At 69.1% G+C, this 57,241-nt stretch carries 56 protein-coding genes and 1 pseudogene (1 of these 57 only partly in view); 14 read left to right on the forward strand and 43 right to left on the reverse strand.

Going from position 1 to position 57,241, the window contains the following annotated elements; translation table 11 throughout:
* Both ACH49X_RS04845 and ACH49X_RS04850 read left to right on the forward strand, forming a co-directional pair.
* Positions 1–2,087: beta strand repeat-containing protein (locus tag ACH49X_RS04845; protein WP_397068868.1), on the forward strand; the 2,087-nt coding region annotated here is incomplete at its 5' end.
* A 121-nt stretch (positions 2,088–2,208) separates the two neighbouring features.
* On the forward strand, positions 2,209–3,213 hold the full coding sequence (locus ACH49X_RS04850; protein ID WP_357206875.1) for a hypothetical protein: 1,005 nt from the start codon (positions 2,209–2,211) through the stop codon (positions 3,211–3,213).
* An 18-nt stretch (positions 3,214–3,231) separates the two neighbouring features.
* Here ACH49X_RS04850 and ACH49X_RS04855 read toward each other — a convergent pair whose 3' ends face one another.
* From ACH49X_RS04855 to dxr, 5 genes are all read right to left on the reverse strand, one after another.
* Positions 3,232–5,019: a penicillin-binding transpeptidase domain-containing protein gene (locus tag ACH49X_RS04855; RefSeq protein WP_357107629.1), complete on the reverse strand. Its 1,788-nt coding sequence runs from the start codon at positions 5,017–5,019 to the stop codon at positions 3,232–3,234.
* A gap of 74 nt (positions 5,020–5,093) precedes the next feature.
* Positions 5,094–5,957, reverse strand: coding sequence for a GNAT family N-acetyltransferase (locus tag ACH49X_RS04860; RefSeq protein ID WP_195078738.1), 864 nt, complete (start codon positions 5,955–5,957; stop codon positions 5,094–5,096).
* Positions 5,958–6,024: 67 nt separating this feature from the next.
* Positions 6,025–7,182 carry a flavodoxin-dependent (E)-4-hydroxy-3-methylbut-2-enyl-diphosphate synthase gene (gene ispG / locus ACH49X_RS04865; RefSeq protein WP_195078737.1) on the reverse strand — a complete coding sequence of 386 codons (1,158 nt, stop codon included), beginning with the start codon at positions 7,180–7,182 and terminating at the stop codon, positions 6,025–6,027.
* Between the two features lie 108 nt (positions 7,183–7,290).
* A complete protein-coding gene (locus tag ACH49X_RS04870; RefSeq protein ID WP_195078736.1) occupies positions 7,291–8,490 on the reverse strand; it encodes an RIP metalloprotease in 1,200 nt (399 codons plus the stop codon).
* A 164-nt stretch (positions 8,491–8,654) separates the two neighbouring features.
* Positions 8,655–9,794 (reverse strand): 1-deoxy-D-xylulose-5-phosphate reductoisomerase, encoded by a 1,140-nt coding sequence (gene dxr / locus ACH49X_RS04875; protein WP_195078735.1) that lies wholly within the window; start codon positions 9,792–9,794, stop codon positions 8,655–8,657.
* A gap of 144 nt (positions 9,795–9,938) precedes the next feature.
* Here dxr and ACH49X_RS04880 point away from each other — a divergent pair, with 144 nt between their 5' ends.
* Positions 9,939–10,205, forward strand: coding sequence for a DUF2631 domain-containing protein (locus ACH49X_RS04880; RefSeq protein WP_195078734.1), 267 nt, complete (start codon positions 9,939–9,941; stop codon positions 10,203–10,205).
* 132 nt (positions 10,206–10,337) lie between these two features.
* Positions 10,338–10,652: a hypothetical protein gene (locus ACH49X_RS04885; protein ID WP_195078733.1), complete on the forward strand. Its 315-nt coding sequence runs from the start codon at positions 10,338–10,340 to the stop codon at positions 10,650–10,652.
* Between the two features lie 48 nt (positions 10,653–10,700).
* On the opposite strand, the gene ACH49X_RS04890 is transcribed toward ACH49X_RS04885, so the two are convergent.
* The gene (locus tag ACH49X_RS04890) at positions 10,701–11,621 is read right to left on the reverse strand and encodes a LysR family transcriptional regulator (RefSeq protein ID WP_195078732.1); all 921 of its coding nucleotides are present in this window, start codon (positions 11,619–11,621) and stop codon (positions 10,701–10,703) included.
* 61 nt (positions 11,622–11,682) lie between these two features.
* Between ACH49X_RS04890 and ACH49X_RS04895 the strand changes: the two genes are divergently transcribed.
* Entirely contained in the window at positions 11,683–12,096 is a 414-nt protein-coding gene (locus ACH49X_RS04895; protein WP_357107637.1) for a DUF5997 family protein, read from the forward strand.
* 63 nt (positions 12,097–12,159) lie between these two features.
* Here ACH49X_RS04895 and rlmN read toward each other — a convergent pair whose 3' ends face one another.
* Positions 12,160–13,269, reverse strand: a complete 1,110-nt coding sequence (gene rlmN, locus ACH49X_RS04900; RefSeq protein WP_357107640.1) for a 23S rRNA (adenine(2503)-C(2))-methyltransferase RlmN — start codon at positions 13,267–13,269, stop codon at positions 12,160–12,162.
* A gap of 124 nt (positions 13,270–13,393) precedes the next feature.
* Here rlmN and ACH49X_RS04905 point away from each other — a divergent pair, with 124 nt between their 5' ends.
* Complete coding sequence (locus tag ACH49X_RS04905) at positions 13,394–13,738, forward strand: lipopolysaccharide assembly LapA domain-containing protein (RefSeq protein ID WP_195078729.1); 345 nt, start codon at positions 13,394–13,396, stop codon at positions 13,736–13,738.
* 9 nt (positions 13,739–13,747) lie between these two features.
* On the opposite strand, the gene ACH49X_RS04910 is transcribed toward ACH49X_RS04905, so the two are convergent.
* The 5 genes from ACH49X_RS04910 to rpsB all read right to left on the reverse strand — a co-directional run bounded on the left by ACH49X_RS04910 (position 13,748) and on the right by rpsB (position 18,210).
* Positions 13,748–14,662 (reverse strand): phosphatidate cytidylyltransferase, encoded by a 915-nt coding sequence (locus ACH49X_RS04910; protein WP_397069173.1) that lies wholly within the window; start codon positions 14,660–14,662, stop codon positions 13,748–13,750.
* Positions 14,663–14,857: 195 nt separating this feature from the next.
* Positions 14,858–15,415, reverse strand: coding sequence for a ribosome recycling factor (gene frr, locus ACH49X_RS04915; RefSeq protein ID WP_195078728.1), 558 nt, complete (start codon positions 15,413–15,415; stop codon positions 14,858–14,860).
* A gap of 50 nt (positions 15,416–15,465) precedes the next feature.
* Positions 15,466–16,194: a UMP kinase gene (pyrH, locus tag ACH49X_RS04920; protein ID WP_039799499.1), complete on the reverse strand. Its 729-nt coding sequence runs from the start codon at positions 16,192–16,194 to the stop codon at positions 15,466–15,468.
* Between the two features lie 195 nt (positions 16,195–16,389).
* Complete coding sequence (gene tsf, locus ACH49X_RS04925; protein ID WP_195078727.1) at positions 16,390–17,214, reverse strand: translation elongation factor Ts; 825 nt, start codon at positions 17,212–17,214, stop codon at positions 16,390–16,392.
* Between the two features lie 171 nt (positions 17,215–17,385).
* Positions 17,386–18,210: a 30S ribosomal protein S2 gene (gene rpsB, locus ACH49X_RS04930; RefSeq protein ID WP_195078726.1), complete on the reverse strand. Its 825-nt coding sequence runs from the start codon at positions 18,208–18,210 to the stop codon at positions 17,386–17,388.
* A gap of 378 nt (positions 18,211–18,588) precedes the next feature.
* On the opposite strand from rpsB, the gene ACH49X_RS04935 reads away from it, so the two are divergent.
* The 3 genes and pseudogenes from ACH49X_RS04935 to ACH49X_RS04945 all read left to right on the forward strand — a co-directional run bounded on the left by ACH49X_RS04935 (position 18,589) and on the right by ACH49X_RS04945 (position 20,032).
* Positions 18,589–18,864 carry a hypothetical protein gene (locus ACH49X_RS04935; protein WP_357107645.1) on the forward strand — a complete coding sequence of 92 codons (276 nt, stop codon included), beginning with the start codon at positions 18,589–18,591 and terminating at the stop codon, positions 18,862–18,864.
* 23 nt (positions 18,865–18,887) lie between these two features.
* Positions 18,888–19,406: pseudogene (locus ACH49X_RS04940) on the forward strand (M23 family metallopeptidase); the annotation flags it as partial.
* A gap of 113 nt (positions 19,407–19,519) precedes the next feature.
* Positions 19,520–20,032, forward strand: coding sequence for a DUF1990 domain-containing protein (locus ACH49X_RS04945; RefSeq protein WP_357107648.1), 513 nt, complete (start codon positions 19,520–19,522; stop codon positions 20,030–20,032).
* A gap of 40 nt (positions 20,033–20,072) precedes the next feature.
* Here ACH49X_RS04945 and ACH49X_RS04950 read toward each other — a convergent pair whose 3' ends face one another.
* From ACH49X_RS04950 to ACH49X_RS04970, 5 genes are all read right to left on the reverse strand, one after another.
* A complete protein-coding gene (locus ACH49X_RS04950; RefSeq protein ID WP_195078723.1) occupies positions 20,073–21,974 on the reverse strand; it encodes an alkyl/aryl-sulfatase in 1,902 nt (633 codons plus the stop codon).
* 47 nt (positions 21,975–22,021) lie between these two features.
* A complete protein-coding gene (locus ACH49X_RS04955; protein WP_195078722.1) occupies positions 22,022–22,330 on the reverse strand; it encodes a DUF202 domain-containing protein in 309 nt (102 codons plus the stop codon).
* The gene (locus ACH49X_RS04960; RefSeq protein ID WP_357107840.1) at positions 22,327–22,692 is read right to left on the reverse strand and encodes a DUF202 domain-containing protein; all 366 of its coding nucleotides are present in this window, start codon (positions 22,690–22,692) and stop codon (positions 22,327–22,329) included. The genes ACH49X_RS04955 and ACH49X_RS04960 overlap by 4 nt, the downstream gene beginning before the upstream one ends.
* A 548-nt stretch (positions 22,693–23,240) precedes the next feature.
* The gene (locus ACH49X_RS04965) at positions 23,241–23,972 is read right to left on the reverse strand and encodes an acetoacetate decarboxylase family protein (RefSeq protein ID WP_195078936.1); all 732 of its coding nucleotides are present in this window, start codon (positions 23,970–23,972) and stop codon (positions 23,241–23,243) included.
* A gap of 131 nt (positions 23,973–24,103) precedes the next feature.
* On the reverse strand, positions 24,104–24,865 hold the full coding sequence (locus ACH49X_RS04970) for a TetR/AcrR family transcriptional regulator (protein ID WP_357107653.1): 762 nt from the start codon (positions 24,863–24,865) through the stop codon (positions 24,104–24,106).
* 54 nt (positions 24,866–24,919) lie between these two features.
* Between ACH49X_RS04970 and ACH49X_RS04975 the strand changes: the two genes are divergently transcribed.
* The 3 genes from ACH49X_RS04975 to ACH49X_RS04985 all read left to right on the forward strand — a co-directional run bounded on the left by ACH49X_RS04975 (position 24,920) and on the right by ACH49X_RS04985 (position 27,728).
* On the forward strand, positions 24,920–26,383 hold the full coding sequence (locus ACH49X_RS04975) for an MFS transporter (protein ID WP_357107656.1): 1,464 nt from the start codon (positions 24,920–24,922) through the stop codon (positions 26,381–26,383).
* A gap of 230 nt (positions 26,384–26,613) precedes the next feature.
* On the forward strand, positions 26,614–26,892 hold the full coding sequence (locus ACH49X_RS04980; RefSeq protein ID WP_195078719.1) for a hypothetical protein: 279 nt from the start codon (positions 26,614–26,616) through the stop codon (positions 26,890–26,892).
* Positions 26,893–27,062: 170 nt separating this feature from the next.
* Positions 27,063–27,728, forward strand: a complete 666-nt coding sequence (locus ACH49X_RS04985; RefSeq protein WP_397068881.1) for a serine protease — start codon at positions 27,063–27,065, stop codon at positions 27,726–27,728.
* Positions 27,729–27,755: 27 nt separating this feature from the next.
* On the opposite strand, the gene ACH49X_RS04990 is transcribed toward ACH49X_RS04985, so the two are convergent.
* Positions 27,756–28,445: an FHA domain-containing protein gene (locus tag ACH49X_RS04990; protein ID WP_195078718.1), complete on the reverse strand. Its 690-nt coding sequence runs from the start codon at positions 28,443–28,445 to the stop codon at positions 27,756–27,758.
* A gap of 212 nt (positions 28,446–28,657) precedes the next feature.
* Between ACH49X_RS04990 and ACH49X_RS04995 the strand changes: the two genes are divergently transcribed.
* Positions 28,658–29,155: a GNAT family N-acetyltransferase gene (locus ACH49X_RS04995; RefSeq protein ID WP_323124213.1), complete on the forward strand. Its 498-nt coding sequence runs from the start codon at positions 28,658–28,660 to the stop codon at positions 29,153–29,155.
* Positions 29,156–29,378: 223 nt separating this feature from the next.
* Here the strand turns inward: ACH49X_RS04995 and ACH49X_RS05000 are convergent, their stop codons facing one another.
* The 12 genes from ACH49X_RS05000 to ACH49X_RS05055 all read right to left on the reverse strand — a co-directional run bounded on the left by ACH49X_RS05000 (position 29,379) and on the right by ACH49X_RS05055 (position 43,277).
* Positions 29,379–30,302: a tyrosine-type recombinase/integrase gene (locus tag ACH49X_RS05000; RefSeq protein ID WP_195078717.1), complete on the reverse strand. Its 924-nt coding sequence runs from the start codon at positions 30,300–30,302 to the stop codon at positions 29,379–29,381.
* Between the two features lie 54 nt (positions 30,303–30,356).
* Positions 30,357–31,610 (reverse strand): DNA-processing protein DprA, encoded by a 1,254-nt coding sequence (dprA, locus tag ACH49X_RS05005; protein ID WP_195078716.1) that lies wholly within the window; start codon positions 31,608–31,610, stop codon positions 30,357–30,359.
* Positions 31,607–33,115: a YifB family Mg chelatase-like AAA ATPase gene (locus ACH49X_RS05010; protein ID WP_357206877.1), complete on the reverse strand. Its 1,509-nt coding sequence runs from the start codon at positions 33,113–33,115 to the stop codon at positions 31,607–31,609. Before ACH49X_RS05010 ends, dprA begins: the two co-directional genes overlap by 4 nt.
* Positions 33,115–33,471, reverse strand: a complete 357-nt coding sequence (locus tag ACH49X_RS05015) for a YraN family protein (RefSeq protein ID WP_195078714.1) — start codon at positions 33,469–33,471, stop codon at positions 33,115–33,117. Before ACH49X_RS05015 ends, ACH49X_RS05010 begins: the two co-directional genes overlap by 1 nt.
* A gap of 101 nt (positions 33,472–33,572) precedes the next feature.
* Positions 33,573–33,878: a DUF2469 domain-containing protein gene (locus tag ACH49X_RS05020; RefSeq protein WP_011210678.1), complete on the reverse strand. Its 306-nt coding sequence runs from the start codon at positions 33,876–33,878 to the stop codon at positions 33,573–33,575.
* A gap of 46 nt (positions 33,879–33,924) precedes the next feature.
* Positions 33,925–34,710, reverse strand: coding sequence for a ribonuclease HII (locus tag ACH49X_RS05025; protein ID WP_195078932.1), 786 nt, complete (start codon positions 34,708–34,710; stop codon positions 33,925–33,927).
* A gap of 48 nt (positions 34,711–34,758) precedes the next feature.
* Positions 34,759–35,541: a signal peptidase I gene (gene lepB, locus ACH49X_RS05030; RefSeq protein WP_397068887.1), complete on the reverse strand. Its 783-nt coding sequence runs from the start codon at positions 35,539–35,541 to the stop codon at positions 34,759–34,761.
* A gap of 77 nt (positions 35,542–35,618) precedes the next feature.
* Positions 35,619–35,960, reverse strand: a complete 342-nt coding sequence (gene rplS / locus ACH49X_RS05035) for a 50S ribosomal protein L19 (protein WP_014352079.1) — start codon at positions 35,958–35,960, stop codon at positions 35,619–35,621.
* 633 nt (positions 35,961–36,593) lie between these two features.
* Complete coding sequence (locus ACH49X_RS05040) at positions 36,594–37,511, reverse strand: hypothetical protein (RefSeq protein ID WP_323124212.1); 918 nt, start codon at positions 37,509–37,511, stop codon at positions 36,594–36,596.
* 27 nt (positions 37,512–37,538) lie between these two features.
* Positions 37,539–39,947, reverse strand: a complete 2,409-nt coding sequence (locus ACH49X_RS05045) for a Tex family protein (protein WP_323124211.1) — start codon at positions 39,945–39,947, stop codon at positions 37,539–37,541.
* A gap of 61 nt (positions 39,948–40,008) precedes the next feature.
* Positions 40,009–41,646 carry an AMP-binding protein gene (locus tag ACH49X_RS05050; protein WP_357206879.1) on the reverse strand — a complete coding sequence of 546 codons (1,638 nt, stop codon included), beginning with the start codon at positions 41,644–41,646 and terminating at the stop codon, positions 40,009–40,011.
* Positions 41,643–43,277, reverse strand: coding sequence for an AMP-binding protein (locus ACH49X_RS05055; protein ID WP_195078712.1), 1,635 nt, complete (start codon positions 43,275–43,277; stop codon positions 41,643–41,645). The genes ACH49X_RS05050 and ACH49X_RS05055 overlap by 4 nt, the downstream gene beginning before the upstream one ends.
* Before the next feature lie 99 nt (positions 43,278–43,376).
* Between ACH49X_RS05055 and ACH49X_RS05060 the strand changes: the two genes are divergently transcribed.
* Positions 43,377–44,228, forward strand: a complete 852-nt coding sequence (locus ACH49X_RS05060) for a LuxR C-terminal-related transcriptional regulator (protein ID WP_357206881.1) — start codon at positions 43,377–43,379, stop codon at positions 44,226–44,228.
* Positions 44,229–44,501: 273 nt separating this feature from the next.
* On the opposite strand, the gene trmD is transcribed toward ACH49X_RS05060, so the two are convergent.
* The 13 genes from trmD to ftsY form a co-directional block, all read right to left on the reverse strand.
* Positions 44,502–45,206 carry a tRNA (guanosine(37)-N1)-methyltransferase TrmD gene (gene trmD / locus ACH49X_RS05065; RefSeq protein WP_357206882.1) on the reverse strand — a complete coding sequence of 235 codons (705 nt, stop codon included), beginning with the start codon at positions 45,204–45,206 and terminating at the stop codon, positions 44,502–44,504.
* Positions 45,207–45,270: 64 nt separating this feature from the next.
* Positions 45,271–45,795: a ribosome maturation factor RimM gene (rimM, locus tag ACH49X_RS05070; RefSeq protein WP_357206884.1), complete on the reverse strand. Its 525-nt coding sequence runs from the start codon at positions 45,793–45,795 to the stop codon at positions 45,271–45,273.
* Positions 45,796–46,038, reverse strand: coding sequence for an RNA-binding protein (locus tag ACH49X_RS05075; protein ID WP_011210690.1), 243 nt, complete (start codon positions 46,036–46,038; stop codon positions 45,796–45,798).
* Between the two features lie 94 nt (positions 46,039–46,132).
* Complete coding sequence (gene rpsP, locus ACH49X_RS05080) at positions 46,133–46,561, reverse strand: 30S ribosomal protein S16 (RefSeq protein WP_357107675.1); 429 nt, start codon at positions 46,559–46,561, stop codon at positions 46,133–46,135.
* 216 nt (positions 46,562–46,777) lie between these two features.
* Entirely contained in the window at positions 46,778–47,515 is a 738-nt protein-coding gene (locus ACH49X_RS05085; protein ID WP_195078707.1) for a class I SAM-dependent methyltransferase, read from the reverse strand.
* A 49-nt stretch (positions 47,516–47,564) separates the two neighbouring features.
* Entirely contained in the window at positions 47,565–48,548 is a 984-nt protein-coding gene (locus ACH49X_RS05090) for an LLM class F420-dependent oxidoreductase (RefSeq protein ID WP_195078706.1), read from the reverse strand.
* A gap of 54 nt (positions 48,549–48,602) precedes the next feature.
* Positions 48,603–49,661 (reverse strand): amidohydrolase family protein, encoded by a 1,059-nt coding sequence (locus ACH49X_RS05095; protein ID WP_195078929.1) that lies wholly within the window; start codon positions 49,659–49,661, stop codon positions 48,603–48,605.
* A 212-nt stretch (positions 49,662–49,873) separates the two neighbouring features.
* Entirely contained in the window at positions 49,874–51,436 is a 1,563-nt protein-coding gene (ffh, locus tag ACH49X_RS05100) for a signal recognition particle protein (RefSeq protein ID WP_195078705.1), read from the reverse strand.
* A 105-nt stretch (positions 51,437–51,541) separates the two neighbouring features.
* Positions 51,542–51,856, reverse strand: coding sequence for a hypothetical protein (locus ACH49X_RS05105; protein ID WP_067808803.1), 315 nt, complete (start codon positions 51,854–51,856; stop codon positions 51,542–51,544).
* Between the two features lie 121 nt (positions 51,857–51,977).
* Positions 51,978–54,392: a [protein-PII] uridylyltransferase gene (locus ACH49X_RS05110; protein ID WP_195078928.1), complete on the reverse strand. Its 2,415-nt coding sequence runs from the start codon at positions 54,390–54,392 to the stop codon at positions 51,978–51,980.
* A 144-nt stretch (positions 54,393–54,536) separates the two neighbouring features.
* Complete coding sequence (locus tag ACH49X_RS05115; protein ID WP_040868325.1) at positions 54,537–54,875, reverse strand: P-II family nitrogen regulator; 339 nt, start codon at positions 54,873–54,875, stop codon at positions 54,537–54,539.
* Positions 54,876–54,880: 5 nt separating this feature from the next.
* A complete protein-coding gene (locus tag ACH49X_RS05120) occupies positions 54,881–56,260 on the reverse strand; it encodes an ammonium transporter (RefSeq protein ID WP_323124210.1) in 1,380 nt (459 codons plus the stop codon).
* 351 nt (positions 56,261–56,611) lie between these two features.
* On the reverse strand, positions 56,612–57,241 hold the final stretch of the coding sequence (gene ftsY / locus ACH49X_RS05125; RefSeq protein ID WP_357206886.1) for a signal recognition particle-docking protein FtsY. The gene runs 849 nt beyond the window's last position; only the last 630 of its 1,479 coding nucleotides appear in the window; its start codon lies off the right edge, out of view; its stop codon occupies positions 56,612–56,614.

Consider the following 57,241-nt stretch of genomic DNA (forward strand, 5'->3'; position numbering starts at 1 on the left):
TCACCGTCAACTCCGACACCCAGATCACGGCCGTCGCACCCGCCGGAACCGGAACCGTGGGAGTCACCGTCACCACCGCTGGCGGAACCAGCAACGCCGCCGCTTACACGTACGTCGCCGTGCCCGCCCTGACCACGGTGGTCCCGAGCGTAGGGCCGGTCACCGGCGGAACCACGGTCGTCATCACCGGCACGGGCCTGACCGGAGCCACCGCGGTGAACTTCGGCGCCACACCGGCCACCTCGTTCACCGTCAACTCCGACACCCAGATCACGGCCGTCGCACCCGCCGGAACCGGAACCGTGGGAGTCACCGTCACCACCGCTGGCGGAACCAGCAACAGCGTCGCCTACACCTACGTCGCGCTGCCCACTGTCACCGCGGTGGTACCGAACGCGGGCGTGGAAGCAGGCGGGACAACAGTGGTCATCACCGGAACAGGACTGACCGGCACCACCGCGGTGAACTTCGGCGCCACACCGGCCACCTCGTTCACCGTCAACTCCGCCACCCAGATCACCGCCGTCGCCCCGGCGGGGACCGGAACCGTGCAACTGACCGTCACCACTCCGGGCGGAACCAGCAACGGCGTCGCCTACACCTACATCCCGGTCCCCGCCGTCACCACGGTGGTGCCGAACGTAGGACCGGTCACCGGCGGCACGATCGTCGTCCTCACCGGGACAGGGCTGTCCACCACCTCCGCGGTGAACTTCGGCGCCACACCGGCCACCTCGTTCATCGTCGACTCCGACACGCAGATCACGGCCGTCGCCCCGGCGGGGACCGGAACTGTTCAGGTCACGGCCGACACGGCGGGTGGAACCAGCAACGGCGTCGCCTACACCTACGTCGCGCTGCCCACCCTCACCGCGGCGGCTCCGACCCTGGGCTCGGTGTCCGGCGGCACGACAGTCGTTCTCACCGGCACCGACCTGACCGGTACGACAGCGGTGAACTTCGGCGCCACACCGGCCACCTCGTTCACCGTCGACTCCCCAACCCAGATCACGGCTGTCGCCCCGGCGGGGACCGGAATCGTCCAGATTACGGCCACCACCCCGGGCGGAACCAGCAACGGCGTCGCCTACACCTACGTCGCGGTTCCCACCCTCACCACGGTGGCTCCGAATATCGGCACGGAAGCGGGCGGGACAACCGTCGTCCTCACCGGCACGGGCCTGACCGGAGTGACCGCGGTCGACTTCGGCGGCACACCGGCGACCTCGTTCACCGTCGACTCCGCGACACAGATCACAGCCGTCGCCCCCGCCGGGACCGGAACCGTCCAAGTCACCGCGACCACCGTGGGCGGGACCAGCAACGGCGTCGCCTACACCTACATTCCGGTGCCCGCCCTCACCGTGGGCGTGCCCAGCGTAGGACCGGCCTCGGGCGGCACAACGGTCGTTCTCACCGGAACGAACCTGACCGGAACGACCGCGGTCGATTTCGGTGGCACACCGGCGACCTCGTTCACCGTGGACTCCGCGACGCAGATCACCGCCGTCGCGCCCGCCGGTACCGGAATAGTGCAGATCACCGCCACCACCCCGGGCGGAACCAGCAACGGCGTCGCCTACACCTACATCGCGGCGCCCAGCCTGACCGCCTTGCTTCCGAACGTAGGCGTGGAAGCGGGCGGCACGATCGTCGTCCTCACCGGGACGGATCTGACCGGCACTACCGCGGTCGATTTCGGTGGCACACAGGCGACCTCGTTCACGATCGACTCACCAACTCAGATCACCGCCGTTGCTCCCGCCGGGACCGGTACGGTGCAAGTCACCGCCACCACCTCCGGCGGAACCAGCAACGGCCTTGCCTACACCTACATCGCGGTACCGACACTCGCGGTCGTGCTTCCGAATGTAGGGCCGGCGGCCGGTGGAACGACGGTCGTCCTCACCGGGACCGACCTGACAGGCACCACGGCCGTCGATTTCGGCGGCACACCGGCAACCTCGTTCACCGTCGACTCCGCAACACAGATCACCGCCGTCACTCCCGCCGGAACGGGAACAGTGCAAGTCACCGCGACCACCTCCGGAGGAACCAGTAATGGTCTCCCATTCACCTACATCTGACGGCTGAAGCGGCTGGGCCGTCGGCAGGCACTTGCCGGCGGCCCAGTTTCGTCGCGGTTGAGCGAATACGACATGAGTCTCCGTCACCGTGGACGGAGGCTGCAGGGGTAAGGGGGTTTCGTTGGCGACCGTACTCAAGATGCTGCTGGCGGAGCGGCATCTCAAAAGTCATCACGATTTTCTGGCCGCGTACGACCGGTGCGCGGCGCGGCTCGATCCGCCCATCCCGCCTGGGCACGGGCCTGCGAAGGCGCAGTACTACCAGTGGCTGTCCGGACGCATGATCGGATTGCCGCGCGACTATCACTGCCGGGTGCTGGAACGAATGTTCCCGGGCTGGACCGTCGAGGGACTGTTTCAAATGGCCAACTCCACACCCGTCGACCGTTCCCAGGAGACGGGTTTCATCGGCGTGGACGCCTCACTGGAGGCATTCCTCGGGGCGGAGGCGACCACCGACGGAACGACGCTGGTCTACCCGGCGTACGAATTGGCGCAGTCGTCGGTGGAAGCGCTTCGAGCGGCCGGGATCAGCCGACAGCGTGTGTTCCAGAAACCGGGCGGCGCGCTCGGCAACCGGTACGCCGACCTGCCGTCGGTCGTGGCGGAGAACGATCTTCGCGGATTGCTGTACGTGCTGTCCTTCCTACAGCGTCACACCAGCATTCCGGTCGACGTTCGCAGCGACCGCGATGTCCGCGCGCACCGCGACCGCCCGTACATCAGCTTCGGACTCATCGGCAACGACTGCCTGCGGCTGTATCTGGACACCGCCCAGCGCCCGCTGTTCACCGTGCGGGAGAGCCCCGCCGACGACGGCTCCCAAGCCGTGCGGCTGCGGCTGGCCGACGGGAGCGGGTACGACTCCGGCGACGACCGCAATATCGGCGTCGTCGCCCGCGTGCGTCCCAGTCCGCAGCGGCATCCCGGCCGCTACTGGATGTACTGCGGCGGTTTGGGTCCACGCGGCACCGCCGGAGCGGGGTGGTACCTCGCCCACTCGTGGGGCGCGTTGCAACAGCGTGCCGGTGATCGGGACTTCGTCGCCGTCATCGGCGTCGACGAGTACTCCGACCACACGGTCAGCTTGGAGCATCTGCTGATCGGGCCGCCCCCCGATGACTGACGACCGAGCCCGCACAGGTCAATACTCGGGTGGCAGCGCCGCCAGCATGTCGCGTGTCACCGCGACGGCGTTGTCGGAGCTGCCACCTTTGACCAGGAGCGTCGCGAAGGCGAGGTCGCCGCGGAAGCCGACGAACCAGGAGTGCGACCCGCCGTCCACTTCGGCTTCGCCGGTCTTGCCGTAGACCTCGCCTTGATCGGCGATCCGCTCGGCCGTGCCGCCGACGACCACCTGGCGCATCATGGTGCGCAGTCCCTCGATGACATCGGGGGCCAGCGCAGGACGATCGCCATCGATCTGGGTGGGCCGCCCGGCGATCAGGTACGGCACGGGCGCCGAGCCGTGCGCGATGGTGGCCGCCATGAGGGCCATGCCGAACGGGCTGACCACCACTTTGCCCTGGCCGATCCCGTCCTCGGTGCGCTGGATCAGGTCGTCCGACGCGGGCACCGAGCCGGAGGTCGTCGGCAGTCCCACCACCGAATAGATGGGCCCGATACCGAGCTTCGCGGCGGCCTCGCGTAACGCCGGACCGGGCAGAGCACTGGCGAGTTTGGCGAACGAGGTGTTGCAGGACCGCTCGTAGGCCGTCGACATCGGCACATTGCCGACGGTGAACAGGTTGTAATTGGGAATGGTCCGCTCGCCGATCACGATTCGGCTCGGGCACGGCAGCACCGTGTCGGGAGTCGCGAGGCCGTTCGACATGGCCGCGGCGGCGGTCACCGTCTTGAACACCGACCCGGGCGGATACTGACCGATCGTGGCGAGGGGGCCGTCCCGATCGGCGGCCTTGTTCTGCGCGACCGCCAGAATCGCGCCGGTGGACGGGCGCAGCACCACCATCATGGTCTGCTCGGTACGCGGCTGCACGGCGCTCTGGGCGGCGTTCTGCACATTGCGGTCGATGCTCAGCGAGAACGACGGCGCCGGCTGCGAGGGCACCTCCATCAGGACATCGGTGTCAGCCCCGTTGGCGTTCAGGGTGACCACGCTCCACCCGGCCTTGCCGTCCACTTCCGCGATCACCGTTTTGCGCACCTGGGTCAGCAGATCGGGCGCGAACTCCCGATCGGTGGCGACCAGATCCCATTGCTGCGTCACCGTGACGCCGGGCAGCCCGATCAGATCGGTGGTCACCTGGGCGGATTCGAGGTCGTTGAGCAGCGCGACCGTATAGGGGCCGTGTGCGGCCTCGGCCGCGTCCAGAATGGACTGCGGCGTCAGCGATTTGTCGAAGCGGTACAGCGCGGCCGACAGCGCGGTGGCCACGCTTTTCGGATCGGCGGCGTCGGCCGCGACGAACGCGACCCTGGACACCTTGCCCGGCACCATGACGTCGCTGCCGGATTGCTCGTTCACCCGCGCCCGCGGCGGTGGATCCGAGCGCAACGCCATGGTCTGGGTGTCGCCGAGTCTGGGATGGATGTCGGAGGAGGTCCAGCGCACCATCCAGCGCCCGTTGCTGCGTCCCATCTGCAGTTGGCCGGAGTACTTCCAGATCCGGTTCTTGGGCAGCCGCCACTCGTAGGTGTAGTCGACGGTCGCCGTGTCACCGGTCACGCGCGCCGCGCCGGTACGGGCGGTGAGCTGTTCGGCCTGCAGCTGATCCCAGGCGGAACGCAGCGCGGCGCTTGCCTTCTCCGGCAGATTCGTGAGGTCGGCGGCGGCGCTCACCCGGTGCTCGGCGAACGCTGTGACGAACGCGTCCGCGACGGGGACCGGCCCCTGCGGCTTGCTCGCGCAACCGGCGGCGACCACCGTGACGGCCGCGACGGCGAGCGAGAGGAGCATCCGAGTCGACATCGGCACCGATGGTAGTAGTGACTCACGGGCAAACGCCTGCGGCACTCCGGGATTCGCCGCGCGGACGGCCACGCTCAGTCGACCAGGACGGTGGCGAAGGTCGCGATCTGCCGGAATCCGACACGGCTGTAGGCGCGGCGAGCTATCGCGTTGTAGTCGTTCACGTACAGGCTCGCGGTGCGGCCCGAGGCGACCACGGCGTTCGCGACCGCCGCGGTGCCCGCGGTGCCGTACCCCCTGCCCCGGTGATCCGGGTGCACCCACACGCCTTGGATTTGGCCGGTGCGCCGGGACACGGAGCCGACCTCCGCTTTGAAGACCACTTCCCCGTCCTCGAAACGAGCCCAGGCACGGCCGGATTCGATCAAGCTCTGGATGCGCCGGCGGTAGCCACGTCCGCCGTCACCCGCGCGCGGATCGACGCCGACCTCCTCGATGAACATGGCGATCGCGGCCGACAGATAGCGGTCGAGTTCGTCCCGACGCACCCGGCGGACCTCCGCGTCCGGCGTAGCCAGCGGCGGCTGGGCCAGCGCCAGCAGCGGCTGTTCCCCGCGTAGCTCGCGCTCCGGACCCCAATGACCGGACAGCATCTCCCACAGCGGCAACGTCAGTTCCCTGCGCCCCACCACCGAGGAACAGACCCGAGGCCAGCGGACAGCGCGGTCTGCGAACGCGCGCAACGCGTCGCGATCCCCCAGCAACGGCACCAGGTTCGCCCCCGAGAAACACAGCGACTCCGCCGGACCGCCCCTGCTCCACAGCTCCCCTTGGCCGCACCGGTTGTCCAGGCCGAACTCCTGTAAGCGGGCCGCCACCATGCACGAGGCCACCGGATCGGCATCCAGCACACGCAGCACCTGGGCAAGATCCCGATTAGCGAGCTGCCGCGCAGGGGCGTATTTGGCCCGACGCGCCGGCTCCAGCAGACTCCGCACGGTGACAGCCTGCCACGAACCGGCGCGATGCGGTATGGCTATGCCGAAAGCGCTGGTAGGCGCGTCCTCAGCGAACGGTGACGACCGGTTCGCCGGTGCCGGCCTCCTCGCCCATCTCCTCGGCGATGCGCATCGCCTCTTCGATGAGCGTCTCGACGATCTGCGCCTCCGGGACGGTCTTGATGACCTCGCCCTTGACGAAGATCTGGCCCTTGCCGTTGCCGGAGGCCACGCCCAGGTCGGCTTCACGCGCCTCGCCGGGCCCGTTCACGACACAACCCATAACGGCCACCCGCAGCGGCACCGCCATGCCCTCCAAGCCCGCGGTCACCTCGTTGGCCAGCGTGTACACGTCGACTTGGGCGCGCCCGCAGGACGGGCACGACACGATCTCCAGCTTGCGCGGACGCAGGTTCAGCGATTGCAGGATCTGCCCGCCGACCTTGACCTCCTCGGCGGGCGGCGCGGACAGCGACACGCGGATCGTGTCGCCGATGCCCTCCGACAGCAGCGCGCCGAACGCCACCGCCGACTTGATCGTGCCCTGGAACGCCGGGCCCGCCTCGGTGACGCCGAGGTGCAGCGGGTAGTCGCACTGCGCGGCCAGCTGACGGTAGGCCTCCACCATGATCACCGGGTCGTTGTGCTTGACCGAGATCTTGATGTCGCCGAACCCGTGTTCCTCGAACAGGCTCGCCTCCCACAGCGCCGACTCCACCAGCGCCTCCGGCGTGGCCTTGCCGTACTTCTCCAGCATCCGCTTGTCCAGCGAACCGGCGTTCACGCCGATGCGGATCGGGATGCCCGCCGCGCCCGCGGCCTTGGCGACCTCCTTGACCCGGCCGTCGAACTCCTTGATGTTGCCGGGGTTGACCCGCACCGCGGCGCATCCGGCGTCGATCGCGGCGAAGATGTAGCGGGGCTGGAAGTGGATGTCGGCGATCACCGGGATCTGGGATTTCGCGGCGATCGTGGCCAGCGCGTCCGCGTCCTCCTGACGCGGGCAGGCCACCCGCACGATGTCGCACCCCGACGCGGTGAGCTCCGCGATCTGCTGCAGGGTGGCGTTCACGTCGTGCGTCTTGGTCGTGGTCATGGACTGCACCGAGATCGGGTGGTCGCTGCCAACCCCGACATTGCCCACCATCAGCTGGCGGGTCTTACGCCGTGGAGCGAGCACTGCCGCGGGGGCGGTCGGCATCCCCAATCCGATTGTGCTGGTCACCTTCGGCTGCCTACTTTCGTCGTGTCCGGCCGGTTCGGTGCCGAGTCTAGCCGTGGTGCGCTAGGCCCACCGTACGTCACCGGTCACACCAACGATCGGCGGCCTCGGTCAGAACAGCTTGATCGGGTTGACGATGTCGGCGGCCAGGGTGAGCAGCATGTAGGCACCGCCGATCACCACCACGACATAGGTCGCGGGCAGCAACTTCAGGTAGTTCACCGGCGCTCCCGGCGCGAGCCCCTTCCAGCCGCGGATGGTGTTGCGGATCTTCTCGTAGATCACCACCGCGATGTGCCCACCGTCGAGGGGCAGCAACGGCAGCAGATTGAAGATGCCGAGGAAGAAGTTCAGGCTGGCCAGCACCAGGATGAAGATGTTCCACAGGCCGCGTTCGGCGGTCTCGCCGCCGATCTTGCTGGCGCCGTACACGCTGACCGGGGTTTCCGGATCACGCTCACCTCCGGTCACCGCGTCCCACAGCGCGGAGACCTTCGCAGGCATCTGGGTCAGCGAGTCGACCGTGCGCAGGAACATGTCGCCGGTGAAACCCGCGGCCGCCGGAACGGCGCCGAGCAGGTCGTATTGCACGGGGTCGTAGCGCTCCGGCGCCACGCCGATGGCGCCGACCACGCGGCCCTCGCCCCCGCCTTCGGGGTAACGCACGACGCGCTCCGGGGTCACCGGAATGGTGAGCGTGCGGCCGTCGCGCTCGATGACGTAGGTGAACGGGCCGGTCTGCTTCTGAGTCTCGGCCTGGAACTGCCGCCAGGTGTCCACCTTGACGCCGTTGACCTCTTTGACGATGTCGCCGCGCTGCAGTCCGGCCCGCTGCGCCGGGCCCGTGCCGGTGCAGGGCTCGCTCGAGCCGTCCGGCTTGCCTTGCGGCACGCAGCTCATGACCCCCAGCGCGGTCGCGGGCGGTTCCTTCAGGTTCGGCAACCCCCAGCCGACGGCGAGCACCACGATCAAGATGAAGCCGAGCACGAAGTTCATCGCGATGCCGCCGGACATCACCACCAGCCGCTTCCAGGTGGCCTGGCGGTACATGGCGCGGTCGAGTTCCTCCGGGCGCAGTTCGTCGAGCGCCGTCATGCCGGCGATGTCGCAGAAACCGCCGAGCGGAAGCGCCTTGAGGCCGTATTCGGTCTCACCGCGGCGGAACGAGAAGATCTTCGGCCCGAAGCCGATGAAATACCGTCGCACCTTCATGCCGGTCGCCTGGGCGGTCCACATGTGCCCACATTCGTGCAGCGCGATCGACACCGTGATGCCCAGTGCGAACAGCACGAACCCCAACGCGAACACCATTTGCTCTACAGCCCTCCTGCGTATGCGCAGCTCGTATATCCCGCCCGCACGCGTCCGCTCCTGGCCGCGAGCACTCTGACCACCCTAATGGGACAAAGTCCGGTCCTGTGTGTTCAGTGTGCCAGGACGCCGTCGCCGCGCGCGTCCGATCCGGCGCCAGGGCGTCACGCGCGCACCCGGGCTGCGGCGAACTCCCGCGCCCAGGCGTCCGCGGCGAGGACTTCGTCGAGCGAATCGGGCTCGGCGCGCCACTGCCCCGCGGCCTCCACCGCGGCGGCCACCGTGCCGACGATCTGCGGGAAACGGATGACGCCGTCCAGGAAAGCCTGCACCGCCACTTCGTTGGCGGCGTTGTAGACGGCGGTGACGCTGCCACCGGCCTCACCGGCGGCGCGCGCCAGCTCCACCGCGGGGAAGACGTCGTTGTCGACCGGTTCGAACGTCCAGGTGGACGCGGTGGCGAAATCGCAGGCCGCGGCGGCGCCCGGCACCCGGTCGGGCCACCCGAGCGCCAGCGCGATGGGCAGCTTCATGTCCGGCGGGCTGGCCTGGGCGAGCGTGGAGCCGTCGGTGAAGGTGACCATCGAGTGCACGATCGATTGCGGGTGCACGGTGACATCGATGCGGTCGTAGGGCACCCCGAACAGCAGGTGCGTCTCGATCAGCTCGAGTCCCTTGTTCACCAGCGACGCCGAGTTGAGGGTGTTCATCAAACCCATCGACCAGGTGGGATGCGCCTTCGCCTCGGCGGGCTCGACCGACTCCAGCATCTCGGCGGTCCAGCCGCGGAACGGGCCGCCGGACGCGGTCAGCACCAGCCGGTCGACCTCGTCTGCGCGGCCGCCGCGCAGGCACTGCGCCAGCGCGGAATGTTCCGAGTCCACCGGGACGATCTGCCCGGGGGCGGCGGCACGGGTGACCAGGGAGCCGCCCGCGACCAGCGACTCCTTGTTGGCCAGGGCCAGGCGCGTACCGGATTGAAGGGTGGCCAGCGTCGGCTCCAGCCCGAGCGAGCCGACCAGGGCGTTGAGCACCACGTCCGCCTCGGTGCGGCGCACCAGCTCGGTCACCGCTCCCGGACCGCCGAGGGGCAGGTCCAGCCGCTGGGCCGCGGCCGGGTCTGCCACGGCCACATTGCGGGTGCCCGTTGCGGCCATCTGGGCGGCGAGCAGCTCGGTGTTGCCGCCGCGCGCGGCGAGTCCGACCACCTCGAAGCGGTCGGGATTGGCGGCGATCACCTCGAGCGCTTGAGTGCCAATGGATCCGGTGCTGCCCAGCAGCAGGACTCTCACGATGTCGGACACGCCTTCATTGTGTCCTACCTTCGAAACACGTTCGACGGGCGCGGGCCGACTTACAACGACGCACCGTCGTATGTCACGATATGCGGCAGCAGCTCATCGAGGGTGTACCGGAATCGCGGTACAAGTAACAGCTAAGGAGCGATCGTGGCCGCCACGGAACTCGAACACGTCGAAACCGAGCGCGTCGTCACTCGCGTCGATCCCGCCGAAGTTCCCTCCGCGGCCTGGGGCTGGAGCGGCGAGTCGCGCCGTACCTTCCGGATCGCGGGCTGGATCGTCGCGCTGATCCTGCTCGCCATGCTGGTCGGCAACCACAAGGGCAAGGTCGAGGACATCTTCCTCGTCGGCTTCGCCGTCCTGATCGCGGGCATCCTGATCCGCGACTCGCTGCTCCAGCGCAAGCCGCGCTAGCCGAGAATCCCTCCCGCACAAGTTCATTCGTCCTGTACCGCGGGCCATGGCCCGGTACCGTGTGCGTCCGAGGTCCGCGTCCCAGCCGGGTCGCGGACCTCGGTTTCTGTTCCCACGACCACTTAGGACGCAATGATCAAGACCTGTTCGGCCGCCCTGCTCGCCGTGAGCGCGTTCGGCTCGCTGCTGCTGTTGCCCGCCGCGCCCGCGCATGCCCAGTCACCGGCCTGCGGCGCGGCCGTCGACGCGATCAACGCCGCCATCGACGAGTCGGGCGGCAATCTGGACCCGACCGTGCAGCAGTCGCTGGCCGCCAAGCTGTCGGCCATCCCGGCAGAGGGCGCGGAGAAGGACGCCATCGCCGCCTATGCCCGCGCCCTGACCGATGACAAGGTCACGAGCATGGACGCCGCGACCGACGAACTGAACCGAGTCTGCAAGGGCTGATCGCCGGGCGGCGCGGACCCGGGCCGGTTCGTGCCGCCGCCGGACCGGCTACCGTCCGCGACGCCGGGCGGGCTTCTTGGCCGGGGCCGGGCGCCCTCCGGTCTTCTTGACGGCAGCCTTCTTCCGCGGCTCGGTCTTCTCGGCTCGGGCCTGGCCGCGGGAGCTGCGCTCGGAGCGGCCACGGACGACCCCGATGAAATCCTCCACCAGATCGGTGGTGCGATCGGCGGGCCAGGCCAGCGCGACCTCGGTGTCGGGGATGTCGAGCATCGGACGGTAGACGAGGTCGCGGCGGTGATGCAGGCGAGCGAGCGAGTGCGGCACGATCGCCGCGCCACCGGCCGCGGCGACCAGTTCCAGTGCGCCGCCGACCGCGTCGACGTCCGAGGTGTCCTGCAGCCGCTCGTCGGCCAGGTCGGCCATGCGCACCTCGTCGAACACCGACAGCGGGTGCTCCTTCTGCACCACCACGACCGGAACCTCCCGGTAGAGCGGGATCGCGCTCATGCCTTCCCGGTCGATCGGGAGCCGGACGAAGCACATGTCCACCCGGCCCGCGCGCAAAGCCGCTTCCTGATCCGCCTGCGCCAGCGCGCTCACCTCGAGTGGGACGTCCGGGAACCGCTCGGCCCAGATCCGGGTCCACTTGGACACCGTGACACCCGGCACGAAACCAACCCGCAGGGGGGCCGGAGCCTCCGGCTCGTCCCGCCGAGCCACCGATTCGGCTCGGGCGATGATCTCGCGCGCCTGCTCCAGCAGCTCCCGCCCCTCATCGGTGAGCTGGGTCGGCTGCGCGCCCGGCACGAACAGCTTTGTGCCGAGCTCGTTCTCCAAGTCGATGACGGTATGGCTGAGCTTCTGCCGCGAGATGTGCAGCGAGTTCGCCGCGCGCGCGAAGTGCAACTCCTGCGCGACCGCGACGAACCAGCGCAGGCGCACCACATCGATCGACTCCAACCGGCTCATTCGTGGAAGCGTATGCCACCGCACAGTCGGGCCCCGCCGCGCCGCCCAGTAAGCTGGCCCGGTGAGCCCGGACCAGAAATCGCAGATGATGAAGCCGTTGACGGCGGCGAACAAGCTCGGCATCTATCTTCCGGCCGCACCCGAGGAGTTCCGCAACGCGCCGATCTCCCGCGCCCAGCTCGACGCGCTGCGCAACGATCCACCCGAATGGCTCACCGAACTGCGCCGCACCGGCCCGTTTCCGCGCGATGTGGTGGCACGCAAACTCGGCGTCTCCAACACCGGCCTGACCCGCGCCGGGGTCTCCGACCACCTCACCGTCGACGAGATCGACGCCTTGCTCGCCGACCCGCCGGAGTGGCTCGTGCGCGAGCGGGAGAACTACGCCGCGGTCCGCGCGGAGAACGAGCGCATCAAGGCGAAGGAAGCCGAACGTCGCGCCGCGACCAACCGTCCGGCGAAGAACCGCGGGTAGGGCGTCCGTCGACCGTCGCCGTCAGCGAGCGACGACAAGCCGGGGTCACGCCGACCAGGTAGCTCAGTTCTCCGCGGCCAACTGTCCGCAGGCGGCGGCGATCTCCTGGCCGCGGGTGTCGCGGACCGTGCAGGGCACGCCCTTGGCATTCACGCGGCGGACGAACTCCTGCTCGACGGGCTTGGGGCTGGCGTCCCACTGGGACCCCGGAGTCGGGTTGAGCGGGATGACGTTGACGTGCACCCGTGAGCCGAGCGCCTTGTGCAGCTTCTCGCCGAGCATGTCCGCGCGCCATGGGTGGTCGTTGATGTCGCGGATCAGCGCGTATTCGACCGAGACTCGGCGGCCGGTCTTGTCGGCGTAGTAGCGGGCCGCGTCGAGCACTTCGGCGACGGGCCAGCGATTGTTGACCGGAACCAGGGTGTCGCGCAGTTCGTCGTCGGGCGTGTGCAGCGACACCGCGAGCGTGACGGACAAGCCCTCGTCGGCCAGTTTGCGGATGGCCGGAGCCAGTCCGACGGTCGAGACCACGACATTTCGCTGGGAGATCCCGAGGCCGTCCGGCGCGGGCGAGGTGATCCGGCGGACCGCGGCGACCACTCGCTTGTAGTTCGCCAGCGGCTCCCCCATGCCCATGAAGACGATGTTGGACAGCCTGCCCGGCCCACCCGCCACTTCCCCGTCCCGCAGCGCGGCGGCCGCGGCCCGCACCTGGTCGACGATCTCCGCGGTGGACAGGTTGCGGTTCAGCCCGCCCTGGCCGGTGGCGCAGAACGGGCACGCCATGCCGCAACCGGCCTGGCTGGAGATGCACAGGGTCGCCCGATCGGGATAGCGCATGAGCACGCTCTCCAGCAGCGTGCCATCGCCGGCGCGCCACAGCGTCTTGCGGGTCTCCCCGTCGTCGCAGGCCACATGCTTGACCACGTCGAGCAGCGGCGGGAACAGCGCTTCGCCGATCTTCTCCCTGACCGCGGCGGGCAGATCCGTCATCTGCGCAGGATCGGCTTGCAGACGCGCGTAGTACTGCCGGGCGATCTGATCGGCGCGGAATTTCGGCAGGCCCAGTTCCGCGACGGCCGCGCGCCTGCCCTCGGCGTCGAGGTCGGCGAGATGACGCGGCGGCATGCCGCGGCGCGGAGCGTCGAAAACCAGGGGCAGGGAGACGGTCATAGTTTCTCCATTCTCCCATCCGGAGCAATCTCCCCCGCACTCGACCACGTGCGGCGGCTCGACACCCCCGGTTCGTCACGAGGAAATACCTGCGGGCGGGATGGCCGTCGGCCATGATCGAGATATGTCCACGCCTCCCGAACACCCGCTGGAACCGGACCCGGATCTGTCCCAGCGTCAGCGCCCGACGCCGCCGGGCGTCCCGCCCGCCGTCCCGGTCAAGAAGTCTCTTGCCTCGCGCACCGGTTACGCCTGGACCGGGCTCGTCGCGGGCGTCTTGATCCTGGTGCTGTTGCTGATCTTCATCGTGCAGAACCTCGAACAGGTCCAGGTGCACTTCTTCTTCTGGGACTTCTCGCTGCCGCTCGGCGTCACCGTGCTGCTGTCGGTGATCGGCGGCGCACTCGTCATGGCCTCGGTGGGCGGTGTGCGCATCCTGCAGCTGCGTCGCGCGGCCAAGAAGGTGTGACGCGCGGGCTCACAGCAGCGTGGACAGCACCAGCCAGGAGACGAACGCCGAGGGGAGCATCGAGTCGAGGCGGTCCATGATGCCACCGTGGCCGGGCAGCAACGTGCCCATGTCCTTGATGCCGAGTTCCCGCTTGATCTGCGATTCGATCAGATCGCCGCAGGTGGCCACCAGCACCAAGCCGACGCCGAGGACGACGCCGATCATCGAGTTGGCATCCAGCAGCAGCGTCACCGTGAGCAGGCCGCCGATCACGCTGAACACCAGCGAGCCGCCGAAGCCCTCCCACGACTTCTTGGGACTGATCGAGGGCACCATCGGATGCTTGCCGAACAGCACGCCGGCCACATAACCGCCGACGTCGGAGCAGACCACCAGGATCATGAAGGTCAGCACCCGCAGGTTGCCGTCCGGTTCGAGCAGCAGCAGCGTGGCGAACGAGGCGAGCAGCGGAATCCAGGCCAGCGTGAACACCGTGATGGCGGTGTCGCGCAGGAAGTTTCGCGGTGCGGTCCGCAAGCCGTGGTCGAACAGTCGCCAGACCATGCAGATCAACGTGGTCGCGGCGAACGCGCCCGCCACCCCGCTGGCGCCGTACGGCCAGCCCAGCCAGAACACCGCCTGGCCGCCTGCGATCAGCGGGACCCGCGGAACGAGCACATCGGCCTCGCGCAGCCGCTTGGCGACCTCCCAGGTGGCCACACCGACCCCGGCCGCCGCGACGCCGATGAACACCTTCGGCACGAACAGCAGGATCGCGATCAGCGAGAGGCCGAGTCCGAAGCCGACGGTCAGCGCGGCGGGCAGATTGCGACCCGCGCGTGAACCGCTCGACGCGGGAGCCGGATTCGCCGCGGCAGGATTCGCGGGGCTGCTTAGCGGTTCATGACCGGAAGCATCAGCATCGTGCGCGTGCTGTCGCATCGCATCGGCTGTCCCGTTCACCGGCGGCTCCTCTGCCGCACCGGTCGCGGCGGCGTTCTCGGCCACGATTGTCCCGTCGCTCAACTCGTCGTTCCGTTCGTCCCCCGCCCGGGTGGGCCTCGGCGCAATCACCGGCGGCACTCGCGGTGACCTGGGCCTCCTCCGGGCCCGGTCCCGCGTGCCGACCGATCCGCGTCAGACCTCGAGCAGTTCGGCTTCCTTGTGCTTGACCAGTTCGTCCACCTGGCCGACATACTTGGCGGTGGTCTTGTCGAGCTCCTTCTCGGCACGCCCGACCTCGTCCTCGCCTGCCTCGCCATCTTTCTGGATGCGGGCCAGTTCGTCCATCGCCTTGCGACGGACGTTGCGGATGGCGACCTTGGCGTCCTCGCCCTTGCCCTTCGCCTGCTTGGCGAGTTCACGGCGGCGCTCCTCGGTCAGCTGCGGCACCGAGATCCGGATGATGTCGCCGTTGTTGGTGGGGTTGACGCCCAGATCCGAGTTGCGGATCGCGGTCTCGATGGGCCCCAGCTGAGCCGCCTCGTAGGGCTTGATCACGACCATGCGCGGCTCCGGCACCGTGATGCTGGACATCTGGGTGATCGGGGTCGGCGAGCCGTAGTAGTCGACCACGACCCGGGAGAACATGCCCGGATTCGCCCGACCGGTACGAATGGTTCCGAGATCGTCCTTCGCCACCGAGACGGCCTTCTCCATCTTCTCCTCGGCGTCGAAGAGCGCTTCTTCAATCACGACCGTTTCCTCCACAGCGTCGTCATGTCATGATCCGCGGTCGGCGGGTATCAGGACCGAACCAGTGTGCCGATCTTCTCACCGGCGACCGCGCGGGCGATATTGCCCTTGGTCAACAAATTGAACACCAGAATCGGCATCTGGTTGTCCATGCACAAGCTGAAGGCGGTCGCGTCCGCGACCTTGAGGTCGCGCTCGATGACCTCTTTGTGGGTGATCTCGGTGTACATGGTCGCGGTCTCGTCGACGCGCGGGTCGGCGGTGAACACTCCGTCGACCGCCTTGGCCATCAACACCACGTCCGCGCCGATCTCCAGTGCGCGCTGCGCGGCGGTGGTGTCGGTGGAGAAGTACGGCATGCCCATGCCAGCTCCGAAGATGACCACGCGGCCCTTCTCCAGGTGCCGCTTGGCGCGCAGCGGGAGGTAGGGCTCGGCGACCTGACCCATGGTGATCGCGGTCTGCACCCGGGTGTCCACGCCTTGCTGCTGCAGGAAGTCTTGCAGCGCAAGGCTGTTCATCACCGTGCCGAGCATGCCCATGTAGTCCGAGCGCGCGCGTTCCATGCCGCGCTCCTCGAGTTCGGCGCCGCGGAAGAAGTTCCCGCCGCCGATCACCACGGCCACCTGGACGCCGGTGGCGACCACCTCGGCGATCTGCTCGGCCACCGTCTGCACGACGTCCGGGTCGAGTCCGACCTTCCCGCCGCCGAACATCTCCCCGCCGAGTTTCAGCAGCACCCGGCGATATCCTGGGCGATCGGTCCCCGGGTCCGTCATGGGTCTCCAGTCTCCTTCGGCGAGGGATTGTCGTTCTTGCGGCGATTCGTTGCGCACGGCAGGCGCCTGTGACGTAGAGCAAGGCAGAGCGGCACCCATCCTGCCTTATTCGGTTGGAGCGGCAGCAGAAGGCCCCCCGTCAACCGGCGTTCGTTCGGTCGGCGGGGGGCCTGCACGCTGGAGGTGCGGCGAAACTCAGTTCGCGCCGACCTCGAAGCGGGCGAAGCGGGTGACGGTGACACCGGCCTCGTCCAGCAGCGCCTTGACGGTCTTCTTGGAATCGGTGACCGACGGCTGCTCGAGCAGCACGACGTCCTTGAAGAAGCCGTTGACCCGGCCTTCGGTGATCTTCGGCAGCGCGGCCTCCGGCTTGCCCTCCTCGCGAGCGGTCTGCTCGGCGATGCGGCGCTCGTTCTCCACGACGTCGGCCGGAACCTCGTCGCGGGTCACGTACTTGGCCTTGAGCGCGGCGACCTGCATGGCGGCGGCGCGGGCGGCCTCGGCCGCTGCGTCGCCCTCACCGGTGTACTCGACCAGCACGCCGACGGCGGGCGGCAGGTCGGAGGCACGCTTGTGCAGGTAGATGGCGACCGGGCCGTCCAGCGAGATGACGCGGCGCAGTTCCAGCTTCTCGCCGATCTTCGCGGCGAGCGCCTGCACGGCCTCGTCGACGGTCTTGCCGCCGAGGTCCAGCGCCTTCAGCGTGTCCAGGTCGCCCGGCTTCGCCGCCGCAGCCGCGGTGACGACCTGCTCGGCCAGCTGCTGGAACTCCGCGTTCTTGGCGACGAAGTCGGTCTCGGAGTTGATCTCGACCATGACGCCGTCCTTGGCGGCGACCAGGCCTTCGGCGGTGGTGCGCTCGGCACGCTTGCCGACGTCCTTGGCGCCCTTGATGCGCAGCAGCTCGACGGCCTTGTCGAAGTCGCCGTCGGTCTCGGCCAGCGCGTTCTTGCAGTCCATCATGCCGGAGCCGGTCAGCTCCCGGAGCCGCTTCACATCGGCAGCGGTGTAGTTCGCCATTCTCGGCGAGCCTCCTTCGGAGAAGTGTGAGTTTTGGCAGCGGCGATCACGATGGCACTCGCCCGTGAACGCCGCCGGAACTGTGCCCGACCGCGGCGTGCACGGGCCCCGCGTGGGTGCGCAGGCTACTGCCTCCGGGACCGTTCGCTCACGCCGCGGTGGTGACGAGTCTCAGGCTTCGGCCGAGGCTTCGGCCGAAGTCTCGGCGGCCTCGGCGCCGGGGGCGGCCTGCGCGAGCAGCTCCTGCTCCCACTCGGCCAGCGGCTCGCCCGCGCCCGCCTCCGGCTTCTCGTCGCCCGAGGAAATACCGGCGCGCGCCTGCACACCCTCGGCCACCGCGGAGGCGACGACCTTGGTCAGCAGGGCGGCGGAACGGATCGCGTCGTCGTTGCCCGGGATCGGGTAGTCGACCAGGTCGGGGTCGCAGTTGGTGTCCAGGATCGCGATGACCGGGATGTTCAGCTTGCGCGCCTCGCCGACGGCGATGTGCTCCTTGTTGGTGTCGACGACCCAGATGGCCGAGGGCACCTTCTGCATGTCGCGGATACCGCCGAGGGTGCGCTCCAGCTTGTTCATCTCACGCGTGAGCATGAGGATTTCCTTCTTGGTGCGACCCTCGAAGCCACCGGTCTGCTCCATGGCCTCGAGCTCCTTGAGGCGCTGCAGACGCTTGTGCACGGTGGAGAAGTTGGTGAGCATGCCGCCCAGCCAGCGCTGGTTGACGTAGGGCATCCCGACGCGAGTCGCCTCGGCCGCGATCGACTCCTGGGCCTGCTTCTTGGTGCCGACGAAGAGGACGGTGCCACCGTGGGCGACGGTCTCCTTGACGAACTCGTAGGCCTTGTCGATGTAGGTCAGCGTCTGCTGCAGGTCGATGATGTAGATGCCGTTGCGGTCGGTGAAGATGAACCGCTTCATCTTCGGGTTCCAGCGCCGGGTCTGGTGTCCGAAGTGCGCGCCGCTGTCGAGCAGCTGCTTCATGGTTACGACAGCCATGGCTCCCGTATCTCTCTTTCGTTGCCGGTTGACGCAGCGAATCGGCGATCCGCTGCCCTGGCGCCACCGAATCGTCGGACCCGACCACGGAGGTGGGGACCAGCCGGCGATTCCCTGTTCCGAACACGCTGCCGCGAACCCAATGATCTCGAGTTCGATTCGAACAGCGCCGCTATGAACAAGCACGGGTGGCGCGCGAAGTCGGTCCATGCACGCACAGACCGCCCGATCAGTTTACGACCTCCGGGCACCAGATCTAAATCGGTCCCGTCGGAGGGCTGCGACCAGGCGGAACGGCGGCTTTTCACAGTCGGGCCGGTTATCCCCAGTCCGCGGATCGAACCATCGGCGAGGCCGCGACCGCGCAAGGGTGGAGTCATGAAACCGATCTCCACTGCCACCACCTTTCTCGTCCCGCTGTTCTTCGTGCTCGGTGTAGCGACCGCGCCGCCGGTCGGGGCCGACACTCCTGCCGCGAAACCCGCGCCCGGGGCGTGTACGGGTTCGGCGTGCCTGCCATCGCTGTCCCACCTGCTGCGGCGCGCGCCGCTCCACTTCCGGCAATCCGGACTCGGCGGGGACGAGCAGCGTGAGACGCCTTCCGCCCCCGGTAGCGACCTGTGCGCACCGCTCGCGCCCCGCTGCGGCGCGTAGTCGGATCCGCCGGCCCGGCACGCATGACCAAGGTCTTACGGCGTGGTCGGCGCCTGTCCTCGGCGCTGGCTCTCGGCATCGCCGCGATCGTCGCGACGATACCGGTCGCGACCGCCCGGCCCGAAGGACGATTCGACTGGCCGCTGCAACCGCGCCCCGCGGTCATGCGGCACTTCGACAAACCGGCGCAGAACTGGCTGCCGGGGCATCGCGGGGTCGATCTGGCCGGTGCCGAGGGCCAAGCCGTGCTCGCGGCGGGGGACGGGATCGTCGTTTTCGCCGCAACGGTGGCCGACAAGCATGTCGTGTCCATCGACCACCCCGGCGGGCTGCGCACGACCTACGAGCCCGTGCTCGCCGAAGTCCCCGAGGGCAGACGGGTCGGACGAGGCGCCCGGATCGGCACGCTGGAGGCCGGGCACCCAGGATGCGTGGCGGCATGTCTGCACTGGGGAGCCCGCGTCGAGCTTGGTAGCCGCAACCGCGAGTATCTGGATCCGCTCGGGCTGCTTCGCCTCGGTCCCCTGCGGCTCAAACCGGTGCGTCCCGCTTCCGGCGCCGGACGATCGGCTGCGCGTCGGTCGGTGACCTCGTCTCCCGGCGTGTCGGCGGTGAAGGGTGGCCAGACCGCGGGGCCCGGGGTGAAGATCAGGTCATGGCGGATGGGCTGGAGCCGTTCACGTACTCCGAACTCGGCGCGACCCGGGGTGTGCCTCCGGAGGGCTATCACGGGCTCAGGCTGCGGCGACGCATCGGGCGGGGGCGCGCGCTGTTCGAGCGGGCAGGCGCGGAGATCCTGGCCTACGGCGTGCAGAAGGGCACGGGAATCTTCCGATCCGCGGATACACCGACGGCCGAGCCCGGCACCGCGATCACCGTGCGGCTCGGTCTCGGTCCGTTCGGGATCATCGCGCCGTGCCGCGTGGTGTACGTCCTCGACGAACCCGACCGGCGGGGCTTCGCCTACGGGACCCTGCCGGGCCACCCGGCCTCCGGCGAGGAACTGTTCGCCGTCGAGTACGACGCCGCCGACGACACGGTGTACGGGCTGATCGTGGCCTTCTCCCGCCCCGCCACCTGGTACACCCGGCTCGGCGGGCCCGTGGTGCGGCTGATCCAGCGCTTCGTCGCGGGCCGCTACCTCGCGACGTTGCCGACCTCCGATTGAAGACGGACGGCACACACCAGGCGAGATGAGCGCAAGCCGGCTACGGCGTGACGATCGCGAAGTCGGGGTCGGGGGCGTCGAAGATGTCGGCCAGTTCGGCGAGCTTGGTGACGTCTCCTTCGATGACGATGTCGCCCGCCGCCGCGGCGACGCCGAAGTCTTCGCCGGCCAGCAACACCCGGATCAGGGTGGCCTTGCTCAGCGTGAAGGTGGCGTCGGCTTCCGGCAGGGCCATGCCAGGGGCGACGTCGAAGTGGGTGAGGCGGCCGTTGCGCAACTCGAGCCGGTGGGTGCGGTCCTGGTCGGTGAGGATCCAGTCGGTCACCAGCCGGAGGTTCCACGCCTTCGGGCCGTCGACGCGCAGCGCCAAGGCGTCGAAGATCTGGTCGGCGGACAGCGCCGCCACCATGGTCGGCGAATCGCTCTTGGTCGGCGTGCCGAACGAGCCGTAGCGCAACTCGTAGGCTCCGCTGAGATAGAAGTTGCGCCAGGTGGCGTTCTCCGCGCCGTAGCCGAGTTGCTCGAACGTGCTGGCCTGCAGGTGTTTCGCGGCATCGTTGTCCGGATCGGCGAAGATCACGTAGTTGAGCACCTGCGCCACCCAGCGGTAGTCCCCGGCGTCGTAGGAGGCCCGCGCTTTGCGCAGTATCTCCTGCGCGCCGCCCATGAACTCGACATGGCGCCGGGCGGATTCGACCGGCGGATGCTCCCACAGATGCGCGGGGTTGCCGTCGAACCACCCCATGTAGCGCTGGTAGACGGCCTTCACGTTGTGGCTGACCGAACCGTAGTAGCCACGCGCGTGCCAGGCTTCCTCGATGGCGGGCGGCAGCGTGACCATTTCGGCGATCTCGGCGCCCACGTGGCCCTGGTTCAGCAGGCGGACGGTCTGGTCGTGCAGGTACCCGTACAGATCCCGTTGCAGCGAAAGGAATTCCACCAGGCGGTCGGTGCCCCAGGTCGGCCAGTGGTGCGAGGCGAAGACGACGTCGGAGTCACGGGCGAACAGGTTGATCGCCTCGGTCAGGTATTTCGCCCAGACGTTCGCGTCGCGCACCAGCGCGCCGCGCAACGTGAGCACATTGTGCTGGGTGTGGGTCGCGTTCTCCGCCATGCACAGCGCGCGGCGATCGGGGAAGTGGAAATTCATCTCCGCGGGCGCCTCGGTGCCGGGCGTGAGCTGGAAAACCATCCGGATGCCGTCGATGGTCTTCTCCTCGCCGGTGGCGGTGATGTCGACGGTCGGCGGGATCAACGTGACCGTGCCGACCGACGTGGTCTGCCCCAGTCCGGAGCCCACCGCGCCCAGCGGCCCGCGCGGCAGCACGGCACCGTACATGTATCCCGCCCGGCGGGCCATCGCCGTGCCCGCGTAGATGTTCTCCGCCACCGCGTGTTCCAGGAAGCCCGCGGGCGCCAGCACCGGACAGCGCCCCGCCTCCACCGCCTCCGCGGTGGTGACGCCGCACGCCCCGCCGAAATGGTCGGCATGGGAATGGGTGTAGATCAGCCCGGTCACGGGGCGGTCGCCACGATGCGCGCGATAGAGCGCGAGACCGGCCGCCGCGGTCTCCACCGAGATCAGCGGATCGATCACCAGCACCCCGGTATCACCCTCGACCAGCGTCATATTCGAGATGTCGAAACCGCGGATCTGGTAGATGCCCTCACAGACCTCGTAGAGCCCCTGTCGCACCGCGAGCCCGGATTGCCGCCACAGGCTCGGATGGACCGAGACCGGGCAGGGCTCGCGCAGGAACGAGTACGAGTCGTTGTCCCACACGACGGTGCCGTCTTCGGAGGTGATCACCCCGGGATCGAGCGCGGCGATGAAACCGCGATCGGCGTCGGCCGGATCGGTCGTGTCGCCGAACGGCAGTGCGGCGGCCGCACGTTCGTGCTCCGCGACGATGAAACCGCTCGGCTCGCTCGCTGTGCACATTGTCGTCCTCCTGTCGTCTCGGCCAACCTTGCTCGGCCGCCACCCGGTCAGGGCAGCGGTTCGAGGAAACCGGCCGCCGCCGCGGCCAGTGCGACCGCGACCACCGCGGCGGCGGTCGCGGCGACGACGCGGCCGCCGTGGGCGTAGCGGCCCCGGCGAAGACCGCGGTTGCGCAGGTAGCAGGCTCCCGTCAGCGCCGCCATCGCGATCGCACCGCCGATGGGCGCGATCGCCGCCGCCCGCCATCCGCTGCCGAGCGCCTGATGGATGAACAGGGTGCCGACGACCATCGCCGACACGGCGGTGCGCCGCCACGCCAGTGCGGTGCGTTCGGCGGCCAGATGTGGCGCGCTCACCGCAGCAGCACCGCCACCGCCGCCAGCACCGAGACGATCGCGATGCCCGCCGACAGGATCGGCACCAGGACCGTCTCCGGCAGCGCGTCGCCGCGGCGCATGGCCACGCCGATGCGCCGCCAATGCCCGTAGGCGCCGATCGCGGTTACCGCCGCCAAGGCCAGGCAACTGAGCGCGATCGCGCGCCGCAATCCCGCGATCCGGAACGACTGGACCAGGGTGTGCACCGCGACGCCACCGGCCAGCAGTCCCAGCGAGGTCCGCATCCAAGCCAGGAAGGTGCGCTCGTTGGCCAGCGTGAAGCGGTAGTCGAGTTCCTCGTCGTCCTCTTCCGGCTCGGCGCCTGGGTTCGGCAGCGTCACGCCGACTCGGTTCGGGTCGAACGACAGCGGGTGTCCGGAAACCAACGCCTCGCGCGGCCTGCCCGCTCGGGTGGCAGGCATGCCGTCGCGCCAGGCGGTGTTCCGATGCGCGGGTGGACGCCGGACTGCACGGTGGTCACGACGCACCACGCTAGTGGGGATCGGGGAAGCTCGCGGCCCATCATCACCGGCGACGGGAACGCCGCTGATCTCGCTGCGCGCGCGGGAAACGCTGTCCAGGTGAGCATGCCGGCTAGCGGATGGTCCGGACGGCGGGCCGAACACTCGAACTCTCCTGAACAACCCAGCAACCGAAGGGAAGGGGCGTATGACGGAGGGCGAATCGCTCCCCGAAGGTGCTCGACATCGCCCGACATCCACAGCTCACCAGCCTCTTCAGCAGCACAGGTCCGATCGGCGACGACCACGGGCCCACTCCATGACGTAGAGCGTTGGCTAACGATCCGCTACGTCAGGCTAACCGCCGCCGCGCCGGACCGTCCACCTGCCAGGCCCGCCCGTGACCGGGAGGTTATGCGGCAGGGACGTCAGATCGCGATCGCGTCTTCGAACGTCATCGCCAACCGCGCGACGGACGAGCACATCAGCGCCCGCCGCGGCAGCCCGAGCGACCGGAGTTCCGCGGCGATGGCATGGTCGCCCAGTGTCAGTTCCGCCCCGCCGAAACGCGCTCGCATGCCGGAGGGCCGCATCTCCCAGCGCGTACAGCGGGTGACACCGTCGATGTGCGAGTAGGCGTCGAACGAGGATGCGGTGGCGCGGCGGTTCGGGGTCGTGAACCCGGGCCGCACCGTGAGATCCGCGATCAGCCGGCCGTTCTGGTGCAGCGCGCCGCTGCGCGCCGGGCCGTCGTGATCGACCGCGAATTCGGCGAGCTCCTTCGGGAAGCCCCAGATGCCGCGCCCTGCGGCCAAGGTGAAGTCGCCGTCCACCGGCAGCTTGTGGATCAGAACGCCGGCCCGCCCGGTCGTCAGCGCCCGCAGATCACCGATTCCGGATGCCGCTCCCGCGGTGTGGTGGCGCACCATGAACGAGACGCCGAACTCGTTGTAGGGGCCCAGATCGCCGTCGACGTAGTCCACGAAGACCAGGGTGCACATCGCCCGTCCGCCCGGAAGCCGCAGAATCCGCAGGCCGGAATAGTCGATGAGGCGCTGCGCCGGCTCGGCGGGCACCAGGTAGGTGGCCATGAACGCGTGCGCCAGCCGGATGCGAACCGGCATGCGCACCTCTCGGCCGAGAACGGTATGGGTGCTCACGTAGACGCCTTTCCGCGCGTCGGCGCCGCGTTGCCCGCGGTATCCTTCCGCCGCATCTTCGGTATGGAACACGTTCCAATTTATCGACCCGATACGGTTCTGTAGTCGTTTCCGTCCAACAAGAACCTGTTTCAAGATCGACCGGCGTCACCGGCGGGAGATCCCGCCGCCCGCGACTGCCGGCCGGGTCCGGACACGTTGCGCAAGCGGGCTTCCAGCCCATCGAGAACGCAGAGCAGACCGAAGTCGAAGGCCATCGCCCGCGCGGCCTCACTATCGGTCGGCACGGTCGCCCGGTAGTCGGCGAGCATCTCGGGATAGTCGCCGGCCACATCCTCCATCACGCGCAGCACGCCGTCGGCGTCGATCTCCATACCCTTGGACACTTTGTCCCAGGCGATCTCGGGAATCACCTGACCGAGCACGAAACACATCACCGTCCCGCTGGCCAGATAGATGTCCACGCCATGGAACCCCGCCTGGACGAACGCACGGCGCAGCCGATCGCTCAAACGCAGCGAGTTCGGGCCGATGCTGGGCAGCTGCCCCACCAGCGACGCCATCCAAGGATGTTCTCTGATGGACGCGCGCAGGCTGTAGGCGAAGGTGTTCAGCAGTTCCCGCCAGGACGCCTGCTCCGGCTCAGGCGTCCGGACCAGACCCCAGAACTCGTCGAGCACCAATTCGAGCAGCTCGTCCTTGTTGGAGACGTGCCAGTAGAGACTGGTCGCCCCCGCACCCAGTTTCGCGCCGAGCTTGCGCATGCTCAGCGATTCCAGCCCCTCGGCGTCGAGGATCTCCACGGCCGCCGCGACGATCTGCTCGCGGCGCAGCCCAGGCGACTTGGGCTGGCGGGTCTGCTTGGTCCATACCGACGCGAACTGCTTGGTCACAACACGATCTTATAATCGCTCGCACACTGTTCGAGATTCTCGTACGCTGTGCGAGTGGAATCGAACATTGTGCGAGACCCCCGTCGCTGGTGGGTCCTGGGGGTCCTCTGTCTGTCCTTGCTGGTGCTGATGCTCGACAGCACCGTGCTGAATCTCGCCATTCCCTCGCTGATCCGGGAGCTGGGCGCGACACCGTCGGATGTCCAGTGGATCCTGGACGCCTACGTGCTGGTCTTCGCCGGGCTGCTGCTCACCGCGGGCAGCCTGTCCGACCGGTTCGGAAGGCGACGAGCGCTGATCACCGGGCTCGCCGTCTTCGGGGTGGCCTCGCTGGCCGCCGTGCTGGCGACCGAACCGTGGCAGGTCGTCGCCGCCCGCGTCGCGATGGGCGTCGGCGGGTCGCTGTTGATGCCCTCGACGCTGTCGATCCTGATGACCACCTTCGCCGAGGACGAACGTCGCACGGCGATGGCGGCGTGGTCGACGGTCTCCATGGTCGGCATCGTGGCCGGACCCACCCTCGGCGGCTTCCTGCTCCAGCACTACTGGTGGGGTTCGGTGTTCCTGCTCAACATCCCGGTGGCGGGGCTCGCGATCGTCGCGGCCGTCGTGCTGATGCCGGAGACCACCGGTGAGCAGCGGCCGATCGACCTCGTCGGCGTCGTGCTGTCCGTCGTGGCGCTGAGCGCGACGGTCTACGTGATCATCGAACGGGAGTGGAACCTCGGCGTGCTCGCGCTGGCCGCCGTCACGGCGACCGCCTTCGTCATATGGGAGAGCCGATCGGCGCATCCGATGCTGCCGTTGGCCGTGTTCCGCAGCCGCGATTTCACCGGCACCTGCCTCACCCTGCTGCTGATGGTCTTCGGCATGGGTGCGGTCATGCTGATGCTCACCCAGTACCTGCAGTTCGTGCTCGGCTACGGCCCGATGAAGGCCGGGCTGGCATTGCTGCCGTACGCCGTGGCCGCCGCGGTGTGCAACGGCCTCGGCGCGACGCTCGGCAAGACCCTGAGCAACAAGACGCTCGTCGTGTCCGGCCTGCTCGTCATGGGCGTGGCCTTCGGCATCCTCGCGATGGGCAGCGGCTATCTGTGGGTACTGGTCAGCATGCTGGTGATGGGTGTCGGCGGCGGCCTGGCGGGTCCGGCGGCCTATGCCGCCATCATGGGCGCGATTCCGCTGGAGCACGCGGGCGTCGGCTCGGCGATGAACGACACGATCCAGCAAGTCGGCATGGCGATCAGCATCGCGGTGCTCGGTAGCGTGCTGGCCGGTGTGTTCACTTCGAACATGCCCGCCGACGCGCCGGACGCGGCGCGGGAATCCATCGGCGCCGCCTTCCAACTCGGCTACATCGAGCCCGCCAAGGACGCCTTCACCACCGCCATGTCCACCGGCGCGTGGATCAGCGCCGGATTCAGCATCGCCGCCGCCGTGCTCGGTGCGGTCCTGCTGCGCGCCCGGCGTCCGCAGCCCGCCGGAGAGCCGGAGCCGGCCCCGGTAGCGCACGGCTGATCGTTGCGGCGGGGCCGTGCCGACCGGGAGTCCTCCTCGGTCCGGCGCGGTCTCGCCAGAACTCGAAAGCCGCATTCCGTGCGCGCGGAATCGTGCAGAATAGCGATTCCGATGTCTCCCCGATTCCCCCGGGATGAATGATTCCGACCCCGAGGTTGATGGTCTCTCGCGCGCGCTTCGAGAAGAGTTGTGAGTGTGTTCACACTGAGGCCTTCAACCAACGAGGGCTGGTGAAGCAATCAACCACTGGAGACATCATGATCACGAACAAAATGCGTGTAACGGCAGCGGCGGTAGCGCTCGCACCGATCATCGCCCTTGGTTCGGGTTTCGCTTCCGCAGCTCCCGACGTATCACCGGGGCCGATGCAGGTGGCGGATCATCCGGTACCCGTGCAAGTCGAGCCCGCGACACTGGGTCTGATTTGGCCGCTGGGCATTTTCTGTGCTCCTCTGTTGCTGCTTCCGCCGGTGGTCAACGCGGTTACCGTGGCCATTTGCGCCGCCTGATCGCGTTTCGCCGGAAGCGCATGGAACACGAGAGCGCCTCGGGCAGGCCAGGAGCCCCGGGGCGCTTCTCGCGTGCCGACGAGAATTTCATTCCGGCCCCGCCGGACAACGGGCCGGTGAACATCCGGGAATCCGCGGTGACGGGCCGAGGAGTGCGGTTGAATTACCGGATGACCAAGTTCAGGAAACTCGTTGGCGCCGCGGCGGCACTCGCCGCGATGACGGCGCCGTTCGGAGCACCTGGGACCGCGCAGGCCGCAGCGCCATCCGTTCTGGGTGGCGGCTCCGGCATCGTCGTCGGCGGTCAGAACATCTGCACGCTCACCACGATCGGACGCGACGCCGGCGGCAGGCTGGTCGGGTTCACCGCGGCGCATTGCGGCGAGGCGAATGCCGCCATCGTCCCGGAGAGCGATCGCGACGCCGGTACCGTCGGCACTGTCGTGTACGCCAGCGGCGACATGGACTATTCCGTCATCGAATTCGATCCGGGGAAGGTGACGCCGGTCAACCAGGTGGGAGGAACCACCATCACCGGATTGGGCGGGCCGGCCCGCCCACCGGACACCGTCTGCAAGGAAGGAAGGACCACCGGCCGGACCTGCGGGCCCGCTTATGGCGACATGTTCGCGGGCGCCGATGCCACATGGACCCAGACGTGTGTCGTCGAAGGTGACTCGGGAGCTCCGCTCGTGGTGGGGACGACGCTCGTCGGCATGGTCAACGGCTACTTGGCGGTGCCGTGCCTGGGACCGCAGCTCGGCACCGATATCACCGCGATCGTCGCCGACGTGAACGCACGCGGCGGCGCCGGAGCCGGTTTCCAGCCGATCTGACCGGATTTCTTCCTTTCTACCGGAGCCTTACCTCTCCTGGTCGGCGACTATGCCGAATTCGATAGCGCGTTCGACCAGAAACAGCCTCTTCTGGTTGGGAGGTAAGGCTTCCACCTGGAATATTCGGAACAGCGCCCGCATATGCGTCTTGACCGTGGACAGACTCAGACACAAATCGTCCGCGATCTGCCGGTTGGAGGCGGGATACGAATACGCGTCGCGCGCGTCGTAGGGACGGCACAGTGCCTCCAGAACCACGTACTGAGCCGGTGTCAGCGAGCTACGGGTCGGCAGCGGTGAATGGGCGAGAGTCAATTCCCCGTCGAAGGATTCGTCGGCACGGAAGACGAATACCGATCGACCCACGCGAATAGTATCGCCGGAGCCGAGTTTCCGCCGTCCGCCCACACGTTCGCCATTGACGAATGTCCCATTCTTGGATAATCCGTCGTCGACGATGATCCAGCAGCCGCCCACCCGCTCCAGAATGGCGTGCAGCCGGGATACGGTGGGATCGGAATTGACGATGATGTCGGCCGCGACGGACCGCCCGATCGTCATTTTGGACGCGCCGCCGTCGAGGGAGATCTCACGCGCCCCGTCGGATGCCGCGGGCTGAGGCGAGGCGGAAGCAAGGGCCGAGTGGCGCCACGCGGACTGCCCCACCAATGGGTACAGTTCGCGACGCAGGGCCTGTGGTCCGCTGGACGTAGACATCGCTCGTCTTCCCACTCGAAGTAGGCCGTGAACTGCGGGCACTGATTCGCTACCTCAAGAGTGCGCTTTCTCGGCGCCGATCACATGCATATTCGACTACTTCGCTGCGTGAGCGAGGCAGTATCGGACCGCAGCGCACGACAACGGTGCAAAATCCAACCGCTCGGTCTGAATAAGACGGCCTCCAGCCACGGGCAGTCAGAATGGTCCGGGTGAGCGTCATCATTCGACCGCGCACCGACAGCGACCTCGTCGCCTGCGCCGCGGCACTGCGACAGGTCCATGACAACGACCGGTACCCGGACGCCTGGCCCGCGGACCCGGCAGGCTGGCTGTCACCGCCCAAACTCCTCGCGGCCGTCGTCGCCGAGCGCGACGCGACCGTGGTCGGACACGCCGCACTCGGCGCGAGCGGGGGCATGCCGGAGGTCGTGCGCGCATCAGCCGGTGCGGAGACTGTCGTCTCGGTGATCCGGTTGTATGTCGTCCCTTGGGCGCGCCGGGCAGGGGTGGGTTCGCTGCTGCTCACCGAGGCCGTGCGCATGGCCGCGAGCCGGGGGCAGCGTGCCGTGCTGACGGTGACCTCCGGCAGTGCGGCAGCGATAGCCATGTACGAGAGGCACGGTTGGCGGCAGGTGCACAGCGGGCCTGGCGGCTGGCGGACCACGGACGGGCGAGAGGCTTGGATGCACTACTACGTCAGTCCATGAGCCCACGGGTTGCACATCGGCGCACGTAGCCCTACTCGCTTCGTAGGCAGACGCCGTGGTGACGGCGTCCTCCGCTTGGGCGGAACCGGCGACCGCAACGCGTTGACGTTGTCGCAGGACATCGCGAGCGGCCAATGCGGACGCGACGCACTCGATCGAGGTCGCACCGCCGTTGTGGGCGACCTTCCAGAGGTACGACGCACTGGCGGTCACCAAGCGTTGGTCAGGCGCGTGGGTGGGCTTGGTCGTGCACCTTCTTGAGCCGGTCGATGGAGACGTGGGTGTAGAGCTGGGTGGTGGCCATGCTCGCGTGTCCGAGCAGTTCCTGGACCACACGCAGGTCGGCGCCGCCCTCGAGCAGGTGGGTCGCGGCCGTGTGCCGCAGACCGTGCGGACCCACGTCCGGCGCACCGGGGATGGCCGAGACCACCTCGTGCACGACCGTTCTGGCCTGACGCTGGTCCAAGCGCCTCCCGCGGCGGCCCAGCAACAGCGCTCGACCGGACTCCGCGGTGGCGAAGGCGGGGCGTCCGTAGCGCAGCCAGTTACCGACCGCCTCGTCCGCGGGCGCGCCGAACGGCGCCGAACGCTCCTTGTTGCCTTTGCCGAGCACACGCACCACGCGCCGTTCGCGGTCCACGTCTTCGATGTCCAACCCGCACAACTCACTGACCCTGATGCCGGTGGCGTACAGCAATTCCACGATCGCCCGGTCGCGCAACGCCATCGGGTCACGCTGCGCCGCACCGGATTCCGCCGCGTCCATGGCGCCGAGCGCCTGTTGCCGCCCGAGCACGGCGGGCAGCACGCGATGCGCTTTCGGCGAACCCAGCCGCAGCCCGGGGTCGACCGGAAGCCGACCGGTCCGGGTGAGCCAAGCGGTGAACGTGCGCGCCGAGGACGCCCGCCGTGCCACGGTGGTTCGCGCCGCGCCCGCGGCGGCTTGCCGGGCCAGCCACGAACGCAGCAACATCAGGTCCAGCTCGCGGATCGCCGAATCCGCCGACCGAGTGTACAGATGCTCCAGCAGAGATCGTGCGTCCCCCAGGTACGCGCGCACCGTGTGCTCCGAACGGTTGCGCCCGAGCCGCAGATGCCTGCCGTACTCCGCCAGCAGCGCTTCCAGATCTTCGGGCAGTTCTTCCATGCCTCCACCGTCCCCACCCGCGATCCGGATGGCAAGCGACCGCGCCGAACACATTCATCGGCGCCGCGCCCTTCGGTGCCAACCGCTTTCGTCACTGACCACCAGACCTGCCAATTCCAGAGCGGACAAGGTCGCGCGAACCACAGGAAGCGGCACTCCGCACTGCCGCGACACCTCCAGCGGCAGTCGCGAGCCGATTCCGGGCAGCGCTTCGAAGACCAGCGCCTCGTCTCCGGTCAGCCGATCCTCCGGGTTACCGCCCGATGCCGCCGCTTCGGGGACCGACAGACGCAACGGCCCCGCCTCGTCGGCGACTTCCTCGGCCCTTGTCACCAGCAGGGCTTCGCCGTCGCGGATCATGCGATGACAGCCCACCGAAGCGGCCGAGGTCACCGAACCCGGCACGGCCAAGGCGGGGCGGCCCATGCGGCGGGCCCATTTGACGGTGTTCCGCGCGCCGCTGCGCAGCCCCGCCTCGACGACGAGCACGCCGTCGGCGAGAGCGGCGATCAAGCGGTTGCGGGCCAGGAACTGATGCTTCTGCGCGGTGACACCGGGCGCGTATTCGCTGACCACCAAACCGGTTTCGGCGATATCGGTCAGCAGGCGCTCGTGCTGGGCCGGGTAGGGCCGGTCGATGCCGCAGGCCAGCACGGCGATCGTGCGCCCATCCACCGCCAGCGCCGCCCGGTGTGCCATGCCGTCGATGCCGAACGCCGCTCCGGACACGATGGTCCAGCCCTGCGCGGCGAGGTCTCCCGCGATCTCCCCCGTGACCCGGTTGCCGTAGCCGGTACTGCACCGCGCCCCGACCACCGCCACCGCGCGTTCAGTGGACTCCAGCAGCGAGCGTGGGCCGCGCACCCACAGCACCAGCGGTAGAGCGCCGTCGCGATCCTTGCCCGGCTCCAGCTGGGCGAGGCCGAGCATGCGCCAGGCCGGCCATTCCGCGTCGTCCGGCGTCACCACGCGTCCGCCGATCCGATCCATGAGTTCGAGGTCCCGCGCCGCGACGTCGACGGCGCGCCGCTGCTGCGTTGGCCCGCGAAGCGGTTCGGGGAGCGCGCACTCCCGAACGGCACGCGCCGCTTCGACCACCCCGACCGACTCGATGAGCGCCGACAGCGGCGCACACGGGCCCTGCACCACCCGCGACAGGTACACCCACGCGAGCCGCCGCTCGTCGTGCTCGCGGGACGACGATCCCGTCCCGCTCACGGGCACGCCGCTCGTGGCGGGCGCATCCTCGACGGCGGGCCGATCGACGGCCGCAGGCAGGTCGGTTCCAGCCTTCGCGGAGGGCGTCATTGCGCGCCCCGCTGGCGAAAGTTCAACGCCGACAGCACATCCTGTGCCGAGGGAAGCTCGCCGCCGCGCAGATCGCAGATGGTCCAGGCGACGCGGATGGCTCGGTCGGCGCCTCGCGCGGACATGCGCCCGAGACGCAACGCGGCCTCGACGGGAGCGAGCGATTCGTGCGGCAAGCGGAAGCGTTGACGCAAGATGTGGCCGGGGACTTCGGCATTGGTGAGCCACCCGTATTCGCGCCAGCGGGTGGCGGCGGCGCGCCGCGCCACGGTGACCCGGCCGCGGACCACCTCGCTGCTCTCGGCCGCGTCGGTGCTGAACGCCGCACCGGACTGTCCGTGCATCCGCACCCAGATGTCGATCCGGTCCATCAGCGGCCCGGACAATTTGCCGAGATAGCGCCGGCGAGCCAGCGGCGCGCAGATGCAATCGACGTCGCGAGCCGGAGCGCACGGGCACGGGTTGGCCGCCAGCACCAGTTGGAAGCGGGCCGGATACCGCGCGACACCGTCGCGCCGGGCGATGCGCACCTCCCCTTCCTCCAGCGGCGTTCGCATCGCCTCCAGCACCTTCGTGCCGAGTTCGGCGCATTCGTCGAGGAACAGGACGCCGCGGTGGGCCCGGCTGACCGCGCCCGGCCTTGCGGTCCCCGAACCGCCGCCGATCATCGCGGTCACCGAGGTGGAGTGGTGTGGGGCGACGAACGGCGGGGCGGTGATCAACGGGTGTTCACCGGCGAGCGTGCCCGCCATGGAATGGATGGCGGTGACCTCCAGCGCCTCGGCTTCCGTGAGCGGGGGCAGCAGCCCGGGAAGACGTTGGGCCAGCATGGTCTTACCGATGCCGGGCGGCCCGGTGAGCAGCAGATGGTGGCCGCCCGCCGCGGCCACCTCCAGGGCCCAGCGCGCTTCTTCCTGCCCGACCACCTCGCTCAGATCGCCGCCTTGCCGCACCGTGTCCGGCAGGTCGCCGTCCGGCTCGTCGAGCGCGCCTTCCCCGCGCAACCAGGCCACCACTCCACGCAAGCTGCGCGCACCGAGGACTTCGATGCCTTCGACCAGCCCGGCCTCGGCCAGCGTCACCGCGGGCACCACAACGGTGGACCAGCCGGCCTTGCGTGCGGCGAGCACGGCGGGCAGGATGCCGCGCACCCGCCGCACCCGTCCGTCCAGCGCGAGTTCGCCGAGCAACACCGTCTTCGCGAGCCGCTGCGAGGGCACCGCGCCGGACGCGTCCAGTACCGCGACGGCGAGCGCCAGGTCGTACACGCTGCCCAGCTTGGGCAGCGTCGCGGGCGACAGCGCGAGCACCACCCGGCCGTCGGGCCACTTCTCCCCCGAGTTCGCCACCGCGGAGCGGACTCGGTCACGGGACTCCTGCAACGCGGTGTCGGGAAGCCCGACCAAATGGACCGATGGCAGGCCCTGGCCGATATCGGCCTCGATCTCGACGAGCAGACCGTCCACGCCGGTGACCGCGACCGAATGCGCCCGCCCGAGAGCCATCAGAACACCGCCTCGAGATGGTCGATGACCGGTGTACGCCCTCGCGCCACCAGCACCGACACCACGTCGAAACGGACGCGCCGCCACGGCCCGTCCTGCTCGGCCAGCCAGAGCAGGGCCAGCCGCCGGATCCGTTGCCGCTTGGCGAAGGTGACCGACTCCGCAGGGGTGCCGTACCCCAAGCCGGAACGCGTCTTGACCTCGACGAACGCGGTCACATCCCCGTCCACGGCGATCAGGTCGAGCTCGCCGTATCGGCACCGCCAATTCCTGGCGACGATTTCCATCCCCGCGGCGCGCAGAAAGTCCGCCGCCAGTTGCTCACCGTGCGCGCCGAGCGCCTGTTTGTCTGTCACCCCGCCAGCGTGCGCCGGGAGCCGATCAGGTCAGCGCCGCCGACCTGGGGAAACGGAAAACCTGTTGATAACCGAGTGGCTGTGCGGAACTCCCGCCTGGCTCACTCGGGCAAGCGCAGGTCCGGCTTCTCCAACTCCTCGATGTTGACGTCTTTGAAGGTGATGACCCGGACGTGCTTGACGAAGCGGGCCGGGCGGTACATGTCCCACACCCACGCGTCGCTCATCCGCACCTCGAAATACACTTCGCCGTCCGCGTTCTGCGGTCGCAGCTCCACGGAATTGGCCAGGTAGAAGCGGCGCTCGGTCTCCACCACGTACGAAAACTGACCGACGATGTCCTTGTACTCGCGATACAGCGAGAGCTCCATCTCGGTTTCGTACTTCTCGAGGTCCTCGGCACTCATCGGGTGGGACGTCCTCCTTCTCGCCGCATCGCGTCGTGTGGTGACATCATCGCGCATGCGCTGCGTCGGTAGCTACTCGGCCAGCCGTACGCGCGTTCGGAAACTGCTCCGACAGCGCCTCGTCCAAGCCCTCGGCCAGTACGGCGTCCGCGACATCGGCCGCCGCCGCGACCGGCCGCAACCCGGCGGCTTCGCGCACATTGCGCCAGGAGCGGCGATGCTCGCTGCTGGGGCCGAGGCGTTGCAGCGCGGCGGTGTGCTCGGGCGTGTTGTAGCCCTTGTGGGCGGCGAAGCCGTAGCCGGGGAACCGCTGATCCAACTCGACCATGATGCGGTCCCTGGTGACCTTGGCCAGGATGCTGGCCGCCGCGATGCAGGCCGCCGCACCGTCCCCGCCGATCACCGGCAGCGAGGGCACCGGTATGCCGGGCACGCGGAATCCATCGGTCAGCACATAGCCGGGGGTGTGCCCGAGCCCGGCCACCGCGCGGCGCATCCCTTCGATATTGGCGACGTGGATGCCGATCGAATCGATCTCCCAGGCCGGGATGACCACGACCCGGTAGGCGAGCGCCAGGCGGATGATCACCGGGTACAGCTCCTCGCGGACGGCCTCGGTGAGCTTCTTGGAGTCGTCGAGCCCGGCCAGCTTGTCGTACGCCTTCGGCGCGAGCAGGCACGCCGCCACCACGAGCGGTCCCGCGCAGGGACCGCGCCCGGCCTCGTCCACGCCGGCGACCGGTCCGAGACCGCTGCGGATCAATGCCGCCTCGAGCGTGCGCAATCCTCCGGCCCTGCGCATCACCACACGCGGCGGCCAACCGTTACCCACCGGCACTCGACCTTGCCCCACCGTCCAATTATCCTGCGTCCCGCGTGATCAGTTCTGCTGGGGATTCTCCGAACGCACCGGACCGATCCGCCCCGGCGGCCAGATCTTGAACACCGCCTTGCCGCGGACGTTGTCCACGGGAATGGTGCCCTGCAGTTCGTCGGTGATGTGGGCGCGGGAGTCGGCGGACTGGTTGCGGTTGTCGCCCATCACCCACAGATGCCCTTCGGGCACCTTCACGGGCTTGAACTCGCGTCCGCCGTTGGCGTTGTAGGGCTGCCCCGGCACGTAGGGGAACAAGTACCGGGCGTACGGCTCGTCCAGGGGCTTGCCGTCCACGAGGACCCGGCCCTGCGCGTCGCAGCACTGCACGGTCTGGCCGCCGACCGCGATCACCCGCTTCACCAAGTCGTTCTCGTCCGGCGGCACCAGACCGAAGAAGGAGAAGAAGTTCTGCACGCCGCGGACCGCGGGATTGTCCGAGCGGATCGACTGGTAGTGGGTGTTCCACGACGGCGGGCCGACGAACACGACCACGTCGCCCGGCTGCGGATCGCCCCAGTAGTAGCTCAGCTTCTGCACGTAGATGCGGTCACCGGTGCACCCGGCGCATCCGTGCAACGTGGTTTCCATCGACTCGGAGGGAATCACGTACGGCCGACCGACGAACGTGACCATCAGCGCGGCGATCACCGCGGCGATCACGATGAGGATCGGCAGTTCCTGCCAGAATGGCCGCTGCTTCTTCTTCGCTCGCCGCTTGGCGCGACCCGCTCGCGTACTCTCGTCGCCCGATTCGGACACCGACACCGACCCACTTTCGTCTGCCACGCCGAACAGATTAGCCCGGCAGCGAAACCGAAGTCCGATGCCGGGCTGAGGAAGATCTGTTGTGCCGAAAAGCTAACTCAGCGCTTTTCCTTGATCTTGGCGGCCTTGCCACGCAGGTCGCGCAGGTAATACAGCTTGGCGCGCCGGACATCACCGCGGGTCACGACATCGATGTGGTCGATGTTCGGGCTGTGCACCGGGAAGGTGCGCTCCACGCCGACGCCGAACGACACCTTGCGGACGGTGAAGGTCTCGCGGATGCCACCACCCTGGCGACGGATCACGACGCCCTTGAAGACCTGGATGCGCTCCTTCGAGCCTTCGATGACCTTCACGTGCACGTTCAGCGTGTCGCCCGGCCGGAACTCGGGGACGTCGCTGCGCAGCGACTTCTCATCGACGAAGTCAAGGGTGTTCATTTCCATCCTTCTGGTTTCGCGCGAACAGAGGACCCTGGCGGCACTGGAGGTGCTCGGCCGGTTCATGCTCCGATCAAATGGGGTGCGCCGGGTCGACAACCACCCAGGGCAACCTGAGCATTGTGCCAGATCGCCGGGTCGCGGAAGAAATCGACCCTGGTAGCGGCGAGTCGGCGGCCTCCTTCACGCTACGCCGGGCGCGGCCGGGTTCACGACTCCGGCGGGAGTATGGGCGAGGCGAACACTTCCTCGAGCGGTGTCGGGCCGGTATAGCGGCGGCAGGGGCAACCGACCCACTCGCGCAGGCCGTGGGTTCCTTTGCGGGAGAGCTCGGCATGGCATTTGCCCGACGCGCGGTCGTGCACCGCCAGGTCGTGACCACAACCGCAGCGCGCGGAGAGCGTCTTCCCGACACGGCCGCGGCGAGAGCCGAACCGACCGCATACCCATCCGACACCGGCGAGGCCTGCGCCGACCGCAAGACTGAGCGGATCCAACATGAACGTAGTATACGTATACGCATAGCCGCGGTCATGCGGAATGCTTCTCGGGACTACGCGACCCGACGGTGACGCGCGGCAACTGCATGCCGAACCGAGCCTCTCGACCGGCCGGCCCGGCCGGACGCGTTCGTCAGCGCTTCTGTTCGCCGGATATCGCATCCTGGGCGGGCGGCCCTGGCGTATGCAGCGGGCCGTGGTCGGAATGCCAGAACGAATGGTCGCGGTGCGGGGCCGGTGGAGCGGGCACGACCGTGCGGGTGAGTTCGGCCTCCGCCGCCGTGCGGACGTGCTCCACATCCGGTTTCCCCGCCACCAGGTCCTGCACGAAGATCTTGGCGCGGATGACCGGGCGACGATATCGCCGTTCCCGGACGATGGCCCGGTACATCAGCCGCCTGCGGTCGCCGTAGCGCCAGCGCGCCCACGGCGCTCCCGGCCTGCTGAGCCGCAACGCGCCGACGACCAGCAGCGGCAGGAAGAACATGCCGAACAGGCCGGTCCAAATCTTCCCCTTGGCGATCACGATCGCCGCGAGAGCCAGATTGACCATGGCGAACACGACGACGAAGGCGCGCACCTCGATGCTCGGATCGCGCCGGAAATCGTTGATGTCCAGCATCCACAGCGGGTGGAAGCCGAGCAGCAGCAAGCCCGTCACGGCGAGCGCGACGAACACCGCGTCCACCGACGTGCGCCCCTGCTCCTCCCAATACACGTCGCGCAGATAGAAGATCAGCGCGAATTCGTCGAGCACCAGCGCCGCGCCCACACCGAAGAGCGCGGCGAGGATGCTGGCCGTGGCGGTGTCGGCGCTCTCGTACTGGGCGACCATGCCGACGCCGGAGGAGAGCACGAGGATCACCCCGAACACCATGTGGTGCACGTGCGTGTCCCCGGCCCGCAGGTTGCCCGGCCACCAGCGCACCCGGGCGCGGATCAGCCGGACGCTGACCCGGATGACCAGGAACCCGACGATGAACCCGAGCAGGAAGCACAGCAACGGCAGCCGCCCTTGGGCGATCACGTCCTCGTGGAGCCACCGTCGCATGGCCGCTACTCCCTCCCGCGTATCGGACTACCGGCCGAAGCCCGCCCTGCGCAACGCGTCGGCCATCGCGCCGCTGGGAGCGGGCGCGTTGCGGCGCTGGTTGCCGCCGCGGCCTTGGCCCTGAGTGCGGTTCTGGCCCTGCTGCCGGTTCTGGCCGTTCTGCCGCTGGTCGCCTCCGGATCGGCCGCCCTGCCCGCGCTGCCGGTTTTCGCCGCCCTTGGCGGGTGCGCCCGGCTCGTCGTCCAGGCGCAGGGTCAGGCCGATGCGCTGGCGCGCGACGTCCACCTCGAGCACCTTCACCTTCACCACGTCGCCGGACTTGACCACTTCGCGTGGGTCCTTGACGAAGTTGTGCGACATGGCCGAGACGTGCACCAAGCCGTCCTGGTGCACGCCGACGTCGACGAAAGCGCCGAACGCGGCCACGTTCGTCACCACGCCCTCGAGCACCATGCCCGGCTTCAGGTCGGCGACCTTCTCCACGCCCGCGGCGAACTCGGCGGTTTTGAACTCCGGACGCGGGTCGCGACCCGGCTTCTCCAGCTCGGCGATGATGTCGGTGACGGTAGGGACACCGAAGCGCTCGTCGGTGAAATCGCTCGCGCGCAGCGAGCGCAGCGCCGTGGTGTTGCCGATGATCTCCGCGATGCCGCGCCCCGTCGATTCGAGGATGCGCCGCACCACCGGATACGCCTCCGGGTGCACCGCGGACGTGTCCAGCGGATCGTCGCCGCCGCGGATGCGCAGGAAGCCCGCGCACTGTTCGAACGCCTTCGGGCCCAGGCGCGGGACGTCGAGCAGCGCGGTCCTGCTGCGGAACGGGCCGTTCTGATCCCGGTACGCCACGATGCTCTCCGCCACCGACCCCGCGATGCCGGAGACCCGCGACAGCAGCGGCACCGAGGCGGTGTTCACGTCGACGCCGACCGCGTTCACCGCGTCCTCGACCACCGCGCCCAGCGAGCGGGCCAGCAGCGATTCGGAGACGTCGTGCTGGTACTGGCCGACGCCGATGGACTTCGGGTCGATCTTCACCAGCTCGGCCAGCGGGTCCTGCAACCGCCGCGCGATCGACACCGCGCCGCGCAGCGACACGTCCAGGTCGGGCAGCTCCTGGGAGGCGTAGGCGGAAGCGGAGTACACCGAGGCCCCCGCCTCGGAGACCACGATCTTGGTGGGCTTGTTCTCCGGGATGCGCGAGATCAGCTCGGCGGCAAGGGCATCGGTCTCACGCGAGGCGGTGCCGTTGCCGATGGCGATGAGTTCCACGCCGAACCGGGCGACCAGCGCGCCGAGCACCGCCAGCGACTTCTCGGTCTGGCCCTGCGGTTTGTGCGGGTAGATCACCTCGGTGGCGACCACCTTGCCGGTGGCGTCGACCACCGCCACCTTCACGCCGGTGCGGTAGCCGGGGTCGAGGCCCATGGTGGTGCGGGTGCCCGCGGGGGCGGCCAGCAGCAGATCGCGCAGATTCGCGGCGAACACGTCGACCGCGTCCTTCTCCGCCGCCTGCCGCAGCCGCATCCTGGTGTCGATGCCGAGGCTGACCTGCAGCTTGGTCCGCCAGGCCCAGCGCACCGTGTCCAGCAGCCAGGCGTCGGCGGGGCGGCCGCGGTCGGCGATGCCGAAGCGAGTGGCGATGCGACCTTCGTAGACGGTGCGCTCGCCCGGCTGCGGCTCCTCGGTGTCGGGCTCGAGGTGCAGGGTGAGCACTTCCTCCTTCTCGCCGCGCAGCAGTGCGAGCACGCGGTGGGAGGGCAGTTTGTCGAACGGCTCGCTGAAGTCGAAGTAGTCGGCGAACTTCGCGCCCGTCTCTTCCTTGCCCGCGCGCACGGTGGAGGTGATCTGCCCGCGGCTCCACATCAGTTCGCGCAACTCGCCGACCAGGTCGGCGTCCTCGGCGAAACGTTCGACCAGGATGGCGCGCGCGCCGTCGAGCTGCTCGGCGGTGTACTGCGCCGGATCGGTGTTCGGATCCCCGATAAGGGCGTCGGCCACCGGCTCGTGCCCGGCCTCGCGCGCGATCTGCGCCTTCGTGCGCCGCTTCGGCTTGTACGGCAGGTAGATGTCCTCCAGCCGGGCCTTGGTCTCGGCGAGCAGGATCTGCCGGTGCAGCGCGTCGTCGAGTTTGCCCTGGCCACGGATCGATTCGATGATCGCGGCCCTGCGCTCGTCGAGTTCGCGCAGATAGTGCAGCCGCTCCTCGAGCAGGCGCAGCTGCGCGTCGTCCAGACCGCCGGTGATCTCCTTGCGGTACCTGGCGATGAACGGCACCGTCGAGCCCGCGTCGAGCAGTTCGACGGCGGCGCGCACCTGGGTCTCGCGCACCGCGAGTTCCTCGGCGATGCGGCGGTTCACGCTGGCTGGGCCCGCGGCGTCGGAGCGTGGCACGGCGGGTGTGGACTCTGCACTGGCAGTCTCGGGCGCTGTCGTCACGTCGGAGACACTACCGTCGCCGCCCGACAGACGGTCCACACCCAGGTGAACCGCGCGCATCTCAGCTGTCGTCCAGACCGAGCAACCGCCGCGACAGTTCCCGCATCTCGGCCTTGCGGATCTTGCCGGTCACCGTCATGGGGAATTCCTCCACCACGTGCACGTAGCGGGGGATCTTGAAGTGCGCCAGCTTGCCGGTGGCGAAGGCGCGCAACGCCGCGGCGTCCAACGGCGTTGCCCCATCGCGCATCCGGATCCAGGCCATCAACTCCTCGCCGTACTTCGGATCGGGCACGCCGATCACCTGCGCGTCCAGGATGTCGGGATGGGTGTAGAGGAATTCCTCGATCTCCCGCGGGTAGACGTTCTCGCCGCCGCGGATGACCATGTCCTTGATCCGTCCGGTGACGGCCAGGTAGCCCTCGTCGTCCATCACGCCGATGTCGCCGGTGTGCATCCAGCGGGCGGCGTCGATCGCCTCCGCGGTCTTGTCCGGCTCGTCCCAGTAGCCGAGCATCACCGAATAGCCGCGGGTGCACAGCTCGCCGGGTTCGCCGCGCGGCGCCGTGAGACCCGTTGCCGGGTCGACGATCTTCACCTCCAGGTGCGGTCCCACCCGGCCGACCGTCGCGGTGCGCCGATCGATGCCGTCGTCGCGCCGGGTCTGGGTGCTGACCGGAGACGTCTCGGTCATGCCGTAGCAGATGCAGACCTCGCGCATGCCCATCCGGTCGATCACCCGCTTCATCACCTCCACCGGGCACGGCGAGCCCGCCATGATCCCGGTGCGCAGCGTGGACAGGTCCGCGGCCGCCGAGTCCAGCGCGGCGAGCATGTCGATGAACATCGTCGGCACGCCGTAGAGCGACGTGCAGCGCTCGGCCTCGACCGCGGCCAAGGCCGCTTTCGGGTCGAACGACGGAGCCGGGATCACGATGGCCGCACCGTGACTGGTGCCGGCCAGGTTGCCCATCACCATGCCGAAGCAGTGGTAGAACGGCACCGGCACGCAGATCCGGTCCCGCTCGGTGTATCCGCACAGTTCGCCGACGAAATAGCCGTTGTTCAAGATGTTGTGGTGACTGAGCGTGGCTCCCTTGGGGAATCCGGTTGTGCCCGAGGTGTATTGGATGTTGATCGGGTCGTCGGCCGACAGCAGCGCGCCCAGCCCGGCGAGCCGGTCGGCGTCGACCGTGGTGCCGGACAACGACTCCCACTCCGGTGTGCCGAGCACGACCACCTGCGCCAGCGCGGGACAGTTCGGCCGGACCTGCTCGATCATCGCCACGTAGTCCGACGACTTGAACCGCTCGGCCGCGATGAGCATTCGCACGCCCGCCTGCCGCAGCACGTACTCCAGTTCGCCGGTGCGGTAGGCCGGATTGACGTTGACCAGGATCGCGCCGATCTTCGCCGTGGCGTACTGCACCAGGAACCACTCCGCGCAGTTCGGCGCCCAGATGCCGACCCGGTCGCCCTTGCCGATGCCCTGCCCGGCGAGGCCGCAGGCCAGGGCGTCGACCGCGGCGCCGAGCGCTCGGTAGGTCCAGCGCCGTCCGGTCGGCCGGTCCACCAGCGCTTCGCGATCCGGGAACGCCGCCACCGTGCGATCGAGATTGCCGCCGATGGTGTCGCCGAGCAGCGGGACGTCCGACACGCCGGAGGCGTAGCTGGGCTGGGGCAGCGCGGCCGAGGTCATCGGGCACCGCCCTGCCGCAGCACGAACCGCTGCACCTTGCCGCTGGGCGTCTTCGGCAGACTCGCCACGAAGTGCACCTTGCGCGGGTAGGCGTGCGCGGCGAACTTGCGCTTCACCAGGCTCTGTAGCTCGGCTTCCAGCTCGGGACCGCCCACGGCGCCGTCGCGCAGCACGACGAACGCCTCGAGCACTTCGCCGCGCAGTTCGTCCGGCATGCCGACCACGGCCGCCTCCGCGACCTGCTCGTGCAGCACGAGCACGCTCTCCACCTCGAACGGGCCGATGCGGTAGCCGGCCATGATGATCACGTCGTCGTCGCGGGAGGAGAAACGGAAGAAGCCGTCCGCGTCCTGCGAGCCCGCGTCGCCGGTCAGGTACCAGCGGCCGTCGGCGGTGTAACGCTGTGCGGTGCGTTCCGGAGCGTCGAGGTAGCCGAGGAACCACAGCAGCGGGCTGCGTCGGGTGTCGATCGCCACCCGGCCCAGTTCGCCGGTGGGAGCGACCGTGTCGGCGTCGTCGGCGAGCACGGCGCAGGTCCAGCCCGGCAGCGAGCGCCCCATCGATCCGGCGGGGGTCTCGGTGTCGAGGTCTTCGTGCCAGGCGTTGCAGATGACCATGCCGTGCTCGGTCTGGCCGTAGTGGTCGCGCACCGCGACGCCCAGGTACTCGACGGACCAGGCGACCACTTCGGGGGTGAGCGGTTCGCCCGCCGAGGAGGCGCGGCGCAACCGGGAATGCACCGGCGGCGTGGCGCCGTCGGCGCGCAACGCTCGATACACCGTGGGGGCGGCGGCGAAGTTGGTGACGCCGAACGTCTCCAGCACCTGCCAGGTCAGCTGGGCCGAGAAGCCCGCGTGCAGCAGGATGCTGCGGATGCCGGTGGCCAGGGGACCGAGGATGGCGTAGTACAGCCCGTAGGCCCAGCCCGGATCGGCGGCGTTCCAGAAGACGTCGTCGGGCCGGACGTCCAGCGCGAATTCCTGGTAGGCGTGGAAGGAGGCCAGCGCGCGCAGCGGGATCGGGACGCCCTTGGGCGTGCCCGTGGTGCCGCTGGTGAACAGTTGGACGAGCAGTCCGTCGCCGCCCACCGCGACCGGGTGAGCCTGCGGGGAGGCGGCCGTGTGACTGTCGAGCAACTCGTCCATCCGCAACGCCCCCTCGGGCGCCTCGGCTCCGGCGACGATCAGCCGCCAGGCCGGGTCTTCGGGGAAATCGGGGCCGGGCGCCAGCTTCGGCGCCTGGTCGGCGTCGGCGATGACGACCGACGTGCGGGCGGCGTTCACCCGCAGGGCGATCGCGGGCGGAGCGAAGGCGGTGAACAGCGGAACGTGCACCGCGCCGCGGCGCCAGATGCCGAGCAGGGCGACCACCAGGTCCGCCGATTTCGCCATCAGCGTGGCCACCCGGTCACCGGGTTCGACGCCGAGTCCGGCGAGTGCCGCGGCGAAGCGGGCCGAGCGTTCGCGCAGTTCGCCGTAGGTGAGGTCGGTCGAGGAAAGGTCGGTCTCGACGATGGTGAAGGCGACCCGGTCGGCCGGGTGCCGATCGCACAGCAGGTCCGCCGCCGACGCGTCGGCGCGGTCGTAGCAGTCCAGCAGTTCGCGCACCCGCTGATTCAGATCGGTGCCCATCTTCAGTTCTCCTCGTTCTGTGATCCAGCGCAACCCGGGTGTGCAATAGGATGTGGGTCACATCCCACCGCCCACTACCCCCGAAAAGGGGTGAGTCCCGTGACCCACACCGCCTTGCTGCGTCCGCGCGACAGCGACGCGCTGCGTGCCGAGATCCGCTGGGTGGCGAGCACCGCGGGCGTGCCGGTGGCGTTCGGGGGCGAAGTGCACGGCGACGCGCTGCTGCTGACGGAGTTCTTCGGCACGCTGACCAACGGCCTGCGCGGTCTGGCCGTGGCGCGGGCTTCGGGGCTGGGCGGCCGGGTGATGGAGTCGGGACGGCCCGCCGCGGTCTCCGACTATCGCCGCGCCTCCTCGATCACCCACGACTACGACGGGCCGGTCTCCGGTGAGGGCATCCGCTCGGTGCTCGCCGTACCCGTGGTGGTGGACCAGCGCTCCCGCGCGGTGCTCTACGCCGCGACGCGCGGCGCGAGCCCGCTGGGCGATCGCACCGCGGATCTCGTCGTCCAGGCCGGGCGCAGGCTGGCCACCGAGATCGCCGTGCGCGACGAGGTCGACCGCAGGCTGCGGATGCTCGAGGTCACCGCCCCGTCGGCGGCGGCGGCCCCTGCGATCACGGAGGAACTCCGCGACATCCACGCCGAACTGCGCGGCATGGCCCGTTCCGCCGAGGACGACCGGCTGCGCGGACGGCTGCACGCGGTCTGCGAACGACTCACCCGGGTCATGACCGGCGAGCCGCGGCCGGACAGCCCGAAGCTGTCCCGCCGGGAGCTGGACGTGCTGTCCCAGATCGCCATGGGTTGCACCAATCAGGAAGCGGCGCAACGACTCTCGCTCGGCCAGGAGACCGTGAAGAGCTACCTGCGCAACGCGATGGTCAAGCTCGACGCGCACTCCCGGCACGAGGCGGTGGTCGCCGCCCGCCGCCACGGCTTGCTGCCGTGAGACGCGGCGGGCCCGGTCACGGCTCCGGCGGAGATGAGTCCTTGTAGGGGGCGTTGTGCGACACACCGGCGCTGAGCCCGATCTCGCGGAGGGTCACCGCCTCGACGCCGCCCGCGTCCGAGCAGCCGGACCGCCGAATCGAGCAGCACTGAGCGGGCGTCCGGCGGCTTTGCGCAGCCCTGTCGCGGCACACTCCCAGCCGAATCTGCGGCCGTCCGAACCGCGCGACCAGGGTCCGCACCATACGTGGGCCGACGGGCGTGGGGAGTGGGCCTATCGCCCTGGTCCGGCCGTGTCGCGGTCGGCCAGCAGGTCAGGACGGCGTTCGCGGGTCCGCGCGAGGGATTGCTCGCGTCGCCACGCGGCCACCTTCGCGTGGTCGCCGGACAGCAGGATCGGCGGGACGTCGAGCCCGCGCCAGGAGACCGGGCGGGTGTAGCTCGGACCTTCGAGCAACCCGTCGGAGAACGAATCCTCTTGATGGGACTGCTGATTGCCGAGCACGCCGGGCAGCAACCGGACCACGGCCTCGGTCATCACCAGCACCGCCGCCTCGCCGCCGATCAGCACGTAGTCGCCGATGCTGACCTCCTCCACCCGGACGCGGCGGGCTGCGTCGTCGAAGACGCGCTGGTCGATGCCTTCGTAGCGGCCGCAGGCGAAGACGAGATGCCGCTCGGCGGCCCAACGGCGCGCCGTGGCCTGTGTGAACGGCACGCCCGCCGGCGTTGGCACCACGAGCAGCGCGTCATCGGGACACACCTCGTCGAGCGCGTCGCCCCACACGGTCGGCTTCATCACCATGCCGGGCCCACCCCCGTACGGGGAATCGTCGACCGACTTGTGCACGTCATGGGTCCACCGGCGCAGGTCGTGCACCGTGAGCGAGATCAGCCCCTTGTCGATCGCCTTGCCGAGCAGCGCCGTGCGCAGCGGCTCCAGGTACTCGGGGAAGATCGTGACGACGTCGAGTTTCATGCCTGTCTCCTAGCGCCGCCGGGCCGCACGTCGCAGGCCGGGGCGGGCGCGATCGGGCACCGTCTCATTCCGGGTCGAGCAGACCCTCGGGCGGATCGATCACGATCACGCCATCGGCGAGCGACACCGTGGGCACGATGGCGGTGACGAACGGGATCAGGATCTCCCGCCCGTCGTCCGCGGCGCGCACCTCCAGCAGCTCACCGGCCGCGGAGTGCAGCACTTCACGGACGGAGCCGACCACGGTGCCGTCGGTGAGCCGGACCTCCAACCCCTCCAGCTCGTGGTCGTAGAACTCGTCCGGGTCCTCGGAAGGCGGAAGGTCGGCACTGTCGACCAGGAACAGCATGCCGCGCAGCGCGTCGGCTGCGGTGCGGTCGGCCACCCCGGCCAGAAACACCAGAAGCCGGCCCGAGTGCTCCCGGGCCGACTCCACGGTGAACTCGCGAACCTGCGTCGCGCGCGGCAACCGGCCGCGCAACCTGGCGCCCGGCGCGAAACGCGCCTCCGGTTCGTCGGTGCGCACCTCGACGACGAGTTCGCCGCGCACGCCGTGCGACTTGGCGACCCGTCCGACGACGAGTTCCATCTACTGGTCGGTGTCGACCACGTCGACCCGGATGCCACGGCCGCCGATCCCGGCGACGAGGGTGCGCAGCGCGGTCGCGGTACGTCCACCGCGTCCGATCACTTTGCCCAGGTCGTCGGGGTGGACGTGCACCTCGACCGTGCGTCCGCGGCGGCCGGTGATCAGCTCGACGCGGACGTCATCGGGATTGGCGACGATGCCGCGCACCAAGTGCTCGACGGCATCGGCGACGACGGCGCTCACTGCTCCATCACCTCGCGACGCGACTCACCCGTCGTTGGGGCCGGTCTACGAACGGCTCGCGACGGGTATCCGATGGACGGGTATCGCCCGTTCATTACTCGGCGGCCCCGGCCTCGGCGCCCTCTTCGGCGTCCTTCTTGCTCTTCTTCTTGGGGGTGACCGCCTCGGCGACCGGCTCGTTGTCGGCGGCGGCCAGCGCGGCGTTGAACAGGTCCAGCTTCGACGGCTTGGCCGGCTTGACCTTGAGGGTGCCCTCGGCGCCCTCGATGCCCTTGAACTTCTGCCAGTCGCCGGTGATCTTCAGCAGCTGGAGGACCGGCTCGGTCGGCTGCGCGCCGACACCCAGCCAGTACTGCGCGCGCTCGGAGTCGATCTCGATCAGCGAGGGCTCTTCCTTCGGGTGGTACTTGCCGATGGACTCGATGGCCCGGCCGTCCCTGCGGGTGCGGGCGTCCGCGACGACGACGCGGTACTGCGGGTTGCGGATCTTGCCCAGACGGGTGAGCTTGATGCGAACAGCCACTGCTGATCTGCCTTTCGTTGGTTGGTCACGACGCAATTCGGCGACCCGCATGGTCTGCGAGCCCGGTTTTGCGCTTTCGAGTGTGTGACCGCCGCGCGGTACGGAACCGGAGACGGGCTGACACTTGTCCGGAAGGACGGTGGTCCATTGTGCCAGACGAGGCGATCACGCCAGAAATCGCGTCCGGCTCGCCCATGACGATCGGCGCGCCTCGGACTATCCCGGTGCGGTCGCGATGAGCGCGCGGGTGGGCACCCAGGGGCCGCCCCACCACATCCGCCACCCCACCGGCCGGTGGATCAGACCGGTCGCGCCGTTCGCCGCCAGGACGGCGCGGTACTGCCTGGTGTTGCCGATATCGACGATGACCAGTTTGCCGCCGGGACGCAGCACCCGGCATGCCTCCCTGACCGCGGAGGCCCGGCCCTCGGCGGTCTTGATGTCGTGGATCGCCAAGCTGGAGACGACGACGTCGAACACGCCGTCGGGGAACGGCATGTCGGTCATGTCGCCGGTGCGCAATTCGATCCGATCGGCGACGTTCTCCGCCAGCGCGTTCCGCTCCGCGGTAGCGGGGGTGTTCCCGCAGTGGTCGGCCGAGCACCACAGATCCAGGCCCACCGCCCGCCCGGCGGGCAAGCGGCGCGCGGCGGCCAGCAGCACCGCCCCGCGGCCGCAGCCCATGTCGAGCAGGTGTTCGTCGCCACGCAGTTCGAGGTCGTCGAGCAGGCGCGCCCAGACCCGGAACTTGCCCCGGCGGGTCGCGTGCAGGAACAACCCGAACTGCGTGGCCAGCACGACGCCGATCAGCAGGAGCAGCAGGCTCGGACGCAATTGCTGGAACAGCGCCACCACCAGAGCTGCGGCGAGATACCCAACCGCGAGAACTCCCAGCAACAACAACACCGACGGCGCGTCGACACCGTACGACGCGCGCCACGGAGGGGCTATCATCGCCCGATCATAACCAGCGCCAACCGCATTCGAGCCCGGTTCTCGCTCGTCAGCGCACCAGCGGAGCAAAGGTGCGTCCGGCCAGCTCGACCGCGCCCGGTTCGTGCCCGTTGAACACCATGTTGATGATCAGCCCGTCGACGCCGTGGTCGAGAACGCGGGTCCGCAGCTGCTCGGCAACCTCGTCGGGCGTGCCGACGAACTGGCGGTCGGCCGGACTCTGCGCACGCTCGGCGTCCGACAGCTCCGACAGGTCGATACCCATGCGGCTCAGGTAATCCCGCTGCTGCTTGCGCACCAGGTCACCGTCTTCGTCCATCATGACGAAGCACAGGTAGCTGGTCTCCAGGGTCTGCGGATCCCGGCCGACCTCGGCACACCGCGCCCGCAGCGCCTCGAGTTTGCGCGGCAGCTCGGAGGCGTTGCAGATGATGTTGAGATGGTCGGCGAAGCGGGCGGCAAGGCCGAAGGTCTTCTTCTCACCGCTGCCGCCGAGCAGGATCGGCAGATCATCGCGCACGCGCGGCTCGTTCATCGCGTTCTCGACCCGGTACCACTTGCCCTCGAAGGTGGGCCGCTCGCCGCGCAGCATCGGCTGGATGATGTGCAGCGCCTCGTCGAGCCGCTCGAAGCGGTCGGTGAAGGTCCCGAACTCGAAGCCGAGCGACCGGTGCTCGAGTTCGAACCAGCCCGCGCCGATGCCGAGCACGGCGCGGCCACCGCTGACCACGTCCAGCGTGGTGACCGTCTTGGCGAGCATCGCCGGGTTGCGGTAGGTGTTGCCGGTGACCAACGCCGACAACTGGATTCGCTGCGTCGCGGTGGCCAGGCCGCCGAGGGCGGTGTAGGCCTCGAGCATCGGCTCGTCGGGCGTGCCGATGCCGGGCAGCTGATAGAAGTGGTCCATGACGAAGGCCGTATCGAAACCGGCGGCTTCGGCCTCTCTGGCCTGCGCGATCACCGTGGGGAACAGCTCACGCACCGACTTGCCGTAGCTGAAGTTGGGCATCTGATATCCGAGGCGAATTGTCACGAAATCCGACCTTACGCCGCTTCCGTATACGCGCGGGTGAGCCGCGGTGACGCGTTATCGATGGCCGGTGACCGGACCGTGCCCGCCGTACACGCGTCCGCGCAGGACGACGGCGTACGGTGTGCTGAGCGTCTCGGGGTGGGTGCGCGGATCCTCCTCGTAGACAACGAGATCGGCGGGAGCGCCGTCCTCGATGCCGGGCCGCCCGAGCCAGGAGCGAGCCTGCCAGGACGCCGCGCCGAGTGCGTCGTGGCCGGACAGGCCCGCGGCGGCGAGCGCGGAGATCTCGTCGGCGATGCGCCCGTGCCGGATGGAGCCGCCGGCGTCCGTGCCCGCGAAGATCGGCACGCCCGCCTCGTGCGCGGCGGCGACCGTGCCGCGCACCCGACGGTGCAGATCGCGCATGTGCGCCGCGTAGACGGGGAATTTGCCCGCGCTGTCGGCGATGCCGGGGAAGGTGTCGATATTGATCAGGGTGGGGACCAGCGCGGTGCCGTGCTCGACCATCATCTCGATGGTCTCGTCGGTGAGACCGGTGCCGTGCTCCAGGCAGTCGATGCCCGCGTCGATGAGGCCGGGTAGCGCGTCCTCGCCGAAGACGTGCGCGGTGACCCGTGCGCCGTTGGCGTGCGCGGCGTCGATGGCCTGTTTCAAGATCGCGTCGCTCCACAGCGGGCGCAGGTCGCCCACGGAGCGGTCGATCCAGTCGCCGACGATCTTCACCCAGCCGTCGCCCAGGCTGGCCTGCTCGGCGACGATCTCCGGGAGGTCGCGTTCGTCGTCCAGTTCGATGCCCAGTTCGCGGATGTAGCGCTTCGGGCGGGCGATGTGGCGGCCGGCGCGGATGATCCGAGGCAATTCCTCGTGGTCGTCGATGAACCGGGTGTCGATGGGCGAGCCCGCGTCGCGCAGCAGCAGGGCGCCCGCGTCGCGTTCGGTCTCGGCCTGCGCGACGGCACCCGCTCGGTCCTCATGGCCGCCGCCGTACCGGATCCCGACGTGGCAGTGGGCGTCGACCAATCCCGGCACGATCCACCCTGCGCCGCATAGTGTTTCGGCTCCGGGCACCGGATCGAACGACACCAGGCCGTCGCGTACCCAGAGGTCGCGCATCTCGCCTTCGGGCAGAACCACACCGCGTAGATGCACGGCAACCTCCTGGAACTCGTCGGCGGCCTCCAACCTACTGTCCGCTTCTCCGATCGGTCATCCGAGCGGGGAACGGCCGCGAAGCCCGTCCAGCAGGCCGCTCGGCCTCGCCGCACGACCGAGCCGCGAAGCAGAGCGCAGCGCCGCCCACGAACAGCGCGGGCGGCGCGAGCGTCCTACTTCTTGGGGAACTTCAGCTTGCTGAGATCGAAGCCTTCGAGGCCGGGCGGCAGCTGGTCCAGACCGGCCGGCATGTCGGACAGGTCTGGCATCCCGGCGGGCAGGCCGGGCATGCCGCCCATCCCCGGGAAACCGCCGCGCACCTTCGGCGGCGTCGGGCCCCGACCGCCCTTCTTGCCTTTCTTGCCCTTCTTGGCGTTGCCGCGGCGAGCGCCGGGCAGCCCCATCTGGCGGCCCATCATCGCCATCATCTTCTTCGCCTCGAAGAAGCGGTCGACGAGCTGGTTGACCTCGGAGACCTGGACGCCGGAGCCGTTGGCGATGCGCAGGCGGCGGGAGGCGTTGATGATCTTGGGATTCGCCCGTTCGGCCGGGGTCATGCCGCGGATGATCGCCTGCACGCGGTCGAGCTGCTTGTCGTCGACCTGCGCGAGCACGTCCTTCATCTGGCCCGCGCCAGGCAGCATGCCCAGCAGATTGCCGATCGGGCCCATCTTGCGGATGGCCAGCATCTGGTCGAGGAAGTCCTCGAGGGTGAGCTCGCCGCTGCCGATCTTGCGGGCGGCCTCCTCGGCCTGCTTGGCGTCGTAGACCTGCTCGGCCTGCTCGATCAGCGTGAGCACGTCGCCCATGCCGAGGATGCGGCTGGCCATGCGATCGGGGTGGAAGACGTCGAAGTCCTCGAGCTTCTCACCGGTCGAGGCGAACAGGATCGGCACGCCGGTGACCTCGCGGACGCTCAGCGCCGCACCGCCGCGGGCGTCGCCGTCGAGCTTGGTGAGCACCACGCCGGTGAAGCCGACGCCGTCACGGAACGCCTCGGCGGTGTTCACCGCATCCTGGCCGATCATGGCGTCGAGCACGAACAGGGTCTCGTCGGGCTGCACGGCGTCGCGGATGCCCGCGGCCTGGCGCATGAGTTCCTCGTCGATGCCGAGACGGCCCGCGGTGTCGACGATGACGACGTCGTACTGCTTCTGGCGCGCCTCTTCCACACCGCCGCGGGCCACGTTCACCGGATCGGCGGCGGAGATGCCGAGCGGGTTCTCACCGCCACCGACCGAGGTGCCGGGGTGCGGCGCGTAGACGGGCACGCCCGCGCGCTCGCCGACGACTTGCAGCTGGGTGACCGCGCCGGGACGCTGCAGGTCGCATGCCACCAGCAGCGGCTGATGCCCCTGCCCCTTCAGCAGTTTCGCCAGCTTGCCCGCGAGGGTGGTCTTACCGGAACCTTGCAGACCGGCCAGCATGACCACCGTCGGCGGATTCTTGGCCAGGTTCAGCCGCCTGGTCTCGCCGCCGAGGATGCCGATGAGCTCCTCGTTGACGATCTTCACGACCTGCTGGGCCGGGTTCAGTGCGGCGGAGACCTCGGCGCCCTTGGCGCGCTCCTTGATCCGCCCGATGAATCCGCGCACCACGGGCAGCGCGACGTCGGCCTCGAGCAGGGCCAAGCGGATCTCGCGACAGGTGGCGTCGATGTCGGCCGGTGACAGACGCCCCTTACCGCGCAGATCCTTGAGGGCACCGGTAAGCCGGTCGGACAGGGATTCGAACACCGATCGCGCTCCTGATCTCGGGGGACGTCACATTCTCTCCCAGGGTAATGGGATCGCCCGCGTGTTCGCGCAGGCGGTGCGTCCTTCCCGGCGCGGCGGGGCTCGCTAGTCGAGCACGCGACGGCGCGGCCTGGCCGTTTTGCGGTAGTCGTGGTTCTCCTCGGCCACCATGAAGACCGCCTCGTTGGCGGTCAGGCCCAGCTCCAGGGCCAGTCCGTCGAGCAGGGCCCACTCCGCCGTGCTCGGGATGGGCGAGCAGGCGACCGTGGAGGCGATCGTCATCGCGGTCACCGCCTGCCGCCCGGTCAGGGTGCGACCGGGAAGCCAGGAGACCACCCACCGGTCGCCGCCGACACAGCGCGCCATGTGGGTGGTCTCGTCACTCGTCATCGTGGACGCCGAAACGACCTCAATTGCCATCGACCTGCTCCCCTCGTGCTCGCGACAGCCGGACGCCCTAGATCGTATGGGGCGGTCGCGAGCCGAGAGTCGGGATGCAGCAAATATTGCGCAACAGAATTATCACCGGATAAAAGTGCTGCTAATCCTGATTTTCCGAATCCGAAGCACCGTCTGCTGGAGGTTTCGGCGCAGTTCTGGGAACCACCGCGAGAATCGCTTTCCCGATCGCTTCCCTGCGCGCGGGGCCGTCCTCGGTCCCCAGATCGAGGCAGAAGCTGTCGACCACCGCCGACCCCATCGTCACCACCTTGGCCCAGCGGACGTCGGCTCCGCAGCCTGCCAGCTCCGCGGCCAGCCTGCTGAGCAGGCCGACCCGGTCCTCGGCACGCAGTTCGAGGATGGCCTGTCCCGGCGTCGAGGTGTCCGACCAGATCACTCGCGGCTGGGCCCGCGCGTACCGGCTGCGGCCGATGGTGTCCGCCTCGCGCTCACGTTTGGCCAGCGCCGCGGGCACGTCCAGGTCACCGGCCGTGGCCCGGATCAATTCCTGGCGCAGCAGCCCCGGGTCGGGCGGGTCGCCGAATTTGGGGGCGACGACGAAGGTGTCCACCGCGGAGGAGCCTTCGACACCGAGCGCGGCCGACAGCACGCGCAGCGAATGCAGCGCGAGCACACCGGCGGCGTCGGACAGCAGTCCGGAGCTGTCGGGCGCGATGACCGTGACGACATAGGTGTGTTTGCTCTCGCCGGGCTTCAGGTCGACGTGCACACCGCCCGCCCTGGCCTTCTCGACCAGTTCCGGTGCGATCGGCTCCGGGGTCGGCAGCTGGTCACCCGCCATGACCAACCGACAGCGCCGGACGAGTTCGCCGATCAGCGACGCCTTCCAGTCGCCCCACACGCCGGGGCCGGTGGCCTGTGAGTCCGCCTCCGCCAGCGTGTGCAGCAGTTCCAGCAGTTGCGGATCGCCGTCGAGCGCGTCGACGACCGAACGCACCGTCTCCGGATCGGACAGATCGCGCCGGGTCGCGGTTTCCGGCAGCAGCAGGTGGTGGCGCACGACCGCGCTGAGCGTGCGCACGTCCGACGGCCACAGACCGAGGCGGCGGCCGATGTGGGTGGCCAGTTCCGCGCCGACCACGCTGTGGTCGCCCGCGCGGCCCTTGCCGATGTCGTGCAGCAGCGCGCCGAGGGCGAGCAGGTCGGGCCTGGCCACCCTGGTGCTCAGACCGCCCGCGTAGGCGACCGTCTCCATGAGGTGGCGGTCGACGGTCCAGATGTGCTGGACATCGCGCGGCGGCAGATCGCGCACCGCGCCCCACTCCGGCAGCAGCCTGCCCCATAGTCCCGTCCGGTCGAGCGCTTCGATCGCGTCGATCGTGCCGCGGCCCGCGCCCAGCAGCACCAGCAAGTCGTTGAGGGCGTCCTTGGGCCACGGCTCGCGTAGCTCGGGGGCGTCCTCGGAGAGCCGGTTGAGCGTGGTGGCCGACATCGGCAGACCGGTCTGCGCCGACGCCGCCGCGACGCGCAGGATCAGTCCAGGGTCGCGCTGGGGGCGGGCGTCTCGCGCCAGCACGACCTCGCCCGCGTGCTCGACAACGCCTTCGTCCAGCGGCCTGCGCACCGGCATCCGGCGCAGGCGCGCCAACCCGCGCCGGGGCAGGGCGTTGGCCGCGGTGCGCAGCCCGACGTCCACGGAGTAGCTGACCGTCCGGGCCGAATCGCTCAGGGTGCGCGCCAGGTCGAACCGGTCGCCGATGCGCAGGGCCGCGCCGATCTCGTCGGCGTCCTGGGCGCGCAGCTGGTCGCGGGCGCGGCCTGCCACGCGGTGCAGTTCGGTGCGCACGTCCAGCAGCCGCCGGTGCGCCTGCTTCAATCCGCCGCCGGGCACGTCCGGTCCGAGGCCGGGCATCGCGTCGGTGAGCTGGGCGATGGCCAGCGCGTCCAGCAGCTGGATGTCGCGCAGGCCGCCACGCCCGTTCTTCAGGTCGGGCTCGGCGCGGTGGGCGATCTCGCCGTTGCGCTCCCATCTGGCCTGGGCTTGGGCGATGAGCTCGTCGAAGCGGGAACGGATGCCGGTGCGCCACTCCCGGCGCACCCCGCCGATCAGCAGATTGCTCAGTTCCTGGTCGCCGACGATGTGCCTGGCCTCCAACATGCCGAGCGCGGCGATCAGATCGTCCGCGGCCACCCGCAACGCCTGCGGAACGGTGCGCACACTGTGGTCGAGTTTGATGTGCGCGTCCCACAGCGGATACCACAGCTGGTCGGCGACCTCGGCCACCCGGGCCGGGTCGACGTCGTCGTGCAGCAGCACCAGATCCAGATCGGAGTACGGCAGCATCTCGCCGCGCCCGAGGCCGCCGACGGCCACCACGGCCAGGCCGCTGTCGGGTGCGATGCCCAGTTCGGCGCCCTTGCCGGTGAGCCAGAGTTCGTAGAGGTCGACCAGCGCCTGGCGCAGCGACTGGGCGTCCAGCCGTGGATTGCGCGGCTGGCCGCCGTCGAGCAGTTGGGTTCGCGCGCGGACCAGGTCGGCCGCTCCGTTGGACACCTTGCCGCCGCCTTGTCCGGTGACCTTCCGGTCACCGTCGTGCTCGTACTGACTTGCCACAACCCACCGCCCATTCATGCGCGCGGCCCCGCCCCGACCGGGAGCTCCGGTGGGAGCGGGGCCGCCGCTCGACTCGATTTTCCGCTACAGCGCGTCGGTGCCGCGTTCGCCGGTGCGCACCCGGATGATCGATTCCACCGGGGTGACCCAGACCTTGCCGTCGCCGATCTTGCCGGTGCGGGAGGCCTCCACGATCACCTCCACGACCTTGTCGACGGAGGCGTCGTCCACGACGACCTCGACACGGACCTTCGGCACGAAATCGACGGAGTACTCCGCGCCGCGGTACACCTCGGTGTGGCCCTTCTGCCGGCCGTACCCTTGGACCTCGCTGACGGTCATGCCCAACACACCCGCCTGCTCGAGACCGGACTTGACGTCCTCGAGCGTGAACGGTTTGACGATTGCGGTGATCAGTTTCATGTTCGTCATGCCTCCTTGACGGCCGAACGTGCCGTGCTACCCAGAGCGGCGAAGTCGTAGGCGGTTTCCGCGTGCTCGGACTCGTCCAAGCCGACCGACTCCGCTTCCTCGCTCACGCGCAGCCCAATGGTGAACTTCACGATATAGGCAATGATCAGGGTCGCGACGAAGGAGAAGGCAAGCACCACACCGGCGCCCACCGCCTGTCGCCACAGCTGATCGAATCCGCCGCCGTAGAGCAGACCGGTCTTGGCCGCACCCGCCTCGGGCGCCGCGACGAAACCGACCATCAGGGTGCCGACGATGCCGCCGACCAGATGCACGCCGACCACGTCGAGCGAGTCGTCGAAGCCGAACCTGAACTTCAGGCCGACCGCGAGGGCGCACAGCGCGCCCGCGACGACGCCGATGGCGAGCGCGCCGAGCACGTTCACCGAGGAACACGACGGGGTGATGGCGACCAGACCCGCCACGATGCCCGAGGCCGCGCCCAGCGAGGTGGGCTTGCCGTCGCGGATCTTCTCCACCAGCAGCCAGGCCAGCATCGCGGCGCAGGTGGCGATGGTGGTGGTGACGAAGGTCGAACCGGCGAGGCCGCCGGAGGTCACCGCGGAACCGGCGTTGAAACCGAACCAGCCGAACCACAGCAGACCCGCGCCGAGCATGACGAACGGCAGGTTGTGCGGGCGGAACGGGGTGGTCGGCCAGCCCTTGCGCTTGCCGAGCACCAGCACCAGGGCCAGACCGGCCGCACCGGCGTTGATGTGCACCGCCGTGCCACCGGCGAAGTCGACCGCGAGCAGTTTGTTGGCGATCCAGCCGCCCTCGTGCACGACGTTGCCGTCGGCGTCCTTGACGTCGAAATCGAACACCCAGTGCGCGACCGGGAAGTAGACCACCGTGGACCAGATGCCTGCGAACAGCAGCCACGCGCCGAACTTCAAGCGGTCGGCGACCGCACCCGAGATGAGGGCAACCGTGATGATGGCGAACATCAGCTGGAAGGCGACGAAGACGGTCGCCGGAATCGTGCCGGCGAGCGGGATGTTCACCGCTTCGGTGGTGACCGAGCCCGCCGCGTCCTTGACCTCGGCGACGGAGTTGCCGCCGATCAGGCCCTTGAGGCCGAAGAACTGCGTCGGATCACCGATCAGGCCGAAGGTGTTGTCGCCGAAGGCCGTCGAGTATCCGTACAGCGACCACAGGACGCCGACCAAGCCCATGGCGCTGATGCTCATCATGATCATGTTGAGCACGTTCTTCGACCGGACCATGCCGCCGTAGAAGAAAGCCAGGCCCGGCGTCATCAGCAACACCAGCGCCGAGCTCGCCAGCATCCATGCGGTGTCACCGGTATCCGGTGCACCGGTAAGTGGAAAAGCCACTTTAATGTCCTCCTCATCTCGGGCCCAGCCGATTCCGGCAAATGGACCTGAACAGAAGGGTCCTAACTCGGTGTTTCATCCGTAGAGCTGCCGTGTTTCACCTACGTGAACGGATGGCACAGCCGTGTTGCCACTACGTTTCGTCACCTACACCGCGGTGTTCGCGGCGCTGTGAGCACGCTTTTCGTGAATCGGACATTCGTTACCGCACAGGATGAGTCGGCAAACTTCCGGGGTGTGACCGCCCTCGCACCGCGGGCGGCGTCGACCCAGGAGCGCACGCGGCGCAGCCGGTGGGCAGAACGCCGCCCGCGGCAACCTCTTCGGGCCGGACTCGGGATCGGGACGGCTCTAGCCCAGCAGTGCGTCCACGAACGCGGCGGGCTCGAACGGAGCCAGGTCGTCGGCGCCCTCGCCGAGCCCGACCAGCTTCACCGGCACGCCCAGTTCGTGCTGGACCTGGAAGACGATGCCGCCCTTGGCCGTCCCGTCCAGCTTGGTCAGCACCACGCCGGTGATGTCGACCACTTCGGCGAACACCCTGGCCTGGGTGAGTCCGTTCTGTCCGACGGTCGCGTCCAGCACGAGCAGGACCTCGTCGACGGCGGCCTTCTTCTCCACCACGCGCTTGACCTTGCCCAGCTCGTCCATCAGGCCCGTCTTGGTGTGCAACCGCCCTGCCGTGTCGATCAGCACCGCGTCCACCCCGCGCTCGACGCCCGCGGCCACCGCGTCGAAGGCGACCGCGGCCGGGTCGGCGCCCTCACGACCGCGGACGGTATCGGCGCCGACCCGCTCGCCCCAGGTCTGCAACTGGTCCGCCGCCGCGGCGCGGAAGGTGTCGGCCGCGCCGAGCAGCACCCGGCGGCCGTCGGCCACGAGCACCCGGGCGAGCTTGCCGGTGGTGGTGGTCTTGCCGGTGCCGTTCACGCCCACCACGAGCAGGATGGACGGGTGATCGGGGTGCGGCAGCGCGCGCAC

The organism is Nocardia sp. NPDC019323 (assembly GCF_044389845.1).
Lineage (GTDB): Bacteria > Actinomycetota > Actinomycetes > Mycobacteriales > Mycobacteriaceae > Nocardia > Nocardia implantans.

Bases quoted from the DNA above. Each gene is read 5' to 3' on its own strand.
- ACH49X_RS05040 (WP_323124212.1), bottom strand. From the start codon at position 37,511: ATGCGACGGTGGCTCCACGAGGACGTGATCGCCCAAGGGCGGCTGCCG.
- ACH49X_RS05000 (WP_195078717.1), bottom strand. From the start codon at position 30,302: ATGGAAGAACTGCCCGAAGATCTGGAAGCGCTGCTGGCGGAGTACGGC.
- ACH49X_RS04885 (WP_195078733.1), top strand. From the start codon at position 10,338: ATGATCAAGACCTGTTCGGCCGCCCTGCTCGCCGTGAGCGCGTTCGGC.
- ACH49X_RS04990 (WP_195078718.1), bottom strand. From the start codon at position 28,445: ATGTCTACGTCCAGCGGACCACAGGCCCTGCGTCGCGAACTGTACCCA.
- ACH49X_RS05105 (WP_067808803.1), bottom strand. From the start codon at position 51,856: ATGGCAATTGAGGTCGTTTCGGCGTCCACGATGACGAGTGACGAGACC.
- ACH49X_RS04945 (WP_357107648.1), top strand. From the start codon at position 19,520: ATGGCGGATGGGCTGGAGCCGTTCACGTACTCCGAACTCGGCGCGACC.
- ACH49X_RS05010 (WP_357206877.1), bottom strand. From the start codon at position 33,115: ATGGCTCTCGGGCGGGCGCATTCGGTCGCGGTCACCGGCGTGGACGGT.
- rpsB (WP_195078726.1), bottom strand. From the start codon at position 18,210: ATGGCTGTCGTAACCATGAAGCAGCTGCTCGACAGCGGCGCGCACTTC.
- ACH49X_RS04870 (WP_195078736.1), bottom strand. From the start codon at position 8,490: ATGGTGTTCGCGTTGGGGTTCGTGCTGTTCGCACTGGGCATCACGGTG.
- rlmN (WP_357107640.1), bottom strand. From the start codon at position 13,269: ATGACCGTCTCCCTGCCCCTGGTTTTCGACGCTCCGCGCCGCGGCATG.
- dprA (WP_195078716.1), bottom strand. From the start codon at position 31,610: ATGACGCCCTCCGCGAAGGCTGGAACCGACCTGCCTGCGGCCGTCGAT.
- rimM (WP_357206884.1), bottom strand. From the start codon at position 45,795: ATGGAACTCGTCGTCGGACGGGTCGCCAAGTCGCACGGCGTGCGCGGC.
- pyrH (WP_039799499.1), bottom strand. From the start codon at position 16,194: ATGACGGACCCGGGGACCGATCGCCCAGGATATCGCCGGGTGCTGCTG.
- ACH49X_RS05115 (WP_040868325.1), bottom strand. From the start codon at position 54,875: ATGAAACTGATCACCGCAATCGTCAAACCGTTCACGCTCGAGGACGTC.
- ACH49X_RS05095 (WP_195078929.1), bottom strand. From the start codon at position 49,661: ATGCGCGACCTCTGGGTACGCGACGGCCTGGTGTCGTTCGATCCGGTG.
- ACH49X_RS05085 (WP_195078707.1), bottom strand. From the start codon at position 47,515: ATGATAGCCCCTCCGTGGCGCGCGTCGTACGGTGTCGACGCGCCGTCG.
- ACH49X_RS04985 (WP_397068881.1), top strand. From the start codon at position 27,063: ATGACCAAGTTCAGGAAACTCGTTGGCGCCGCGGCGGCACTCGCCGCG.
- ACH49X_RS05055 (WP_195078712.1), bottom strand. From the start codon at position 43,277: ATGGGCACCGATCTGAATCAGCGGGTGCGCGAACTGCTGGACTGCTAC.
- ACH49X_RS04910 (WP_397069173.1), bottom strand. From the start codon at position 14,662: ATGCGACAGCACGCGCACGATGCTGATGCTTCCGGTCATGAACCGCTA.
- ACH49X_RS05050 (WP_357206879.1), bottom strand. From the start codon at position 41,646: ATGACCTCGGCCGCGCTGCCCCAGCCCAGCTACGCCTCCGGCGTGTCG.
- trmD (WP_357206882.1), bottom strand. From the start codon at position 45,206: ATGAAACTCGACGTCGTCACGATCTTCCCCGAGTACCTGGAGCCGCTG.
- rplS (WP_014352079.1), bottom strand. From the start codon at position 35,960: ATGAACACCCTTGACTTCGTCGATGAGAAGTCGCTGCGCAGCGACGTC.
- tsf (WP_195078727.1), bottom strand. From the start codon at position 17,214: ATGGCGAACTACACCGCTGCCGATGTGAAGCGGCTCCGGGAGCTGACC.
- ACH49X_RS04855 (WP_357107629.1), bottom strand. From the start codon at position 5,019: ATGTCGACTCGGATGCTCCTCTCGCTCGCCGTCGCGGCCGTCACGGTG.
- ACH49X_RS04935 (WP_357107645.1), top strand. From the start codon at position 18,589: ATGAAACCGATCTCCACTGCCACCACCTTTCTCGTCCCGCTGTTCTTC.
- ACH49X_RS04905 (WP_195078729.1), top strand. From the start codon at position 13,394: ATGTCCACGCCTCCCGAACACCCGCTGGAACCGGACCCGGATCTGTCC.
- ACH49X_RS04950 (WP_195078723.1), bottom strand. From the start codon at position 21,974: ATGTGCACAGCGAGCGAGCCGAGCGGTTTCATCGTCGCGGAGCACGAA.
- ACH49X_RS04890 (WP_195078732.1), bottom strand. From the start codon at position 11,621: ATGAGCCGGTTGGAGTCGATCGATGTGGTGCGCCTGCGCTGGTTCGTC.
- ACH49X_RS05020 (WP_011210678.1), bottom strand. From the start codon at position 33,878: ATGAGTGCCGAGGACCTCGAGAAGTACGAAACCGAGATGGAGCTCTCG.